A 57,136-nucleotide genomic window follows, 5' to 3' on the forward strand; every position below is an offset into this window, starting at 1 on the left:
ACATCTCGAAAAAATGGACGATGCCGATTCGAGATTGGAAAGCAGCTTTAAATCGTTTTGCCATTGAATTTGAAGGGAGGTTTCCGATGTGATATTCCTCTCTTGACACAAACTACTTTACAAACTCCGACCTAAGACACCCCAAAGTCCCTTGGCATTGCGTCGGAAACCTCCACTCTCCACTCTTCACTATCATCACCATTGCACAGGTCAGTTCATTTCCCTATTCATACCCATGAATGCAGTGGACTATTTAGATAGCTCCGCCTCCAGATACGCCTCTGGAGAGAAATAGGTTGATGACAGAGTTGCATTCATGCCCTTGTACCCTTCACCCTTCCACCGTAGCCTCTAGAATAGATAGAACATCCAACAAAAACATTGCAGAATCTTTAAATTATGTCAGTTTTGGCAGCGATCGCCGTCCTTGCAGTTCTGATTGTGGTTCACGAACTGGGGCACTTCATGGCAGCCCGACTCCAGGGCATTTATGCCAACCGCTTCTCGATTGGTTTTGGTCCCATCCTTTGGAAATACCAGGGAACGGAAACGGAATACGCCGTCCGGGCATTTCCCCTGGGTGGCTTCGTTGGTTTTCCCGATGATGATCCGCAGGAGAATGGTATTGACCCCAGGGATCCTAACCTGTTAAAAAACCGTCCAATCCTGGATCGGGCAATTGTGATCAGTGCTGGAGTCATTGCTAATTTGATCTTTGCCTATTTCCTGTTGGTGGTTCAGGTGGGCACGGTGGGTGTGCAGAATTTTAATCCGTTACCCGGTGTCGTTGTGCCGGAGGTCAAAACGGAGCTTAGTTCAGCCGCCGCAAAGGCAGGTATTAAAGCCGGTGATATCATCCTGGCAGTTGATGGCAAAGAACTGAATACCCCTCCGGAGTCTACAAAGACTTTGATGAATGCGATCCAATCCAAGCCAAATCAGCCCATCGAGTTGAAAATACAGCGGGATGGAAAGGAACTACCTCAACCACTCGTAGTCATCCCTGAAATTTCGGAAGATGGTCGTTCCAGAATTGGCGTTCAGCTTGCCCCAAATGGCACTATTGAGCGGCGGCGTGTCAGTAATCCTCTAGAAGTCTTAAGTTTGGCGGCTGAGGAATTTCAGCGAATTACAGTGTTGACTCTGCAAGGCTTTGGTCAACTAATCACGAATTTTGGACAGGTTGCTGACCAAATTTCGGGTCCCGTCAGGATTGTAGATGAGGGAGCAAAGCTTGCCCGCTCAGATGCCTCCAATCTGTTTACCTTTGGGGCACTGATCAGCATCAACCTGGCAATTATTAACATTTTGCCGCTGCCTGCCCTGGATGGTGGACATCTAGCATTCCTGTTGATTGAAGGGCTACGGGGTAAACCCCTGCCCTCTAAGGTTCAAGATGGCGTGATGCAGACTGGCTTAATGCTGCTCTTGGGGCTGGGGATTTTCCTGATTGTGCGTGACACCACTCAGCTTGAGTCGATTCAACGACTGTTTCGATAAAGCAAGTTAGTGTTCCGTCAGGAAAATTTTGATGGGTCACAGACCCTCAAAATTTAACCCTCATTAACTTTCTAGGAGTTCGCTAACCGTCAAATTAAATTTGACAGCGTACTAACGGAATGTACAACTAATTTGCCCTCATCCCCACCCTTTTCCCCAAGGAGAAGGGCTTTCATGGTTTTTTCCTGTCCCCGCTCCCATCGGGGGAGGGCTAGGGAGAGGGCAGTTCTCACAGGCATTTCAGCAAAGTTGTCCATCGCGTTGGTAGTAGTTACTGCTCCCTAGTAACTCATTCACCCATCTACTCATCACCTCTCCCTCTGCTCCCCCTTTTCCCTGTCTTCCTGCTTCCCCAATGAGTGTGACTCGAAAAATTTCAGCGAAAAAGCAGCGGACGATCGAGATCCTGTTTCGGCTTAAACAGCTTTATCCCGATGCCACTTGTTCGCTCAACTATGAAACTCCGGTTCAATTGCTGGTAGCCACCATTCTTTCTGCCCAGTGTACGGATGAGCGGGTGAATATGGTGACACCGGAACTGTTTCGCCGGTTTCCAGATGCAGCCGCGATCGCAGCGGCGGATCCGCAAGAAATTCAATCATTGGTCAGGTCCACGGGGTTCTACCGCAATAAGGCAAAAAATATTCAGGCTGCCTGCCGCATGATTACGACTGAGTTTAGTGGTGAGGTGCCCCGGCTAATGGAAGACCTGTTGCGATTGCCAGGGGTGGCTCGCAAGACGGCGAATGTGGTGCTGGCAAACGCCTTTGGGATCAATATGGGGGTGACGGTTGATACCCATGTCAAACGCTTGAGCTATCGCCTGGGATTGACTGAGCATACGGACCCCATCCGGGTTGAGCGGGATCTCATGAAGCTGCTACCCCAGCCGGATTGGGAAAACTGGTCAATTCGGTTGATCTACCACGGTCGGGCAGTCTGTAACGCCCGGAAGCCGATGTGCGATCGCTGTGCCCTTGCCGACCTCTGCCCCTCTGCCGGATTGGCTCAAAAACCACTTTCCAGTCAACCAGAAGTGTTAGCCAATGCAGTAGAGGAAGCCATCAGCTAATTCGCCCTTGGTTGAGGGACAGAATCAAAAATGGGTTGGCAACTCTCCTCTAAATTTGCTAACATACTAAATTGTGTCTTCAGTGAGCAATGGGACGATAAATGGCTAAGAAAAGCATGGTTGAGCGGGAGAAAAAGCGTGCAAAGCTGGTGGAGAAATATGCCAGCAAGCGCGAAGAACTGATGGAACAGTTCACCAGTGCCACCTCTCAACAGGAAAAACTGACAATCCATCGCCAAATTCAACAGCTTCCCCGTAATAGTGCCCCCAGCCGGAAGCGTAATCGCTGCTGGGCGACGGGTCGCCCCAGGGGTGTTTACCGTGACTTTGGGTTATCTCGGAATACTCTGCGGGAAATGGCTCACCAGGGCTTGTTGCCCGGAGTGGTCAAGTCTAGCTGGTAGGGGATAAAGTTGTTAGTTTTTGGTTGTTAGTTGTTAGTCCGTTGTTTAATTCTTGCCTAACAACTAATTACTAAAAACGAATAGCCTCATCACTGTCCACAGCAGCGGTCAATTCCCAGGCTGTCTAACAAAAGATCGCTGACAGCATTAGCGACTGCAAATTCGCTAAAGAAGCTTTCAGAGAAATCAAAACTTTCCATCTCGGTTACGATCGCAATTACCAGCGATCCGAGATCATTTTCGCCCTCCATGCGCTGCCGGACAAAGATCTGGGCGGCGCGTTCTGCTATCTGGCGGTTGACTTGTTCTGGGATAAATTCCTGATTCAACCAGTTCAGTAAAGCACTGTGTAACCATCGCCCTTCCTGCTCAGGATTACGGGCTGGGGGTAAGGTGATGGGTGGAATGGGATCAGCCATCGGTTTAAGGGAGGCAGATGTCAGGTACCGGGGGGGAAGTAAATAGATAATAATGCGATGTGCGACTTTGCTGAAATGCCTGCAAGAACTGCCCTCACCCTAGCCCTAGCCCTTCGGGAGAGGGAACCAGAAATGTCCGAAAGCCTTTCTCCTTGGGGAGAAGGGTGGGGATGAGGGCAAATTAGTTGCACATCCCGTTAATAGTTAACAACTAGTAGAGCAGCACTTCTTTTTATTTTTGAATTTTAAGCTTTTCTTGACCAACAGAAGAATGGGCATCTTGATTAATCCAATTTTCCCATATTCGCAAAGGGTCTAAAAGATGGTTAAATTCCCTAACAGAAGCGTTAGTTAGGTGAGTAAGGGACCGCAGCCATTGAACGACATCAGGTTTGATATTGCAGCCATTGTCCAGGGATATGCTCAGGGCTACTTTTTGATGGCAGAAGAGGCAGAAGGTAGTCTGGGTTGGTATTCTAGCCGTCAACGGACCCTGATTCCGCTGGATCGACGGTTTCATTATCCGCGATCGCTCCGGCGTGTCCTTAACCAAGATCGCTTCACAGTTGCGGTTAACCAGGATTTTGCTGCCGTTGTCGAAGGTTGTGCCAACCGGGAAGTAACCTGGATTTCCAACGAACTCAAAGAAATTTACTTTGCCCTGCATCAAACCGGATGGGCACACAGTTTTGAAACCTGGCAGGGCGATCGCCTGGCGGGGGGAATTCTGGGTATTGTAATTGGGGGCGCTTTTATTGGGGAGTCGATGTTCTTTAGGATTCCTGAGGGATCTAAAGTGGCGTTAGTGAAACTGGTCGAGCGATTACAGGAGCGGCGATTTGTCCTGTTTGATGCTCAAATGATGAATCCTCACCTGGAGCGATTTGGTGCTTACATCATTGATAGTAAACAGTACAAAGACCTGCTCAGACAGGCACTAGAGCGCCAATGTAGCCTAGAGTAAGCCAGGATAACAAACCGCGCAACATACAACTCAGTAGCTAAAAACCCCGATGTCTTGGGAGAATTATTTAGTTGACTCAATTAAGCTCAAGCAGCCAACGGGGATCTGGAGATTGTCGCACAGGGCAGAATTAAAAAGGATGGTAAACGCGAACCAGCATGGTGAACACATTCAGCAAAATTCAGACAGCAATTCAATACAAAAACTCTGGAAATCTGGGTGATTTTGCCATTCTCAAAGCGGATGCTTTGGGGGCAAAAGTTGATCCAATGGTGGAGTCAAAATTGCAATCAGTCATTGGTTATCATCCTCCGATTGACCTGCACCAGTTAAGCCATTATCCAGAAGGTTCATTTGGACGGGGCTATGCCGATCACATGCGAACCAATCAGTTAGCCCCTTTCAACATCAGTCCTGAACTGGAAGAGGTGGCTCAACGAAATGTATTTGCGTTGCGATACGTGGTCACTCACGATATGTTTCACGTTTTGCTTGGATTTGATACCAGCTATGCGGGGGAAATGGGTGTGCTGGCATTTGCGGCTGCACAGGGCTATAGCAAAGCACTGAAGCTAAGTCTGGGGTTTGCACGGTTACTGTATCCCATGCTTGCACCCCAGCAATTGAAGGCTATTTTCACCAATTTGCATCAAGGGCAAGTGCTAGGTCAACAAGCAGAATTTCTGCTGGGTTATCGCTTTGAAGACCATTGGGAGGAACCCATCAATCGGGTGAGAGCGCAATTGAAATTACCTGAACTTTGCCCCACTCAAACTTCTGGAGGTAACCGATGACAGAACAATCTGGACCGGATCCCAACCGCCCCTATCCGATGGCGGATCATCGCCGCGTTTGTTTTATTAAAAGTTTCATCCGATCGCCCAACATTATCGTTGGGGACTACTCCTATTACGACGATCCGGTTGACCCAGAAGGGTTTGAACGCAATGTGCTTTACAATTACGGCGGCGATTGCCTGATCATTGGCAAATTTTGCGCGATCGCCACCCAGGTCAAGTTCATCATGAATGGGGCTAATCATAAGCTGGATGGCATCTCTACCTATCCATTTCCCATTTTTGGGCAGGGTTGGGAAACCGAAATCGATCAGGTGATGAATCTACCCAGTCGGGGAGACACTATTGTTGGCAATGACGTATGGATTGGCTACGAGTCCCTGATTATGCCCGGAGTCAAGATTGGTGACGGTGCTGTGATTGCCGCCCGCTCAGTTGTGGTAAAGGATATTCCTCCCTACACCATTGCTGGGGGAAATCCTGCCCATCCCATTAAGCAACGATTTAGCGATGCTGAAGTTGCCAAACTTCTAGAAATCCAATGGTGGGATTGGGATATTGCCAAAGTCAGCCGCAATCTTCATCTAATTATGGGCAGCAATATCCAGGCACTTTATGACGCAAAGTAGGAGACCTTTTTACAGCGGTTTTCAGCCAAGTGCCCCACAGGTGATGCCTTTAAATGAATGCGAAGCAATGAATCAGTGTGGCATACACAAATGTAAATGGTGGTAGGTGAATCTCTGCCTGAGGCACGATTTGAACCTGGTTTCAAATGCAGTAAAAATAGAATACGAAATTGACGGAGATTGTATTCTATGAAACTAAATTATTTTGTGAAAGGGGTTTCAACGGTAGGGCGTTGGGTTGCTACCGCTTTATTTTGTGTATCCGCGATCGCCTTTGTCTGGCAGGGTGCCTTTGTTGCCAATACCGCAGCAATGGCGGCTCCCCCATCTAACCTGATTGCCGCCGCCGATATGGGCAGTCGAGCACAGGGCAAAGCCAGTGAAGATGCGGGACGCACCAAGGGTTTCGTCCGTGATGCGGCTGATCAGGTCAAGAAAACTGCAAATAAAAATGCCGATCGGGTTGAACGGGCAACCGACGACAATGGCAGTTTCATTGAGCGCAAAGCGCAACGAGACACCGCTCGAATTGAGAAAAGAGCCAATGAAGATGCCGCTCGGACTCAAGAAGCGATCGACAACACAAAAAATGTTTTTGAACGTGCTGTCGATAACGTCAAGGATGCCTTTAATTAAACAGGCTTCAAATTACCACCTTTCAACTGCTAATGGAATCGTGGATTTAATAATTTCGCAAAGTGTGCAGACGGCTTTAACGGTAAGTCATCTACTGGATCACTTGATCGTAAACCCAATCCTATAGCAATTCTCAAACAATTGAAGTACACCCTATGCTTTGTCACAAGGGTCTTAACCCTTGCCTGTACTTCATTAGAAGCAGAAACGCTATATCAACCTGCAAACTTATTAAAATCCCATTCCAAAGTACGCCATTCCAAAGTGCGTGAGTAAAGCTCCCCGAATTCTCGATAAATTCGGGGAGCTTGGGAATGGAAAGGACACTCAGAAGTCCTGGCTTCCGTTCACAAAACAAGGATGGTACTCTTAGCTTCAGTCCAAAACTTGGCGTGGCCAATTTTGGGTATGAATTGAGAGTTGCATGAATTGAAGACTTTCAATTTATACGGCTATTCAGCATCACCGGGCACTGCAATCACTACACGACCGATTTTGCTTTGAGTGTCTGAGGACTGGCTTGGGTGACTTCCCGATCGCCTGCGATCGCCCGATGTACAACCGTTCCATCGGTAACATGCGCTTTGGGGAAAGGGCGATCGAGGGAATGGTTTTTTGAATACACCAATAGTCCGTTGTAGAAATTTGTGAACTGGGCAAACACAGTCTCAACCAGTTCAAAGGCTTTTGCTCTCTGCTCTTCAGTTAGCTGAATGCTGTCAAAAAATTGTTCCGTGTCTCCATGCTCCAGTCCAGCTTGAATGTGCCCGGTTTCGACCTGCAAATGATGATCACTAAAGTAGTAAGACCGCTTTTGTGTCAATTCTTGCAGTTCCTGGCTCAGTTGCACCAGTCCTTCTGCCAGGGCAGTGGTGCCCGTTGCTTCAATCGCCTCAATAATCGCCAACTTCAGAACTGGTTCCGTTTGGGCAGCGCATAGTCGTAGCAAATCGTAGGACAACTGACGGGCTTTTTGAGTTTCCTCGCTCCACAGAAACCGGAGCGCATCCGTAAACCGCAGGGACTGATCAATTCCTAGAATATCCAGATCTTTGACATACCAGACCCAATGACTGGCATCCTCATAGGTGTGCTGGTTAATCATGGTCTGAATTGGATCGTCGGTTGGTTCCTGACGCAGGACGTAAACGTTGAGATCCTTAAAACTCATGACAAAATGTGCCCAAAAAGGAATTCCGGATGCTCGCTGTTTCAGGTCAATGCTGCGGTCTTTGAGAAATTCAAAAAAAGGTAGACGCATAAACGCTTGCCTTCTTGTTTCAATCAGTTCCAGAACTTCCTTCATGTTGATACCTCTTACACGTTCACGATCTAGTAGATGGTTGTTGGAATCAGGTTGGACATTCAAATTGCCCAGGTCTCTCGGCTGCGCAGCCACGCCCTACACCATGCAGGTTGAAATCCTGATGGTGTTTTAGAAAAAATCTGTTCTTTATGCACAAACGCCTTCAATTACACTGACTGGAGAAGCCGTTGGCACAATGCGGGTTAAACGAAACCCGGAAGCCTCAAATAGTTGGTAATATTCCGCTTCGGTGCGTTCCCGTCCACCGGAAAAGATTGCCATCATTTCAACATCCAGTAATTTGCCAAAATGAGGGGCATCCCCCGCTGGAATCACCATTTCAACGATGAGTAGTTTACCGTTGGGGGCGATCGCCTGCCGAATGTTACTCAGAAATTTGATGCAGTCCTCATCACCCCAATCGTGAACAATGTGCGACAGGATATAGGCATCACCCCCGACCGGAATTTGTCCAAAGAAGCTACCCCCCACTACCTGGCAACGGTCTGCAACTCCCCGACTTTCCAGCAATGCTCCAGCACCCGCAACCACCTGAGGCAAATCAAACAACACCCCTTGCAAATGGGGATATTTTTGCAGAATGGAAGCCAGTAAAGTGCCATGACCACCCGCCACATCGACTAACTGATGAATGCCAGAAAAATCATAGGTGTTCAATACTGCCAGGTGGATAGCAGAACACCAACCAATCATCGCTTTATCGAACAGTGCCCCTGCCTGAGGATTCTTCTGGGTCAGATATTCAAAGGTGTCATCGACCTGGTAAAGCTTTTGCATCGCAGGTTGACCCGTTTTGACAATATTCAACAAATCACCCCAGCAATTCCATTGCCACTCGTCACTCATCGTCATGGATAACGGTCGTAATGAACCGGGAATATCACTCCGCAAATACTCTGCCGTTTCAGTCAGGGCAAAGTGGCGCGGTGTTACCTCGGTAAAAATGCCAAAACTTGCCAGAGCACGCAACACCCGGTAAAGGTGAGACGTTTGGGCACCCACGGTCTGGGCAAGTTCATCAACCGATCGGGTACCTTCTGTGAGCAAATCAGCAATGCCCAGGGAAGCTGCCACATGAATGGATTGGGTGAGCCAAACCCCCGTCATCATTTGCATCAAGGCAACAGCAGGAGGTGCTTCAGATGGCTGAATTGAGTTCTGGGGTTGCTGCCCAAAATTGTTGCTTGTCTCTAACTGCTCGCCATCCAATAATGTGGAAATTTTGGTGTTTTCAATATGGCTGATTGGCATGACCTGAGTCCTCCTGGATTTGCTAAATAACTGCACAGGATGTCTTTGCTTTCTGCATCACAATCTGTCCATAACGGCTAAAACAAGGAGGCTTCCCGGTTCAGACGCTATAGAAAACTGAGTTAGCCAATGCAAAACTTTGATGGAGATAGGGAAGGGCAACTAAAACCGCAGTCAGTCAAGCACATCCTGGTATCCACTGAAGTGGACTGAATCTGAATGACTGTAAATTCGATTAGCTGCGGGCGTTTCCTTTAATCTTCAGACTTCTTTCCAAGCCATCACTTGATAAGGGCGATCGCATCTAAAGTGTGCTTTGAAAACACAGATGCTCACACTTACAAAAAGATGCACTTGTGAAAAGTGTTGATGATCAAAAGGGATGCAAAAACCACCTTCCCAATTGGAAGAAATAGTTGATTGCGTCATCTTCAAATAGAGTGGATGCATTTCTGAGAGCGGAGTCTCTAGAAGCAACACACAGACTAATCTTCAGGGGCAACAAGTTTGATTTTCAGATTTCTCCGTAAATCACGAACGCTCAAGTTGGAGTTGACCGTATTTTTGAGGAGGCGGTTTGCCTCTGAATGCATGAAAGAAGTTCTAACTTTAAAGTTTCACCAAGCAAATCGGTGTAAACACTTGTTTAGCAATGTATGAATTGGTTAAGCTTTATAAGTGTTTATAACAGTACTTTCAGTGAAAGTACTGTTACCAGAAAGTATTAATTAAAAAACTTTACTAGCTAAAAAATAAATATCTCAATTTCTATATGTGCGGCTTTACTGTGGAAAAACAAAGCATAGCAAGCCTTTTAACCCAATGCAGGTTAATGAGTCAGTAACATTACGCAAAGCCTATAATTGTCTACCCAAAATGGGTGAGACTATCAAACCAGAGGAGTTAGAAAAAGCGGTGATTCTGATGAACAACAGACCTCGAAAATCGCTTGATTACAAAACGCCTTTCGAGGTATTCTGTGCTGATAAATCAGATGCTGATGCAGTTCAGATTTGAGTCGGTGCTTTAATAATCTCTCACCATCCCCACCAGGACTCCCTGAATTTGCACCCGTGCCGCATCGTCCACTTCAATCGGGCGATAATTCGGGTTTGCAGGCATCAAGGTAATGTGGTTGCCCTTTTGATAGAAATGCTTCAGCGTGACCCCTTCACCCTCGACCCTGGCAGCCACAATACTCCCTGGCTTAAGCTGTTGAGGATCGGTTTCGGGGCGGAGAATCACAATGTCATTGGGGCAAATATGGGCATCGATCATACTGTCGCCAATGACACGTAAGGCGTAGTTGTCTGAATGCCTCAATTTCTCTGGGACATCCAAAAGCTCTGGCTCATGGTCAGTGAAGGACTCAACGACTCCCCCAGCCGCGATCGTACCGAGCAGGTAAACGCCCTTATATTGATCGGGATCATGGAGAATCTGCACCGTCCGCATTCTGCCCTTTTCCCAGGCAATATAGCCTTTATCCTTCAGGCGTTGCAGGCGATTTTGAATGGGAGAATTGGACTTCAGCCCCATCGCCTCAACCATTTGCCGGATGGTCGGCGAATGTCCATGTTCTCGATTAAATTCAACAAGCCAGTTGAACAATTGTTGCTCAAGACGAGTTAGGGGTGGCATGTTCTACAATCTAGATAGTTTGCTTGTATTATAGTTCACCTGTATTAATTGAACCATCTTTTTTGAAAATTTGAAAAGTTTTGTCCAGCCGATCTAATGCCAGAGATATAAAAATGCCACAGACATAAGAAGTGGTCAGAAGGGTTATAAACTCATCCATATTGAGAGCCGTCGTTTTGCGCTTACCCTTTTCTTCTATGCCGAAGGTTTAAGCCCTCACCCATCTTGTCCGAGGGACTTTGAAATTTTCGACTCCCCTTCTCCCAAATTTGGGTTAGGGGTTGGGGGATGAACTCCTAATCTCTGACCCAAAACTATAAATCTACCTATCATCCCCTTGCCGAAATTTTCAGCCTCGTCATAATGGTGTCTTGTTTAGCGTTGCTGATGCTGTGAGGAGAATGAGAGTTGCTTTTTCAACCCTGGTGAGAAATCAAGCTGTAAGACGACAGCTTTTCGGGCTTGGTTTAGCCGTTTTGTGTGTGGGGACTGTACTCTGGATGACGCTGCTCTGGACAGGGCACACCTATCCTGCTGCTGCACAGGTTCCTTTGCGCTCAGAGCAGGTGGCTCAGGCTCAGTCAGTGGAGGAATTGCAACGCCACCAGCAACGACTTGAACAACAGCGATCGCAAATTCTAAAAGAGCGCGATCGGGTAAAGAATTTGCAAAAGTCTGCTGAAGGGGATCTTCAAGGACTACAGAAAACGATTAAAGCCACTGCCAATCAGATCAAAAACAGCGAAACTCAGCTTCAGAAAGCAACCCAACGCTTGAGAGCCTTGGAAGTCACCCTGGTCAAAGCAGAGCAGGCGTACCAGCAAAAACAGTTTGCGACCGTTGCCCGCTTACGGTTTCTCCAGCGGCAGCAGATGGAGCGTGGTTGGGCAGTGTTGCTGCAAAGCCAAAACCTGAATGAGTTTTTGGATCGCCGCCGTCAACTGAGGCTGATCTATGCAACCGACCGGGAAATGTTGGCGGGTTTGAAACAGGAAACCGATCGGATTGACCAACAGCGCCACCAGGTTGAGCAGAAAAAAAATGAAATTGCCCTTTTGACCCAACAACTGTTGGCTCAAAAGTCAGATATTGAAGCGGAAGCAGAATCTCAAAAAGGGTTAGTTGCCCGATTGAATACCGACAATAAAGCTCTGGAAGCGGCTGAAGCTCAACTGGCTAAAGATTCTCAATCGGTGACTCGGTTAATTCGGCAGCGAATTCCTGGAGGCATTGCCTATCGCGGCACAGGACAGATGCTCTTCCCCAGCCTGGGCGAAATTACCAGCGTCTTTGGTTGGCGAACTCACCCCATTTTGGGCTATCAGCGGTTCCATGCCGGTCTTGATATTGGAGCCGACCATGGCACCTTGATCCATGCCTCAGACGGTGGCACCGTGATCCTGGCAGGCTGGTACGGCGGTTATGGAAACACGGTCATTATTGATCATGGGGGCGGTATCACCAGTTTGTATGCCCATGCCAGTGAGCTTTATGTTTACGAAGGACAAACCCTGCAACGGGGGCAGGCGATCGCGGCGGTTGGCTCTACTGGACTTTCCACAGGTCCCCACCTGCACTTTGAAGTCCGCGAAAATGGGGAGCCAATTGATCCAATGGTGTATTTATAAGAAGCTGTAGGACATGGCTAATTTTGCCAATAAAAAAACGAGATGAATTTGAAACGATGCTTCAACTCATCTCGCTTTTGACCAATGCCTCCTACCCTTACTTTTTCAATGCCCGCCGCCGGCTGGCGGCTAAAAATCCACTGGCAGCTAAAATACCCATCATCGTTGCCGGTTCAGGAACAGCGGCTCCATTGACGCTGGCGGCTCCAATGGTTGCGCCTGAAAGACCTTCATTTCCTAGCACTCCGGCAAGCTCCGGTGAAACCAGCAAACTTCCCTGAACTGCCAGATTGTCATCTGCAAAGCTGAGACTACTGGGGGTTGCCAGATCAAACAAAATTGCGCCTGTTGTAATCGTGTCTTGAACAAAGAAGCCGCTCACATCTCCAATTGCACGAACCGGATCAAAGCCAATCGAGAAATTACCCAGGGTCAGGTTGTCATTGAAGGTGACAGAGCCAGTATGCTCAATCGTGCCACCCACCGGAGCAAAGCCACTCACATTGTCAAAGCTAAAGGTGAAAGTCGTTGCGGGAGTAATTGGAAAGCCGACCAGAAACTCACTGGAGACAGGCGGCACCGTATCACTTGCCCCTGTCAGAGACAGCCCCACACTTTCCAGGGTTGGCAAATCGAGAAAAACGCTCGTTACTCCAGAAATAAGCCGGAAATTAGCCGCATCTGCTGGCATAGGAGCTATGACAACGGCAGCTAACGTGGCGGTCGCCAATCCAAGCACAGATGGAACCTGATTAAATCTCATCGAAAAAACTCCAATTTACTGATTAGGGGGACTCTAAACAGACCTGAGCAAAACATGAAGTTATATTGCCAAGTATAGAGGAATTTATTAAGAAAAATAAAGATCGCAAACAGAAAAACTAATCTTTTGAAGATTCCACCCCTGGATGCAGGTTGGCGGATGAGTACACTCCTGCCTCTCCAGAAGGTCACTGGTTTGTCAACTTTGTATTTGTGAGTCTGGGATAGGAGAGAGGTTATTATTTTGGGGTTTTCAACCCACAAAATAATTCTTGCCACAAAATAATTCTTGACAGACTACTACGCTAGTGCAAAGAGATTTGGGTGAAGGACGATCGCCCTGCCAAGATGAGGCTGACACCAATCCAGGAGTGGCATTTCATAGGGTGTAAAAGAACTCATGGCTGAAAGAATTTTGAGCCGTTTGAGCAAAGCAATGCGCACAATCCCTGGTCAAAAGGATTGGTTGTGGGCGATCGCGCTTTTGCTGATGTATGGGCTGGTTTACTTACCGATTGGGTTTATCACAGGGTTTCTTTCCTGGCACCCCGAGTCATCTTTCTGGACAGTGCTGGGTGTGATGATAAGGGCATTTCTGATGCCAGGGCTAAATGAAGAACTGATGTTTCGGGTTTTGCCCATTCCCCATCCCACAGAATCGGTGCAGCCTGCGACCCGCTGGTTTTGGAGTTGTGCTAGCTGGCTGACATTCCTGCTCTATCATCCGTTCAATATTATTTTTGGCGCTCCAGCATTCTTCAGTAGCTCGGTGTTTCTTTTAGGAGCTGGACTATTGGGGGTCATCTGCACCCTTGCCTATCTCCGTAGTGGCTCTCTCTGGATTGCCGTCTTCATGCACTGGCTCATTGTCGTCATCTGGCTGTTGCTGCTGGGCGGATTGGAACGGTTTCAGACAAAATTGCCTTGATAGATACGAATTAGTGATTACAAAATGCCCATAATGTAACAGGCAAAGGAAGGATGAAGTTCTCACTCCCTCACCCTTTCCCTTACTCTCTCTCAACGGTGCCTGTTTCAAGGAATGGCTGAATGAAGGTTGAACTCGAAAATATCTCGAAGCGATTTGGGGCAGTGCAGGCGAATGACAACGTCTCCTTGCTGCTGGAAGCAGGCAGCATTCATGGATTGTTAGGGGAGAATGGAGCGGGCAAAAGTACCCTGGTTAAAGTTTTGAGTGGCTTTATTAGCCGTGATTCCGGCAGGATTTTGCTGGACGGGAAAGCGGTTGAAATTTGTACTCCAGCGGATGCGATCGCCGTTGGTATTGGCATGTTGCATCAGGACCCGTTGGACTTTCCCCCGCTCTCGGTTCTGGATAACTTCATGGTGGGTAGACTGGGACACCTGTTTATTAATCGGCATCAAGCTGTGAAGGAGTTTCAACGACTGGCGAGTGAGTTTAATTTCAAATTGGATGTGCATGAAAAGGTGGGAAACCTGACCGTCGGTGAACGGCAGCAGTTAGAAATTCTACGGCTGTTGTCCCTGGGAGTCAGCACCCTGATTCTGGATGAACCGACCACCGGAATTTCGGCTGCTCAAAAAAACGCATTGTTTGCAGCCGCAAACCAACTGGCAACCCAGGGTAAATCAATTATTTTCGTATCCCACAAATTGGAAGATGTGAACGAATTATGCGATCGCGTCACCGTTCTGCGTCAAGGAACGGTCGTGGGTGATCTGGAAATTCCCTGCCCCGACGAAACACTGGTTGACCTGATGTTTGGTCGGGATCTGGCACCACCGATTAAACCCAACACCTGTCAGGATGAACTGGCGCTCAGGCTGGAAAACATTACCCTGACCACCGATCGCCTTACGGTCAAAATTGGCAATCTCAACGTTTATCAGGGAGAAGTCATTGGTTTAGCTGGATTGGAAGGCAGCGGGCAACAATTAATGTTGCTATTCTGTGCCGGACTGTTGAAAGCCAGCAGTGGCAGCATTTACATTCACGATACAGAGATGACCAACAGCCCTTACCCCCATTACTTATGTGCAGGAGTCGGCTATTCTCCTGCCGATCGCCTGCGCGAAGGCTTGATTCAAGGGCTGACCATTCACGAGCATGTCTCTCTCAGAACCCCATCTAAAAGCTGGTTTGTGGATTGGAAAGAGACCCTGCAAAAGACGCTCTATGCGATCGACCTGTTCAAAATTCGCGGCAAACCTCACACTAAAGTTGAGCGCCTTTCCGGTGGCAACCAGCAACGCACCCAACTGGCATTGCTTCCCACACCCCTCAATTTACTGCTGATGGAACATCCAACCCGTGGATTGGATATTGAATCTGTTTTGTGGGTCTGGCAGCAGTTAATTGCCCGCTGTGAAGGGGGAACCGCCATTTTATTCACCTCCTCTGATGTGGATGAAATTATCCAGTACAGCGATCGCGTCATTGTATTTAGCGGAGGTGAGGTTTCTGAACCCATTGATGCCAAAGAACTGACCATTGATCGTTTGGGTCAAATGATTGGCGGCAAGCTAAGCGATCGCTACCAACGATTACCAGTGAGTAGCTAAAGGCTGCAATTACGATTCGGACAGGGAGCTAGAGCGACCGAATGTCAAAAACCATCTACTACCAGGCGGCTTCTCTTTTAATCGCCCTGTTCATCATTACCGTCATTATTTTGCTGATGGGTGCTTCTCCTGGGGAAGTCGTCAGCAAAATGGCGTTGGGTGCATTTGGCTCCCCCAATCAGGTTGCCCGTGTGATTGCCACCTTAGCCCCCTTGCTGTTGTGTACCAGTGGGCTGATGTTCACATTTACCGCCGGGTTATACAACCTGGGGATTGAAGGACAGATCATGGCAGGGGCGATCGCGGCAATGGTTCCCATTCGTTTATTTCAAGATATGCTGCCTGCTCCTCTGGTAATCCTGCTGGCAATCGTGGCAGGTGGGTTGGGCGGAGGACTCTGGGGTTTGTTGGCTGGACTTCTGAATGTTTACGGTCGTATCAATGAAATCTTTGCCGGGTTGGGGTTGAACTTTGTCGTAGATGGTCTGGCACTCTACCTGATTTTTGGACCCTGGCAGAAAGAAGGGGTTGCCTCCATGAGCGGCACCGAGCAGTTCAAAGCGTCCATCTGGCTACCGACGTTTGGCAACACCGAGGCAAGTCCCATTGCCCTCGGACTGGGATTGGTTGCCCTGATTCTGACCATCGTTGTCATGCGGGGTACCTACTTTGGCTTGCAGCTACGGGCAGTGGGGCAAAATCTACGAGCATCCTACGTTCTGGGCATTCCCTCCGTGCGCCAGTTGATGAGTGCGTTTGTGATTTGTGGGGCGTTTGCCGGAATTGCTGGTTCCCTACAAGTTCTAGCAATCTTCCACCGGCTCATTCCCAGTATTTCCAGCAACCTGGGTTTTCTAGCACTACTGATAGCGATGCTGGTCGGCTTAAATGCCTGGATGATTCTGCCCGTTGCCCTTTTCTTCAGCGCTCTTAATATTGGCAGCCTGCAACTTCCCCTTAACCTCAGCCTGGAATCATCCCTGGCAGGTGTGATTCAAGGAATGCTGGTACTCGCTGTCCTGTTAGGACGGGGTCTAGCGAGGTGAGGGGTGGTTAGGTGTTAGGTGTTAGGTGATTCTGATTCCTGCTTATCTCCGCTGTTCTTCTTAAATTCTCAATTCTCAATTCTCAATTCTCAACTCTTAACTTTTAACTTCTATGGATCCTGCCCAAATCATCGCCATTCTCTCGGTTGCGATCGCCACTTCCACGCCGCTGGTTTTTGCCTGTATTGGCGAAACGATTGCCGAGCGGGCGGGGGTGATTAACCTGTCTGCGGAAGGCACGATTATGCTTTCGGCTATGACGGGTTTTGCGGTTGCTAAGACGACCGAAGGGCTGGGCACTACTCCCAGTCTGCTGCTTGGGTTTGCCAGTGCAGCGCTGGTGGGAGCTTTGATTGCATTGGTGGTTGCGTTTGGGGCATTAACGCTGCGGCAGTCCCAGGTGGCGATCGGGTTTGTGCTGGCACTTTTGTGTGCCGATTTGTCCTCTTTTCTGGGCAATGATTTTGTTCGGATTCCGGGACCTACGGTACCCAGTTTTAAATTGCCCGTTCTACAAGACATCCCTGTGATTGGCAGACTGCTATTCCAGAATGATTGGCTCGTCTATGCCAGTTTTGCGTTAATTGCGCTGTCCTGGATCTATTTCTACCGCACCCGCGCCGGATTGATGCTGCGGGCGATCGGGGAACAACCCGCGGCGGCTTTTGCCAGGGGAACCAATGTCATCTGGATGCGCTACCTTTATACGCTGGTGGGTGGAGCGCTGATGGGAATTGCGGGAGCGGCGTTTTCCCTCGACTTTAAGGCGGGGTGGAGTCATCGTCACACAGCAGGTTACGGCTGGATTGCTTTAGCGATCGTCATTTTTGGAGGTTGGAATCCGCTGCGGGTTGCCCTCAGTTGTTATTTATTTGGCATTCTGCAATCTTTGGCGAGTCAGGCACAGAATCAACTTCCCGTGCCGACTCAGGTGATTACGGTGGCACCCTTCGCCTTGATGATTCTGTTTCTCGTCCTCACGTCCAGCGAATGGCTAGAGCGATTGCTCAAGCGGCTACCCCCCAGTCTTAGCCGGGTGGCGGCTCAAACCATCCACAGCACTCCCCCAGCGGCTTTGGGGAAAGCGTTTGAGCAAGACTAATGGAAAAAAAGAAGAAAGCCACAAATTGTAGGGTGGGCATCGCCCACAAAGCCCCGTAGTCAGAGCTTTTGGAAAATGTGGGCAGTGCCCACCTACCGAGAATTGCTGTAATGACTTTGGGGAAAGCGTTTGAGCAAGACTAAGGGGAAAAAAGAAGAAAGAAGCGAAAAGGCTTTGTTGCTTTGCAACAGATGAAAAAAACCGACAAACTCTCCGCACCTATCCTCCTTTGATGCCAAAGCATTGGACGGCTTTGTCCCTCTCTCTTCACGCGCTTTTTGTCCCGCTTTAGCTCCTACCCCCGTTGGTAAGTAGCTAGGTGTAATTAAATTAAAGATAGTTAGTTTTGGGGGTGGAGGGGGTGGAACCCCCTGCCTGGGGGCGCAGCCCCCACTCCCCCTTTTTACAATTAATTTGAACCACCTACTTATGACAGATCGGACTACTTCTGTTTTGCCTGTAATACCTGGGTAGCAGTCAAGTGCAGATCAGGAAATAGAGTTGAAACCAGAGGTTGATCGCCCTTAAAAATCGCTTCCTCATACAGCCCTTCCACCCACGTTAATACCACCACCTGTTGTGTAACCGGATCAACGATCCAATACTCACGAATGCCCCGTGCGGCATATTCCGATCGCTTGTAGCGATAGTCTCGCCGCTCATTCTCTGTTCCGGGTGATACCACTTCCACCACCAATGCAGGCGGCGGCATCTCCGGCATCAAGATACTGCGACTGCTTCCTCCCAGTGCAACGGCAGACTCTTCCGTTAACACCATTAAATCCGGCACCCGTGCCGTTGCCCGATATCCGGTCACAGCAATTTCTGTGCCCCGACGTAAGCGAGAAAAAGGAACGGATTGGAGAAATTGGGCGATCAGGAACATCACAATTAAATTGTTCAGATCGCTTTCTGTTGGCGTTACATGCAACTCTCCATTCTCCAACTCATACCGGATATCGGTGCCATCGTCGTAGTCCAGATACTCCGCCAGAGTCAGAAATGGTTGGGTAGGATGGGGAGCCGCAGCCTGGGTCATGGAAGAACCTCGATCACCAATCTATGCCTATTGTAATTCTGCTCCCTGTTATCGTTACGGTTACTGCTCGCTCGCCACCACTGCTGCTAATCGCGATCGCTGCTTTGGAGATTTTGAAGAGACCAAAAAATTTCCCTTTCCGCTTGACTTTCAAGACAATCGCTATAACCATCAGTCATTGTCCTAACCCTGATGGCGGCAGCTAGGTCACCTGCGTGACTGCAAAAGCTGACTCAGGACGTAGGGCAAAATGCCGTCATGCAGGAAATAATCGACTTCAGTGGTGGTGTCGATACGTAGGATGAGTGGAACGGTCTGGCTCTCCCCGTTGGGACGGTGAATCACCAGGGATATCACCTGGAGGGGGGTAATTTCCTGCTCTAAACCAACCAGGTCAAATTGCTCGCTGCCGTCGATCGCCAGGGACTGCCAGGATGTACCGGGCTGAAACTGGCAGGGGAGGACTCCCATACCAACCAGATTAGACCTGTGAATCCGCTCAAAGCTTTGGGCAATGACCGCCCGAATACCCAATAGCTTGGTCCCTTTGGCTGCCCAGTCGCGGCTGCTGCCAGTCCCGTATTCCTGCCCTGCAAAGATCAGGAGGGGGGTGCCCTCTGACTGATAGCGGAGGGCTGCATCGTAGAGAGACATCTGCTCACCACTGGGTTGATGCAGGGTGACACCACCTTCAACGCCAGACACCATCAAATTTTTAATCCGCACGTTGGCAAAGGTGCCCCGCACCATGACCTGATGGTTTCCTCGCCGGGAGCCATAGGAGTTGAAGTCATCGGGGGCAACACCTTCGGCTTGCAGGTAAAGTCCAGCCGGTGAGGTGGGTTTTATCGCGCCCGCCGGACTGATGTGATCAGTGGTAACGGAGTCTCCAAACAGGGCGATCGCCCTCCCCCCCCGAATATCCGCCACTGGCTCCAGTTCCGTCGAAAACCCTTCAAAGTAGGGTGGTTCCTGGATATAGGTGGAACTGGCATCCCACTCGTACAAATTCCCAGTGCTGCTAGGAATCTCTGCCCAGAGGGGATTTTGCTCTGCAAAGTTGGCATATAGCCGCTGAAAAGTGTCGGGATCCATCGCCGCAGACAGCAGGTTGTTAATCTCCTCTGGGGTCGCCCACAGATCCCGCAGGTATACTTCATTGCCCTGACTATCCATACCCAGCGATTCCTGGGTCAGGTCAATATCGACCCGTCCTGCCAGAGCAAAGGCAATCACCAGCGGCGGACTCATCAAGAAGTTAGCCTTGACGCTTTGATGCACCCTTGCCTCAAAATTACGGTTGCCACTCAAGACGCTGGCAACCACTAAATCATGGTCTGTGATCGCCGCTTCCAGGTGCGGTTCCAGGGGTCCACTGTTGCCAATGCAGGTGGTGCAGCCATAGCCCACCGTTTGAAACCCCAACTGATCTAAATAAGATTGCAACCCGGTACGAGTCAGATAGTCAGTCACAACGCGAGAACCAGGGGCGAGGGAGGTTTTGACGTAGGCAGGAATGGTCATACCCCGCTCCACCGCTTTCTTTGCCAGCAACCCTGCTGCCAGCATCACTGTCGGGTTGGAAGTGTTTGTGCAGGAGGTGATGGCAGCAATCACGACCTTTCCATGCCCCAAAGTCACCTGGGCTGGGGGAAATTCTCCAACCGGCACATCCGTTACTGCATCTGGAGTCGGGCGGTTTTGCATCATTTCAACTTCCGTCAGGATAGAAGTATCGCGATCGCTGCTCAGAGCGTCCCCCGTCGGTACGCGATCGGAGTTCTGCGCTCCCCCCCCTTTCAGAGGCTTAAAGGAATTTCCCATCCTGACTGACACGGTTTGCTGTTGCTCGGCTGGTGTTTTTTGGTAGCCATTCTCCTGCACGGACTTTTGCAGCAAATCCTGGAAGGTCAGCTTGAGTTGGGTCAGGGTAATTCGATCCTGGGGACGTTTGGGACCCGCGACGCTGGGAGCCACAGTCGCCAGATCCAGTTCCAGACTTTGGGAATACTGAATGTCGCCCGGTTGGGGCATCCCAAATAGCCCCTGTGCCTGAAAGTATGCCCGCAAGGTATCCACCTGGGTTTGGCTGCGCCCCGTTGCCAGCAGGTAGCGGCACGATTCCTCATCCACCGGAAAAAAGCCCATGGTTGCCCCATACTCCGGAGACATATTGCTAATCGTGGCGCGATCGGGAACCGAAAGACTGGCGGCTCCCTCCCCATAAAACTCGACAAACTTGCCCACGACTTTGGCTTGGCGCAAAAGCTCCGTCAATCGCAACACCAGATCGGTTGCCGTTACCCCCGGTTCCAGTGCCCCTGACAAATGCACCCCCACCACATCTGGAGTCAGAAAATAGACGGGTTGCCCCAGCATTCCGGCTTCGGCTTCAATGCCACCCACACCCCAGCCTACAATCCCCAAGCCATTGATCATGGTGGTGTGAGAATCCGTCCCCACCAGCGAATCGGGGTAGTAAATTCCATTTGCCTCCAGCACACCCCGTGCCAGGTATTCCAGATTCACCTGATGCACAATTCCAATCCCAGGGGGAACGATCGCAAATCCATTAAACGCCTGCATCCCCCACTTCAAAAAACGATAGCGAGCTTCATTCCGGTGAAACTCCATTTCCATATTCAGTTGCAGGGCATTACTGATGGCGCTGAAGTCTACCTGTACGGAGTGGTCTACAACCAGATCAACGGGCACCAGGGGTTCGACAATAGCCGGGTCATGCCCCATCCGTGCTGCTGCCGATCGCATCGCTGCCAGATCCACCAGCACGGGCACCCCGGTAAAGTCTTGCAGCAGAATCCGGGCGACGACAAAGGGAATTTCTGCCGTTCGTTCTGCCTGGGGTTGCCAGTTGGCAAGGGTATGAATATCCGCTTCCGTAATCCGCTTGCCGTCATAGTGGCGCAACACCGACTCCAGCACAATTCGCAAACTCACCGGCAGTTGAGAAACTGTGCCTACGCCTGCCCGTTCAAGTTGCGGCAGGGAGTAGAAGCGGGCAGTTTGTCCTGTACTTGTTGTGAATTCCTGAAGTGTATCAAATAGGGAATGGGGAGACGTTGACATGGTTGGGGTTCCTCTGGAATTTGCAGCCTCAGCTTGCGTTTCTAGTTCGCCAAAATTCAAGGTTTTGTAACCATAGGTGGGTTTAGCGATCGCACTCACCCAACAGTCCAAAAACCTCGATGTTGCGTAATTGTGTACTTTGCAAACTAGAAGCCATTTGTCTACAGATTTGTAGCAACCGGATTACGGTATTAATTACGGTATTAACATAGAGCCGTAGCTAGTTGGAATTAGCCTATAGCGTTTCCTTTCTGGGTGAGGTATATCTCATCTGTTTGACTCAAGGATTCTACAGCTATCCATGTACCTCACTGGATTCAAAAAAGCTATATGAACATTCGATCGCTTTTCCAGGCTAATAAGGTTCAAACGGCTTCTGCTCCCTACGACACTATTCACCTCAAAGTTTTCTACCCCGCCCAGATGTCGGGTAGTGAGCAGGAGCAGACCATAGGGATTGTGCCAGCAGACCCGCAACACTCGCCTTTTCCAGTGGTCATTTTTTTCAATGGGGTGAACTGTGGACCGGAGGTTTACCAGTGGTTAGCAGTGAAACTGGCAGCACGGGGGTTGGTTGTCGTCACTTTCTCCTGGGTTGCCGAAAATCTTCCAGGCATGATCGCCCTTACTCCGGGAGTCGATATAACCCGGCTGACTCCCAGTACCTATGGCACAGGTCCTACGGCTTCTGCCTTACCATCCCTGCTCCAGGTTTTAGAGAAGCTCCAGAACCAAGGAGTATTAGCCGGATTGCTTGATCTACAGCGGGTTATCTTAGGTGGGCACTCGGCGGGAGGTCGAGTTGCGATTGAAAGTGCCGATCCCAACTTTTTTCCCCATCTGGTGGCGGCATTTGCCTATGGTGCCCATTCTGCCGGTGTGATGCAATTAGGGTATGAACCCGGTACAATCCTGCCCCTGCCCGATTCCCTACCGATGCTGTTGCTGGGAGGTACCTGTGACGGAGTGATTGCCAACAGCAGCGATCGCTACGGCGTTATCTGGGAGAAAGCCACCACTCCCGTAGAGCGCACCTTCCATGAAGCGATCGCCGGGGGGAGAAACGACAGCTACCTGATCCTGTTAGAGGGAGCCAACCATTTCTGCCTCACCCATCCTTTTGATGACACCACTGGTAGACCATTCCTGGACTACCCCGCCACTCAACCCCCAGAAAAAGTTCGAGATTTCGTGGCAGAGATTATTGGGTTATTTATTGATGCCCATGTGCGCCAGCAGCCAACTGCCCACCAAGCACTTGACCAGCTTATAAGATGTGACAATCCCTTAATTGCATCTTTTGAGCAAAAGTAGAGCAGTATTCTGCTCTACCAACCATTTCAGGTCCCCGGAGTCTTCAAGATTCCAGGGGGCTTGAAAAAAGGTTGCCACCCTCAGAACTGTTTAGCGGAAGTTAACGATCCGGGCAAAGCTATCCGGTTGCAAACTGGCTCCACCCACCAGGGCACCATCAATTTCTGGTTGCGCCATAATCTCATCGATATTGTCAGGCTTGACTGAACCACCATACTGAATCGGCACGTCAGGATTGTTCAACTGCTTACGAATCAGCCCAATCACCCGATTTGCCTCGACCGATTCGCAAGTGTCGCCCGTTCCGATCGCCCAAATGGGTTCATAGGCAATCACCAGATTGGATTGGTCAATGCCAACCAGCCCTTTGTCAATTTGATTGAAGATGACGGATTCCGTTTCATTAGCATCCCGTTGTTGTTTGGTTTCACCCACACAAAGGATGGGACTCAACCCGTTAGCCTGAGCCGCTTTCAGGCGGAGATTGACGGTTTCATCTGTTTCACCAAAGTACTGCCGCCGTTCACTGTGTCCAATAATGACGTACAGAACACCAATTTCTGTCAGCATTGGAGCCGCAATCTCTCCCGTGTAAGCTCCCGCTTTTTCCCAGTGAACGTTTTGGGCACCGAGGCGAATGCGGCTACCGTGCAGACTTTGGGAAAGACTGCCCAACGTAGTAAACGGAACGCATAGAACAATTTCGCGATCGTCCGGTGTCTCATCCAGGTGAGGGACAAACCCTTGCAGAAACTCCATTGCCTCTGCCTGAGTTTTGTACATTTTCCAGTTGCCAGCAATAACAATTCTTCGCACGAGTCGCTCAGTCGTTAAGGATAGGTGAAAAAGACCATCCTCCAGTCTACGGCTTCAGGGGGACATTTAGGTGAAGAGATTTAAATCCCTGACTTCTTGGTCAGGCTGAATTCAGGACTATAGCGTTTTTGAATCCAGTGAGGTACATGGATAGCCGTAGAATCCTTGAGTCAAACAGACGAGATGTACCTCACTCAGACAGGAAACGCTATATACGATTCAGCAAACTCGACGCTGTATGGCTCAGACCTCCGAGGTTTTTGGAAACCTCGGAGGTCTTGTGTGGTTTGTGGGCTAGTTGGAAGTTTGGTAGTTCACTTCGGTAAAGGATAAAGAAAAAGCAAGACTCGTCAACCTGCGATCGCCTTCGTCATTGCCTGTTATGTCTGCAAAGTCTTCCCCCGTACCTTGATCTGGTTGGAATTGCAAATTGTGTTGACAATAGATCCATCAACTTCTGCTCTCCTTCGTGTTCCTCAGTTAGAAGTGTTCCATGTTTGCTGTGATGGATTCTGGTAGTTGATCTAACTTCTTGATCGAGACATTTTGGGGTTGAATTAGCAGCATGATTCCCACTGACCAGGCGATCGCCAGCATCCATCCCGCCAGAATATCGCTAGGATAATGCACCCCCAAATAAAGCCGTGTCCAGCCAATCGTTAACACAAACAGGCTACAGCCAATCACCGCAAACCAGCGCCAGCGGGTATTCCAAGCTAGCACAATTAACACAACCGCAAACGAGGCACTGGACATCGCGTGTCCACTCGGAAAGGCATAGGTCAAATTGGGCGGCAACACTTCCCACACATGGGGACGTTCCCGGTGAAAAAACAGCTTGACAGAGTGGTTAAGCAAGGCGCTGCCGATGGGAGTAAGCACCAGGTAAAGGAGCGATCGCCAGTTGCGCCGGTAAATCAGCACCCCACCAAGGACGGTCAACACAGGCACCACTCCCCAGGACACCCCCAGGGGAGTCAACGTATGGGCAAGCGAATCTAGAATGGGTCGGGCAGTTGTATGAACCCATTGCAGGAATGGAATATCCCAGATAAACCCCTTACCCTGCTGCCAGACATGGCTTGCGAGGACTAGAAAGACCAGCAATGGCAAGAAAACTCCCAGCAAAAACCCGCTCACTAGGCGGGAGGCAAAAAATTGATTTTTAGACGATTCCATAGGGGTAATGGTTGACTTGTTCTCAACTGAGTTCTCTTCTCTACCCTATTAAAGTGGGGGATTGCATACCCTCTACATCTACCTATGGAAGCATACTAATTATCCCAGACTCACAAACACAAGGCTGACAAACCAGTAGTCAATTAATTGTGTTATGCCTTTTCGCCGATCGCACGTTCGTTAGCATTTTCCCTATTCCATCCAGCAATTTGGATGGCTACAAATTGGGTTGAATAGGTTTCTGAATGGTTTGTTTGACTTCAACTTGTTCTGCAACTTGGTGCCTCTGGAACCAGAAGATTGCTATCAGGATGCTCAAAACCATTGGAATTCCAGCAAGGTTGACGGCTTGCCAGCCCAGATTTTGAAACAGACTACCGGAAAGTATGGTTGCAAAGGCAACAAACCCGAACATGAGAAAGTCATGAACTGCCTGGGTTTTTGCTTTTTCAGCAGGCGTGTAGGTTTCGGTCAACAACGTGGTTGAACCGATGAAGAGAAAATTCCAGCCAATTCCTAGCAGCATTAATGCAACTGAGAAGCTGATTAGCCCGGTACTCCCCAGGTTGATTAATATACAAAGGAGACTGATGATTCCTCCCAAACCGAGGATGGTCAACACCCCAAATCGGGCAATTAAAAACCCGGTGGCAAACGATGGCGCAAACATCCCCAGAACATGCCACTGGATCACGGTTGCTGCTTCATGGAAGGGATGAGCATTGGCGACCATTGCTAACGGAGTTGCCGTCATCACCATGACCATCACCCCATAACCCAACATACTACCCAATACCGCCACGATAAATAGCGGTTGTCGCATAATCACAGGTAGCGATCGCCCCTTTCCCTCAAGTTCAACATTGGTAGGACGGGGTAATTTCAGCAGCAATAGAATTCCCAAAGACAGAATTTGCAATAGAGCAATCATTGCCAGCGACCCAGCAAAGGTTGCAGGTTGTAGCCAATCCTTAGACCAGGTAGCCAACTGGGGACCTGCCAGGGCTGCCAGCACACCACCTGCCATGACCAGAGCGATCGCCTGCGATCGAAAGGCATCCGTTGAGACTTCAACAGCCGTAAAGCGATAGAACCCAACAAAACTGTTAAAGCTACCAAACATAATGGCAGACAGACAAAACAGAGCAAAATTATGGACAAAAACGGCGTAAATTCCCAGCCCTGCCCCTGCTAAACCAATCAGAATGCCGATGATAAATCCAAACTGTCGCCCTCCCCAACGCATCAGCAGAGAGGCAGGAATAATAACGCCCATTGTGGCAAGCTGAAGCAATGCCAATGGCAGGGTTGACAGAGACTTATCCGTTGCCAGGGTTTGACCAATGAGCGCTGCTACTGTGAATAGAATGATATTCCCGGTCATTGCCAGAGCTTGACAGAGGGCTAATAGTACAACTTTCTTTTGCATCAGGTGTCAGGTGTTAGGTGTCAAGCACGGTAGCTAGATTGATGTCGATTTCTGCTAGTCAAGACCGTAATACTGATCCAGCCAGATCATTACTTCATCTTCTGAACTCATGTAAAACATATGAGCTGTTAGTGGGTCATAGACATTCCACCAAAGGTTGCCTCCATCATCAATGGTTTTCCAGATCTTAGGTTCACCACTTGGAGCCATCGTATTGATTAGCATTTGCCAGATTCTAGTAAACCAGGACAGGGCGGGCTTTGGATAGGTCAGTTTCGGTTCGGGTACCCAATCGGGAATCAGTTCCAGTTCTTTGTAAATCATCCACTTGGTTTTGGTATTAGTGTGCATAGGTTTGGGGAGAGGAGTGAGGAGAGTGGTTAGCTAGAAGCGAGAGGCAACGATTTTCACGTCAGAGTATTTCCAGGCTTCTTTGAAACGTTTTTTCACTGCCTGGGCTTCTTTGGTTTTGTTTTGAGCTTGCAGACTTTGCGCCAATCCATAAAGGGACCAGCCATTGTCCGGGTAGATCTTCAGGTCTGCCCGGTAGACCTGCTCGGCTTCTGGAGCACGATTGGCTTTTAGCAGCACAGCCCCCAGAGATTGACGGGCAGGTTGATACCAGTCCGCCGGTTCGGTATAGACCAGGGCATCTTCTCGCTTGATTGCTGTTTGCAGGTGGGAAATTGCTTCTTCGTAATTGCCCTGGATTGCTGCCAGTTCGCCAGAAAGCACTTCCGAAGCGATGGTGAGAATATCCGCCGTGGAGTTAAATCCCCAGATTTTGATGTCTTTTAATGATGGATCAGCCGCGATCGCTTGCAACTGCTTCAATTCCTGGGCTGCCTGTTGCGGCTGTTTCTTTGCTAGAAATGCTCTGCCCCGGATGTAGTGATACACCCCATTGGGGTATTTGAGATCCGAATCGGGTGCAGCCAGCGCCAGGATTTCATCCCACTGACCAAAGCGGGTACGGGTAAACATAGGAATCGTGTAGTAGTGCTGCAACGACCCCGCCATCTCAGGCTGACGCATGGTTTGAGGATTCACCTTTGCCGTTTGAATCGCGGCATTCATCGCGACGTCTCTCTGTCCGGTCATTAAGGCGGCAAACCAGAGAAAGTGGTGATTGTGGGGCATATAGGCATCGGCATACATACCCTGGGCATGGCAGATGGCGGCATACTGATCATCCGCCTTAATCCCCAGTTGATTCGAGAGAACCGCATCATGGTAACGACCGGTGCGGATATAAATATGAGATGCCATGTGAACCAGGTGCCCAGAACCAGGAACCAGTTTCATCAGGCGATCGGCTGAGGGTAAACCCAATTCGGGCCGTTCTTTTTCCACGGCATGAATATAGAGGTGGTTGGCACCGGCATGGTTCGGGTTACGCTGCAAAATTCCTTCCAGCGTTGTCATGATTTCAACCCCTTCCGGTTTTGGTGTCCCATCCTCTTCCCAGTAGTCCCAGGGAGTGGTATCCATGAGTGCTTCTGCAAATAAAGTGGCAGCATCTAAATCGTCAGGATAACGTCTGGCAACTTCCCGCATAGCATTGGCATAGGCAATGTCGTAGGATTTGCGGTCTTCAATGTGCTGCTGGGGATAGCGGGTGGCTAATGCCTGGATATATGCCTGCTCCTTGGCACTGGCGTTTTTGCTCAACCGGATGGCTGTCTGAAGCGCTTCCCAAGCTTCCGGAACGGCATCCTTCTCCATCGGAGCATTGATATTGGGACCCAGGACATAGGCAATGCCCCAGTAGCAGATGGCACAGTCGGGGTCGAGTTTGGCTGCTTCTTTAAAGGAACGGGCAGCGGCATCATGGTTGAACCCGTAGGCAAGCGTCATGCCCTGATCAAAATAGCGCTGAGCAAGTTTATTTTTAGTGGAAATGGGATGGTGCAGGTTGCCCAGATTCTCATAAAGTGGGGCGTAGGGTTTAGATACTTTGGGGTTGGTATGTTCGCCTGATTTTGTCTGACTACTTTCAGGCAGGTGAGCGATCGCGTGTTTTGTAGATATCACAGACCCTACAACCAGCCCAACCGCAACTATCAGGCTTAGAAGGAATGAAGTTGTTTTTTTCATGGGAATGAACTCCTTGGTGGATTGGGAAATGGGAGGTAGGGTGTGTGTGGAGGAAGTAGTTGTTAGTTGTTAGTTGTTAGTTGTTGGTGAGGTATGGAGTGGAGGGCTGGGTAGTATGGCGAAGCCGAGCTAATCAAAGGAGCGACTATAGTGATGCTCCAGCCAAATCCGGACTTCCATTTCGGATGCTAATCGGGCAGAGTAACCTGTAGTTGGGTCGTACACATACCACCAGGTATTGCCTGCGCGATCGCAAATTTCCCGAATTTGGAGTTCAGGCTTTTGTGTCAAGGTGTCTACTACAAAATTCCAAACTTTGCCTAACCAGGATCTAATCTGACGGTGAGTTAGCCGCTTCTCAGTTACCGAGTCAGGAGCGAGTTCCACTTCAAGATCGCTGACATACTTTGCTTTCATCAAAAATTCTCCTCGCATTTCGGGAACTACCTGTAAAGGTAAAAAGAAATCGAGAAGAACAAGAGAAGATAAAGCAACGGAGCGATTTGACTGACAAATCTTCTTACTCCTCTGGTTGTCAATGTGCAGTGGCTTCTCTGGGAATAACCCCGGCTAAAGTATTGTTCATTAATAAAACCTGCTATGTACAGGCAAAGTCTACCTACAGCTTGTGGCACGGCGGGTCAACGCAATGCTTTTGAGCCTGCACAGGTTGAGTTGGCTGAACTGGACGGGGATTCCGACCGCCAACCCAGGATTGTTTGGCTAACTTTCTAGCCCTTTTCTGTAAACGTTTTGTAAAAAAAGTAACATTTCATCCAGGCTGTGCAACATTAAGAATAAATTAACTATACCTCCAGAGCCAGTCCTGTTTACAGCGGTTTTCAGGCGAGTGTCACACAGCGAATGCCTGTGTAATTGATGCTATTTATCTCACTACTCAGAGAATTCGTTTGATTGGCTCATCTTAGTTGCCTGGTGTTATTACTGAATACTTTTAGTCCTTTATACAGCTATGAATGAACCAGATGGTTAGTGCTTCTCTTCTGAAGCTCCTTTGGTTAATCCAACTGATTTGTTTTACTCTGTTCAAGAGTTTGACTCATGACATTCACCCATCACAACTTCCATTTAAAACGAGTTTCAAATTCATCTAAATCGACACTAGACGTACCCGTTGCCGAGTCCGTCATTGAACGTCGAGGCATTCAACCAGAACCACAAGAGGTAGCGCCCCGCAAGAATGTTGCAGCAGAACTGAGAACATTAATAGGTTCTTTTTTAGAAATTAATCCATTGCCAACTGCGCTGATCTGCTTGGAGAGCGATCGCGTCCTATTGCAAAATAACCTGATCGCCAGTTTCTTCGGTATTTTGAGGGATGGGGCTAGTCTTGATTACCTAAGTCTTGCTTTTTATGCTAATTCAACTGATCACGTTCAAATTATTACTCAGTTAAAAAATAGCCAACCATTAATTAACTATCCATTAAAGCTAAGACGCATCAACGGAGAAATATTTGATGCACTAGTCTCAGCCAAAGTTATCAATTATGAAGGGACTCAAGCGGCATTAATGGTGTGGATGGATATTACCAGGCAACAGCCAGTTCAGCCCAATCGCCCTTTACCAGATCTCTCTATTTGCCAGGAAATTATTCACCGTCAGCAGTTAGAGGCAGATTGGCAAAAATTTGTGGCATTGGTTGAAAATAGCAATGACTTTATTGCCATGTCATCCCTGGCAGGTGAGGTCCTTTATGTCAATCAGGCGGGACGCCAGTTGGTTGGCTTAGACAGCCTGGACGAAGCGAAAAGCAAACGGATCTCCGATTATCTACCAGACGAAGATTTGGGGCAGTTCTGTGAAATCACTCTGCCTACGATCCAGAGTACAGGGCGGCATGAAGGCGAGGGAAGGCTGCGCCACTTTGCCACAGGTGAATGCTTTGACATGTACCGGAGTTGTTTTGTGGTCAGGCATCCGGAGACGAGGGAGGTCCTGTGTCTGGCAACTATTCAGCGCAACATTACGGCTCAAAAACGGGCAGAGCAGGCACTCCGAGCCAGTGAAGAACGGTTTGAAACTCGTGCCCGTCAGCAAGCAGCTGTAGCAGAATTGGGGCAACGAGCGCTGGCAAGAACGGATCTTTCTACCCTGTTGCACGAAGCTGTGAGACTGGTGGCTCAAGTTCTTGATATCAAACTTTGTGGGATTCTGGAACTGCTGCCAGGAGGCAATGCTTTGCAACTACAGGCGGGGGTAGGCTGGCGGCGGGGGTTGGTAGGAGTCGCACGGATTGGGACGCAGCCAAATTCTCTGATGGGGTATACCCTTCTAGCTCAAGCTCCTGTGATTGTAGAAGACTTTCGGGTGGATACCCGGTTTGGGGGTTCTCCCCTGTTGCATAATCACCATGTAATTAGTGGCATTAGTATCCTAATTCCAGGGCAGGGACAACCGTTTGGCATTCTGGGTGGGTATTCAAACCAGCCCCAAATATTTACCCAGGATGATGTTCATTTTCTTCGGGCGATCGCGAATGTGCTGGCAACCGCCATAGAACAGAAGCAGGTAGAAGACCGTCTAAGACTGATGGAACGGGCGATCGCGGCAAGCAGTAATGGTATTGTGCTGACCGATGCTAATCAACCCGATAATCCCATCATTTATGTCAACCCAGCATTTGCAGCGATGACGGGCTACACCCCTGATGAAGTGCTGGGTAGCAACTGCCGCTTCTTGCAAGGAACAGATATCAATCAGCCTGCACTTGATCAGCTACGTTCTGCTCTCCAGGAACATCGGGAATGTCATGTCACTTTACGCAATTACCGTAAAGATGGCACCTTATTCTGGAATGAACTCTATGTCGCACCAGTATTTGACGCTGAGGGATGTGTGACTCACTTTGTTGGAATTCAAACCGACATCACCCATCGCAAGCAGGCAGAAGAGGCGTTACGGGAACAGGAAGAAAAGTATCGCCAAATTGTGGAGATTGCGACTGAGGGTATCTGGGTACTGAACCGGGATAACCAGACCAGCTTTGTGAATCAACAAATGGCAACGATGCTGGGCTACTCAATTGACGAGATGCTGGGTGAAACCCTTTTTTCCTTCATGGATGAGGAAGGAATTGCGATCGCCTATGGTTATTTGGAACGCCGCCGCCAAGGCATTAGCGAGGCGCACGATTTCAAATTCCGTCGCAAGGATGGCTCTGACCTGTGGGCAATCCTATCCACCGCGCCCTTTCTGGATCAGCAAGGAAATTATGCCGGTGCCCTTGGGATGATTACTGACATCACCGAACGCAAGCGCATGGAGAATGAACGCGAACGGGCAGAAATCGCTTTACGTGAAAGTGAGCAGCGGCTTAATAGCATCCTTCATTCCCTGGAAGATGTGGTTTGGTCTGCTTCGGCAACGGGGACGGAGTTTTTCTATCTCAATCCTGCGGCAGAGAAAGTTTATGGTCGCGCAGTAGTAGAGTTTTTCAGGAACTCTAATCTCTGGCTAGAGATGGTTCACCCAGAGGATCAAGCCTATGTCTGGGCAGAATCTCAAGCAATGCTGGAAACGGGCAGCAAAGATAGCGAGTACCGGATTATTCGACCCGATGGTGAAGTCCGCTGGTTGAGAGAACGCTGCCACGTCATTTGCGATATTGAGAGTAAAACGACGCGACTGGATGGGATTGCGACCGATATCACCACGCGCAAGCAGGCAGAAGAGGCATTGCAGAAAAGCGAAGAGCAGTTCCGTCTAATTTTTGAACTGGCTCCGATTGGGATTGCGTTGAATACTCTGGAAGGGGGTTTTCTCAGGGTTAATCAAGCATTTTGTGAGGTCATGGGCTATACCGCTGAAGAACTGGCTGACCGCTCCTTTGCCGACATTACCCACACGGATGACCTACATGTGGATCTGGCGCTGACCAAAAAGCTGATTCAAGGAGAGGTTTCCCATTTTCAAATTGAAAAGCGGTACATTGCCAAAAATGGTAGGGTCGTCAATGCACTCCTGCAAGCAACCCTGATCCGGGATGAAAATGGAATCCCCTTGCAAACCATTGGTCAAATTGTCGATATCACGGACCGTAAACGGGTAGAGGAACAGTTAGCCCATGATGCTTTTCATGATGCCCTAACTGGACTTCCCAATCGGCTGCTGTTTATTGATCGCCTTAAGCAGGCGATCGCCCGCACCGAGCGTTATCCCACCGAGCAGTTTGCGGTCCTATTTCTCGATCTCGATCGCTTCAAAGTCGTTAACGACAGTCTGGGACATGTGGTGGGTGATCAGCTATTAGTCGAAATTGCCGGTCGCTTACAGTCCTGTCTGCGACCGGGGGATACCGTTGCCCGGTTAGGTGGAGATGAATTTACCATTTTGCTCGACTCAATTAAAAGTGCAGATGATGCGATCAGCATTGCTGAACGCATCCAACAGGCACTTCGGGCACCCCTACGCTTAAACAACCATGAGATCTTTACCACTGCCAGTATGGGCATTGTCATGCATGGAGCCAGCGCTGCTCAACCCGAGGATTTACTGCGAGATGCCGATACCGCCCTGTACCAGGCAAAGGAACAGGGCAAAGATCGTTATGCGGTCTTCAATGCCGACATGTACAGTCGGGCAGTCGCCCTATTGCAGCTAGAAACCGACCTCCGCAGGGCAATAGATCGCCAGGAGTTGCGGGTCTTTTACCAACCGATTGTGGCGTTAAAAACGGGCAAGATCAGTGGATTTGAAGCACTGGTTCGCTGGCAACATCCAGAACGCGGATTGATTTCTCCCGCTGAGTTTATTCCAGTTGCAGAGGAAACTGGGTTGATTGTACCAATTGGGCAATGGGTGTTATGGGAATCTTGCCGTCAGCTACGCCAATGGCAAGTGCAATTTCCTGCTTACAATTCCCTCAGTATTAATGTCAATCTTTCTAGTAAACAACTTTCGCAACCCAATCTGGTTCAAGATATTGCTCAAGTTCTGCAACAAACTGGGTTAGCACCCGACAAGTTGAAACTGGAAATTACTGAAAGTGGAATTATGGAAAATTCCAGTTCTGCTGCCAGGTTACTTCAGCAATTAAAGGCACTGGGTGTGCAGTTATGTATTGATGATTTTGGGACTGGATATTCCTCCCTCAGCCGCCTACACCAATTTCCGATTCACACCCTAAAAATCGATCGCTCCTTTATTCGTACTATGGGGCAGGAGGGAGAGAATGCCGAAATTGTCCGGGCAATTCTAACCCTATCCCATAGTTTAGGCATGGATGTGGTTGCAGAAGGGATTGAAACAGCAGACCAGTTAGCCCAATTGAAGCAATTAGATTGCGAATATGGACAGGGCTACTTGTTCGCTAAACCGTTAAATCACAAAGCCGCAGAAGCTTTGATTGCAACGGCATGAATCTAAAAACTTGTTCGTTGTAGAATCGACAGCACTGCTCACCAATAGACTGACATCAAGCCAATCTCTACCAAAATCCCTGACTTCTTTGGAGAAGGCAGAGATCTCGTGCAGTCAATTGACCCGATAACTGATTGGCAGCGATTTTCGAATGGGTAAACGATTGCTTTGATTGTGGGTTATGGGTTAAAGGGTATAGAAACGCAGGAGTGTAGTTAAGTGCAATGGAAATGGCTGCTAGGTGCAACGGATACGCCTGATCGTGTAGCCCACTGGCTGTTACAGAAACTGTAACCAGACAGGGTTTCAGGAACTTTAGACTCGGTACTCAACGTCAGCGAAACTATCACTTGACGGATTGCTTTCCAGTTGTGATGAACCCTGTTGATGACGGAGATTCACCGATGAAAACTATGAACCATTTATCTACTATTGCAAACCGCGATCGCGCCTCTCAAAAACTTGCGCTGACTTTTGCGTTGGCAAGCCTTCTTGCCAGTGGATTGGAACTGATGAAACCTAATCTGGCAAATGCCAATAGCCTGAATTCTGCTGGAACCACGGTTAGCCAGCTTTTTCCCAATCAAAACCTTTGGGGTAATAATTTACCAAACCGGGTAGAACGGGCAGTTCTTCAGGATGCATCCCGGCGATCGGGGGTTCCAGTTGGCAGGCTCCGAATTGCTCAGGTAACGCCCAGAACCTTTGGTAATCCCTGCGAGTTCAACTTTGGCGAAGTTTGCACCCGCGAGTATCGTCCAATTCAAGGCTGGGAAGTGGTGGTGCAGGCAGACCGGCAACGCTGGACCTATCATGTCGATCGCACTGGCTCCCAAATTGTTGCAGACCCAGGTCGATCTAACTCTACAGCCAACCTCCCCGGACCCGCTCGTAACGCTGTTCTACGAGATGCCTCCCAACAATCAGGTCTACCGATCAATGCCTTGCAAATCACCCGTGTCAACTCCAGAACCTTTAGTAACCCCTGCGAGTTCAACTTTGGCGAAGTTTGCACCCGCGAGTATCGCCCCGTAGAAGGGTGGGAAGTGACTGTACAGGCACGGGGACGATCCTGGAACTATCACGTCAGTCGTTCTGGGTACCAGGTAGTCCTTGACCCCAGGACAGGTGGAACCAGTGCCAATGTGCCTGCGGCAGTGCAGCAAGCAGTCTTGCGCGATGCTGCCCGTCGTTCAGGGCAACCGCTCCCCTCACTGCGAATTACCGAGGCAACCCCCCAAACCTTTGGCAATCCGTGTCTGTTTAATTTTGGTGAACGGTGCACCCGCGAGTACCGCCCCATAGAAGGGTATAGAGTGGTGGTGCAGGTGCGTCAACGAGCCTGGACTTATCACGTCGATCGCACCGGCTCTCGAATTGCCCTCGACCCCAGACTGGGAATTCGCAATACTGGCATCCGGTTTTTCCGATAACATTCAGCGGTCTGCGGTACATGGGTTCACCAACCGTAGGAAAGGCGGGTTCTAAATGTAGTTCTGCACCGATATTTGGAGTGCAGAACTGCATCAGTCGGTGGGTGAAATACTACTCATACTTTGACTTGAACAGAATCGCCCTCAATTCTGACCGGGTAGGTCTTTAGTGCCGTTCCTGCCGGACCTTTCGCAACCGCACCGTCGGCATTGAAACGTGCTCCATGACAGGGGCAAACGAACGCTTTTTGGTCACCCTGCCACTGAAGGTCACAACCTTGGTGAGTACACTTTGGGTTTACAGCAAAAAGATTACCTGATTGGTTTGGGTCACGCACAATTACAACACTTTCTGCCCCAAATCTTTGATAGGTAAGCTGACCAGTTTTGTCGAGATCCGCAGCCGATCCAATGATGCTGAACCCATCCTCTGTCGATTGGGAACAGGCGGCAAGTGCCACAGGTAAGCAACTGGAAAGCCATCCTAGCCCAACCCATGTCACAAAAGTGCGGCGGTCCATCAAATTGAGTCCTTTTCCTGAAAGCTTGGTGCATCTTAACAAAGAATTTTAACGATTGGCTACAACGGTTTTCACTGAGAGAAATGAACCTTCCACCCACTGCAATACGAGGATCCGTAATGAGCTAGGTTCTTGTGGCGATGGCTGAATATTGCCTCTGGAGATTCAAATGAATGTGGGGGTTAAACCTCACCAAAGACTAGATGGATATGCTATCTTGAACAAGTGTTGGTTGAAATTAAACCAACTTTAACCCTTTGAAATTAAGACCGTTCAGGCAACAAGGAGGTGATGCCCATGCAAGATAGTAGTAAACGCTTGGGTCATCAAACTGAAGTTAGCCGGCTGTGTGCCGGGGCTGTTCTCTAAACAGTCAGCCGTAGTTCACCTGAGCTATTACAACCAAGAGTTGGGCTGATTCGGAGTTCCTTCCGGCAGTCTGGTTTCAGTTTGAAGACCCCCTAGACCGCTCCTATTTGAACTATCCTGGTTTTCGCAGGTGTTCAGATAGGAGCGGATAGTTTTTGGGGATATTTTTAATGCTCTCTTATGACCCTCGAAGAGAAACTCGGCTACTTCTTTTTTGACAAACGGCTGCTGAAACGGGCATTAACAACCCAAGCCTATGCTTTGGAAGCCTATCAGAAAGGGCAACCTTGTGAAGATCAGCAGGTGTTTTGTGTGCTGGGAGGGGAGGTACTTAAGACAGTCTTAACTGAACTCTTGATTAGGGCAGGTTATCAGACCAGGGGCGATATTGTCGAAAAGAAGAAAGAACTGGAGTCTGAAGCAAACCTGGCAAGGATTAGTGAAGAAATTGGGGTGAGTTTTGTTATCAAGCTGGGGGAAGGGGAGAAAAAGCAGAGAGCTTACGAACACCCCCAGGTGCTAGCAGAAACCTTTGAGGCAGTGATTGGCGGAGTCTACTTAGATGGTGGATATCGTGCAGCCAGAGAAACCATTCTGCGACTGTTTAAGGAATTTTTTCCGGAAACTTAGCTCTGAATCACTTTGCTGTTGCCCTCAACCGGATACCAGACTACGGCTTCCATAAAGAAATAATCTAGTCTCAGTTTATCGAAACAGAGCGATCGCTCGCCTATCAACTTCTGGCGTTACTGATTCCAGAGATGAATTAAACTGAGATGAACTTAGAACGAAGTTTCAGTGCATCCTGCTTTTCAGCAGCACACAAGGGGTCTACTCGTACAAATGTTTCAGTTTCACCGTCCTTGCGTATCCTTGTATGGAGCCTTGATATGCAATCAGGAGAATTTGCTGTGCGTTTGGGCAAAGTCGTTAAATCCAATTCTCACTGTGACTACATCGTAGAACTGGATGATGGAAAGAGCTATGACAATGCGCCTGAACCCGATGACTATGGATTTGGTTCCTTCGTCAAGTTAGAGAGTGAAGGTCGGCATTGGGCAGTAGGGCTAATTTACAACTCCCAACTATTCAATCCCATGTTTCTCAATATGGGACCGCGCCTGACCAGCGATCCCGATCCCGTATTTTCCCCAGACCTGATCGATGAAACCCGTACCCTTTTAGGTACCGTCCTAATTGGTACTTTAGTGCAGAAAAATGGCGAGTCTTATGGCATCCACGGTATTCCTAAAATAGTCGTTCCGATTAATGCTGTGGTCTATAAAATGGCTCAGGACGAAATCTATCGTTTTCACCTGAACCAGGAACTGCGTCCCCAATTTTGTTACTACAGTCATCTACTGAAATGTGGTGGAGCATTTGCTGCCCAACTGACTCAGCAAGTCCTAACCGAGTTGATTGATACCAATCTCTTTACAGGCGCAGATCAGCGGGCACTAAACATTTTGTGTAAAGAACTGTCCTGGAAAACTACGATGGGAGCGATGCGATGAAGGGGAGGAATCGGGAAATGGGGAATAGGATATTCACAAACAAAAAACCGACAGCTTCTAGAAGAAACCTGCCGGCAGTCGTGTGTTCCCTGTTGATGACTCGGCTAAAGTTGAGTCTCCTTTAGTATGTTCCTTAGACATTGGGATAGGAGCGATATCAATCAGCATTTCGAGTGATCTTTGTCACAGCCAACATGCACATCCATCCCCCCATTCATGCACACGTAGTTGTACTTTACTCATCTAAAAATCGCGGTAAGTCCGTTTCCCTGGCAACTACCGTATTGTTCAGATAACCAATCCCCTCAATTTCCACCCGGATGCGATCGCCCACCTGCATGGGTCCAACTCCTTCTGGTGTTCCAGTTAACACTACATCTCCGGGCATCAGGGTCATCACCTGACTAATATAGGACACCAGATAATCGGGTGAAAACACCATCTGGTTGATCAGGGCAGACTGAGCTGGTTTGGTTTCATCGTTCAAAAATGTTTGGATTTGGGCTGCCGGACCAACCTCTCGCACCACCCAGGGACCCAAGGGACAGAAGGTATCAAACCCTTTTGCCCGTGACCACTGCCCATCCTTTCTTTGCAAATCACGGGCAGTCACATCATTCGCAATCGTATAGCCCCAAATTTTCGTCTGAGCCTCTTCTGGAGTGCAGTCCACACAGCGATCGCCAATTACCAGCGCCAATTCTCCTTCATAGTCCACCCGTTGCGACTGGGGAGGGTAGTAAATTTCTGTTTCGGCAGCAATCACCGCCGAAGGTGGCTTCAAGAATAAAAGAGGTTCCTCTGGCACCGGGGTTCCCATTTCAGCCGCATGGTCAGCGTAGTTTTTCCCAACTGCCACAATTTTAGACGGGGCACAGGGCGCTAAAATCCGATAACTATCCGGTGCCAACTCCAGATCAGTCGGTTGCCCCTTGAGCCAGGGCGGCGCATCCAACGCCTGCACCTCTCGACCAAGCTGAAGGAGTCCATAGTAAATTTGTCCATCTGCTGCCTGAACGCGGACATAGCGCTGTGCCATAGGGTTACGAATACGTCTGATGAGCTACTGATGATTATCGATGCAGAGTGACCTGATTAGAGTCGCACCTACAGAAGTTTTCAGCAATTTCCATTGATCCAAAAATTAGGCTAGAATAATAAGTCCTTGCTTTTCAGGCAACCGATGATGGGCAGTGGAGCAATTTCTCAGCCTAAGCCCTGATTCTAAATTTTTGCCTGACAAGCCATCTGCCCACAAGGAGACCGCATTAAACATGATGAACCGTTACGAAACGATGTATATTCTTCGCCCCGATATCAGCGAAGAAGATGTAGACAACGCTATCGAAAAATACCAGACGATTTTGCGTGATAACGGAGCGCAGATTACTGAAACCCTGCACCGTAACAAGCGCCGGTTGGCTTATGAGATTCAGAAGTACCGGGAAGGCATCTATATTCAGATGAACTATGAGGCAGATGGTTCTCAGATTGCGATGATGGAGCGGGCAATGCGCTTGAGCGATGAAGTGATTCGTTACCTCACGGTTCGGCAGGAAGCTCCAAAAGCTGTTAAGGAAGAGGCAGCAGTACAGGCTTAACAGGCTCGATACCATATCCACCGAGATCCCCCGAAGCAGACAATGAAGCTCTCCAAGAAGAACCTGGAACAGCGTATAGATCAAATCTACGATGTCATTGTTGTAGGAGGAGGCGCGGGAGGTCTTTCGGCAGGGATTTATTTGCAACGTTACCGCCTTTCTTCCCTGGTCATTGAAAAGGGACGGGGGCGGTCTTTTTGGATGCAGGATTTACGGAATTATTTGGGGCTTCCTCCGGATACTCCCGGACGCAGCATGCTGCAACAGGGTCAGCAGCACTACCTCTCCCTCAACGGCGACTATCTCATGGGCTTTGTTGAAGAGGTACGCGATGAGGGGGACACCTTTGCTGTCAAGGTGAAGGTCGGCAAACAAGAAAGTGCTTACCCCATCTTTCACTGCCGTTATTTGATTGCCGCCAGCGGCATCATTGACCATCTGCCTCAGCTAGGAGATATGCAGAATGTGTATGACTACGCGGGATACAATCTGCATGTTTGTATGATTTGTGACGGTTATGAGATGGCAGATAAGAAGTGTGGACTATTTGTACATACAGAATCTGCCATCAATACGGCTTTTGTGCTCAACTGGTTTACTCCTTACATCACGGTTTTTACCCAAGGTCTCTGTGAAGTGGGATCCGAAATGCGCCAGAAGTTGAGCGAACACGGCTATCCTCTAGTTGAAATGCCGATTCAAAAATTTTTAGGTCACGATCATGAGATGACTGGGGTAGAATTAACCGACGGTTCTACCGTAGAGCTAGAAACGGGTCTGGTGGCAATGGGTTCCCACTACTTTAGCGAGTATCTTAAAGCGCTCGATTTGCAATGGAAGGGAAATAATTTAAGCACCGACTCCATGTGTCGCACCTCCCATCCTCGCATCTTTGCCCTGGGTGATCTTAAAGAAGGAATTAACCAGGTGTCAATTGCGGTTGCAGATGGTACATTAGCGGCTACTGCAATTTGGAGGGAGATCCGTCGTTCTTCCCCTCCCCGTCGCTGGGAAGAGCATCTAACCAGTCTGAAATTCATAACAACGGAGTGACAAAGACGTGACCTATTCTGTGAGTCAAAACCCGACCGAACTGCAAGCTGAGGTTGCCCGTCTGAGTGAAGAGCTGCAAATGCGCGATAGCCTGGTACAGCAGTTGTCCCAGGAGCTTTTTCGTCTAGTCAAGGGCAACACTGGCTTTATGCCGAACCCAGAGGTTTCTGAGCGGCATATGACTGAAATGCGTGCTCTGCGAGAACAACTACAAGGAGTAGAGCAGCAAGTTACCTTTTATCAAGAGCAGATTAGCGATCGCGATAGCGAAATTTATCAGCTCAAGCAAACGGTTCAGGAGTTAACCGATCGCTCCCGGATGCTGGAGCAGGTCGTTCAGGAACTGCCCAAAATCTATCGCCAGAAATTTGCTGAACGCATGGTTCCCATTCGGGAGAAGGTTACCCAGATTCAGCGGGAAAATCGCCAACTCCATGCCGAACTGCAAAGCGTCAGCTATCGGTTAGCCGTGAGAACTCGCCGTCAAACCCACCTCGATCTACCCAGCTTTGGTCGGTTTACTGGAGCGACCCTACCAAGTTTTGGGAATGCTTAATCGGCTCAAATGGGAAACGTCCTCATTGTTATAGAGACTGTTGAGGCACCCCTTCAGCTTAATCACGTCTGCACGAGTCAAGTTGAACTGGTGGCGGCGTTAAAGCGGGCAATTTTGGCTCAGTCGCAGTCGTCCCCAATTGGCAGTTTGGAGCGGCAGGAACAGACCGTGCTTCCAGAGGAGCAGGTGGTTTCTGCCTCTAAATTTTGTATTTCTGAAAGTGAAATTCAGGTCATTTCATCCGGCGATTTGGCTGAAGGATGGGGAGCGGATAATCCAGGCTTAGCAGGCGGTTTGATCTGTCCTTTAACCTTGGAAGTGCCTGAGTGGCTAACGTTTCCGGGACAGGCTATCTACCAGTCCTGTCGGGATCTGATCAGCCTGCGGAGACACGTAAAAGCCTGGGGGTATGAGTCTGGGATCGGAGATTTGTGGTTACCGATCGCCCTGACCGCTAAAGGACCCCTTTATGGAGAAGTGATTGGATTAAGGGGGGATAGCCTCACTCAGCCAGCGAACGCATCCTCCCGTTACACTCAGCCTATTCATCTCCCTGATCGCTGGAGGCAACCTCTTTACGAGTTAGGGTTTCGGTTGATCCGTTCGCTCAAAGCACCCCCAGCAGTCTACCTGGTGCAGGTTGGAATTCAGACAGGGAAGGTCTACTTTGATCGACTGATCCCGTTTCCAGCAGAACCTGCGATCGCCAGCCTGAACAGACAAATCCCCGATCTGTTTGTCTGTCACTGGTGCTGCCTGACAGGGAAGCCAATCTATGACCTCAAAATCAGGTTGATGCTCTAGCAAACCATAATCTGAGGGGTGCTTAATTTTGTAAGAAAAAAATTGACAGCGTTGAATGTCGCTGTCGCTGTAGATGCCCTACGTTGCTATAGCAAACCCTGCCTACGCGGCGATAGGTTGAGACCCCATCTGGGTTAGTGGCTCCGTTTGATTGGAAACGCTGGCTGCTTCTGAGTAGGTATTAAACAGTTCAAATACAGAGTCCAACTGGGTGATCTCAAAGATTAACCTGACCGAAGGGCGAGGATTACAAATCACTAATCGACACTTTCTCCGCTTTGCCGCATTTAAGCCTGTGGCTAAAGCCAGAAGACCTGCACTATCAATGAAATCGACCCCAGCCAGATCCACAATGCATAGGTCAAATTGGTCGGGTTCAATATCCAATATTTGCTGCTTTAAGCGCATTCCAGCATGGGAATCCAGACTCCCTTGAGGCTGTAGCAGTACAAACCGATCCTCATGTACGAGTTTCATATCCATATAATCCAGCAGATAGAGTTATCAACTAGTCACTTGCGGAACCTAAAATCTCAGACATCCTGCGGATAACAAGCCCTTGCACTCATTTATCTGTATCTGAGAACACTGAAACTCACAGGGAACAAATCTTGGAAGCGATCGAAGCGTTCAGTATCTAAGTAGAACTACGGTAATCTCAATAACATACTAAGGATTACATCGCTGAGAGTATGATCCATTTCGGTAACTTCACGCAATCTTCAACCTCCAATTGAATTCGACTGTAATTTATCTGTTTTTAATAAACTTCTTACTTTTGGAAGAAAACCGTATTCTTGAACACTTATTTCACAAACAGAGGATAATTGCCAGGAATTCTAGATATTTGGTTCGATTGACAGAATTTGTAGAAACACGCCAATATCTGAGATATGAAGATGACGTTTTGTAAAAGACTGCCCGCATGTCAGATTTAATTTCGATAGAGAGAATTGAGGAGATTGCCCAGCATTACGGATACTGGGCAGTCTTTTTGGGAATATTGCTAGAAAATATTGGGCTTCCTATTCCCGGTGAAACGGTCACGCTGGCAGGTGGTTTCCTTGCTGGAAGTGATCAGTTGAACTATTGGATTGTGCTGGCTGATGCGGTGCTGGGTGCTACGTTGGGTGGAACGATTGGTTACTGGGTAGGAAGATACGGGGGTTGGCCTTTGCTGGTGGCGATCGGTCGATTGTTCCGAGTGCAGGAAGATCGCTTAGTCTCCCTCAAGAATCAGTTCAGTGAGAATGCAGCAAAAGCAGTTTTTTTAGGTCGTTTTATTGCCCTATTGCGAGTTTTTGCCAGTCCCTTGGCGGGGATCGCTCAAATGCCTTACCCCAGATTTATGCTCTACAACACCCTAGGAGCCGTTGCCTGGGCGTCGGTCATGGTCACCCTTGCCTTCTTTGCTGGGCAAGTCGTCCCTCTGGAAAAGCTAGTTGAATGGGCAAGTCGGTTTGCCCTCTTAACCTTGCTGATTGTCGTTGCCTGGATTGTGATCCCCTTCTGGCTAGAGTCCCGTAAGGCGAAGGAAGTGGTGGTTGACAGTTCATCTGCTGGGGAACAGTTGGGCGAGTGAGGGAAAGAGGTGTCAGGTTGTCAGGTGTCAGGTGTTTCGTGGTCAGTCGTGGGGGGTAAGTAGTATGTCTTTTTCTGCAACCCTGGCTCAACTGACTGCAATTCTGAATGCAACGCCGGTTGGGGTTTCGAGTCAGGTTTTAGCCACTCAAGCAGTAGGTATTACAACAGATACGCGCAAGATTAGCCCTGGTGAGGTTTTTCTGGCGCTCAAGGGCGAAAATTTTGACGGGCATGAGTTTGTTAATGGGGCAGCCAGTCAGGGGGCGATCGCTGCGATTGTGAGCGTCGATTCCGCCTTTAGCAGGTTGAGATCCAAAACGGTGTCTCCAATTCCCCTGTTGACGGTGGTGGATACCTTAGTGGCATATCAGGCGATCGCCCGCTGGTGGCGAGAACAGTTCACCATTCCGGTGATTGCCGTGACTGGATCGGTTGGCAAAACAACCACCAAAGAACTGATTGCCGCTGTTTTATCCCACCCGACCCCCGACCACACACACCCGACCCCCCACGTTCTTAAAAGTCAGGCAAACTACAACAATGAAATTGGTGTTCCCAGAACTCTGCTAGAACTAGAGCCAGCGCACGATTATGCGGTGATTGAAATGGGAATGCGGGGGCGGGGAGAAATTGCCCTTTTGACCCAGATTGCCTATCCCGATATTGCGGTCATTACCAACGTCGGAACTGCTCATATTGGACGGTTGGGATCAGAGGAGGCGATCGCCCAGGCAAAGTGTGAACTTCTGGCGGAATTGAACCCAACGGGAATCGCGATTCTGAACCACGACAATCCGCTTTTGCTCAAAACGGCGGCAACGGTCTGGCACGGGGAAACGATAACCTACGGGTTAGATGGGGGAGACATTCATGGAGAACTAATCAGCCCAGAGACCTTGCGAGTTGATGGGCTGGATTTACCCCTGCCCTTGCCAGGTCGTCATAACGCCTTAAATTATTTGGCGGCTCTGGCTGTTGCCAGGACAGTTGGGATTGATTGGTCACCACTGGCAACGGGATTGACGGTTGACCTACCAGCAGGACGGGCAAAACGGCATGAGTTACCGCAAGACATTGTGATTCTTGATGAAACCTACAATGCCGGATTAGAGTCCATGCTGGCATCACTGGAAATGCTGGCACAAACTCCGGGCAAGCGGCGGATTGCTGTCTTGGGAACCATGAAGGAACTGGGTCAGCGATCGCCCGAATTTCACCAGCAAGTAGGGGCTGCGGTGAAGCGGCTTCAGCTTGACCATCTGTTGATCCTGGCAGATGAAGCCGAGGCAGACGCAATGGCATTGGGCGCATCGCCGCTACCCTCTGAGCAGTTTAGTTGCCATGAGGAAGTGGTTGCGAGATTGAAGGAATTGGTGCAACCGGGCGATCGCCTTCTGTTCAAAGCATCCCGCGCGGTTGGGTTAGACCGTGTTGTGGATCAATTTCGGGCTGCTGATTGACCACTAATAATTTGTCCTAGCTCTGAGGGCTGCCGCTGTATTCGGTCAGGGCTTTTGCTACCTGAGCACAAACTGGTGCCCAATCATGCAGACGGGATTGACGGAATAGTCGGGCAGTCGGGTACCAGGGGCTATCCTGCCGATGTTTTAGCCAGCGCCAGTCAGAGGCAACCGACAGCAAAATCCAGACGGGTTTCCCCATAGCTCCTGCCAGGTGGGCAACGGAAGTATCGACTGAGATCACCAGATCTAGTTGGGCGATCGCGGCGGCTGTATCAGCAAAGTCATGCAGGCGATCGCTCATATCTTGAATGGGCAGAGCATCGATTGCGGCTAGTTCCGTCTGATGGGACCCTTTCTGCAAACTGAAAAATTCAACTTCTGGGATCTGGAGGATGGGTTTGAAGTGTTGGATCGGGCAAGAGCGTTCGCGATCGTGGAGATGGTTGGGATCACCGCCCCAAACGAACCCGATTTTGACGGGGGGAGAGGGGGAGGAGGGAAGAGGGGAAGGGGCGGTTAGATAGGGAATGTTAGTCGGAATGGTTTCCAGGCAGGTGTTGAAAAGGTGGGGGAGGCTCAGGATGGATGCCTGCACATCATAGGCGGGGAGGGGATCTCCGGTTGCGACCACAGTTTCAACCCCGATCAGTTGCTGAAACAACCGGATCAACGCAGGGGGACATTCTACCAGCACCCGTCCACCCCGTTCGGCTACAAGGGGCGCATAGCGAATGAACTGCATCAGATCGCCCATCCCGGCTCCGGCTTCGGTGTACAGCAAAATCACTTTTTGATCCAGGTTAGAGCCATCCCATCCAGGTTGGGTAAAGGGTCTGGGTGTACCGGCTACATTCAAGCGCCAGGGGTCATATTCGGCAAAACCTTGCCTCAGGTTACCGGAGACTAGCTTTGCCCGAATCCGGCTGCCTTGCAGCTTAACATGGTTCGGAAATCGAGCAATTGCCTGGTCGAACAGGGCGATCGCCTCCGCTATCTTGCCTTGCTCTACCAGCGCATCTCCCCAGTCTCGGTAAGCGTCTGGATGATGGGGGGTCAGTTGCAGCACCGTTTGATAATGGGAAATTGCCTGCTCCAGATCTCCCTGCTCTTTGAGTGCGTGTGCCAGGTTGCTGTGTGCTTCTGGCAGGTTGGGATTGAAGCGAAGCGCTTTCTGGTAGCGGGCGATCGCAGCGGCTAACTTTCCCTGCTGCTGTAACGTCACGCCAAGGTTGACATTTGCACTGGGGTTGTCGGGTTTAATCCGCAGGGCGGATTGGTAGTGGGCGATCGCAGCGGCTAAATTTCCCTGTTGCTGAAACGCTGCCCCCAGGTTGTTGTGTACATCCGCAAAATTGGGTTGGGCGGCTAGCGCTTGTTGATAAAGCGCGATCGCGCCTTCCAGGTTCCCCCCCTGGTGAGAAAGCAATCCCAGCAAATAGAGGGCATTTGGTTGAGTGGGTTGCTGCTGCAACACCTCTCGATACAGCCGCTCGGCTTCTGCCAGTATCCCCGCCCGGTGGTATTGCATTGCAGCCGCCAGAAGATCCGCAACCATGGCATCCCCATCTCAAACTCTATTGGTAGGTTAACTTACGTTTGTCCATGCTCAGGCGGCAATTAGTCAGGCAAATGGGCAGGTACAGGTTATCCGCCTGCTTCAGGGGTTGCTCACAAAAAGCCCCGCAAGATGATTTCTCAGGAAAACAATCAGCGTCTCAGGTCATGGTTTGCGATTGTGTGCGATCGTGTCTGCAAGAACGGGGCATTGACCCCAATGCGGCATAATTTGAAGTGTTCAGGGAGCCAGCAGATCGCTGTTTGGAATCCACAAATCATGGTATGGAAATCTATTGATAACAGAGGAGTGGATAGAACGATTGTGAATGGTCTAAGTGAACAATCTGCCCTTGATGATAGCGACTTCTACTGGAGACTATGGACGATCTTGCCTATCTATCCATTTGGCAAGCGACGAACGATTCGACGAGAAGTCGTCAAGAACACGATCTGGACCTTTGACCAGGTGCAGGGAATTTTTTATGTCGTGGTTCCCATCCGGATGACGGTGGTTAAACTGCAAGCGGGGGGATTGCTGGTCTACTCGCCGATCGCCCCGACTCCAGAGTGCATTCGACTGGTGAAAGAATTGGTGGCAGAGCATGGCGATGTGAAGTACATCATTCTGACCACCATTTCTGGGTTAGAACACAAGGTCTTTGTGGGTCCCTTTGCCCGTCAATTTCCCCAGGCGCAGGTCTTTGTGGCTCCCAACCAGTGGAGTTTTCCGCTCAACCTGCCCCTGAGTTGGTTAGGGTTTCCCCTAGGTCGAACTCAAATTCTACCGGAGGACAGCAACCAAACTCCGTTTGCCGATGAGTTTGATTACGCCATGTTGGGTCCCATTCCCCTGGGTCCGGGGACGTTTGAAGAGGTTGCCTTTTTCCATCGGCGATCGCGCACCTTACTGGTGACGGATTCGGTCGTTTCTATCCCAGAGGAACCCCCCGAAATCGTTCAGCTTGACCCCTATCCGCTGCTGTTCCATGCCAGGGATGAAGTATTTGATCCAGTAGAAGACAATCCCGCAAATCGCCGCAAAGGATGGCAGCGGATCTCGCTATTTGCTTTTTATTTCCGTCCCAGTGCCGTTGAGACGATTCCCCTGGGGCAGGCTGCCCATGCTGCCCGTCAGGCTCCAGACCGTTCCAGAAAAGCTTACTTTGGTTTATATCCTTTCCAATGGAAGCCGGACTGGGAGAGATCATTTGAGGCACTTCGGGGCGGAGGACGGTTGTTTGTTGCGCCGATTCTGCAAACCTTAATTCTGAATCGGGCACCCCAGGAGACGCTGGATTGGGCTTACCACGTAGCAACCTGGAATTTTCAGCGGATTATTCCCTGCCATTTTGAGGCACTGATTGAAACAACGCCCCAACAATTCCGACAGGCATTTGCCTTCCTGGAAAAAACACCTGCTCTGCCTGAAGCCGCTTCAGGTAGTTTTTTCCTGCCTGAAGCGGACTTTACCCTGTTAAAGGAGATTGATGAGCACCTTTGTAAACGGGGGATTGTGCCGCCTCCCAAGGAAAAGGTGTAGGGATCTGGTCAGATCCCAGACCTCGGAGGTTTTGGAAAACCTCCGAGGTCTATTGGGCGCTACCGTCCTACTTTGCCGCTGCCAACATCGCCTTTGTCTCAGACTCGCCTGCTTTTTGCAGTTGACGGGTGAGATGGGCAGTTAATACACCAAAGAGACCCAGGTGTGCCAGGAAGCTAAAGAAAACTTCCATAGCGGTAGCGTAGGCCAGGGCTGGGAAAGCGACGATTGAGAAAAGCCAGAGGATTGGCATTTGTGTCGGATGCAAAGAGAATACAGCCAGAAGCATGATAGGAGCAAAGAGGAAGACTGAAATGCTTCCAACTGCCCAGACAGCAGGCTTCTGCGTTTTCATAAACAGGGCGAGTTGGGCGATCGCCGCACAGATCAGAACCACCATTCCCCCCAGCAGCAGGGACACAAATGCTTGAAGTTTCTGCCCAGAGGTTTCCCAGGTCATAATCCAGGGGGTAAACAGGGTAAAGGCTACCAGCAAATTGAGAGCGACTGCCAGCAGTAAGGGGCTTTTTTCACCCCAGACTAAATCCTGCATGACTGAACGGTTCCAGAACTGCTTGCGGCTACTCACCCGCTGCCGCCGATACCGTGCCCAGTCCAGCAGCATCTGGCGCTGGGGAGTCAACGCCGCGATGAGCAGGATAAACCAGAACAGATTGAAAAAGGCAACGCTCGCCAGGTCATGGATAAGCAGTTCATCATAGGAGCGATCGCGAATCACAAACCCCAGCAGCCAGAACTCAAAACAAGCTGTCATTAAATAACTTTGCTGCTTGCTCAGAAGGGTGAGATTGGGGTTGCGGAAACGCCGGTTGGCAGCCTGCCAGAGCCAGAAGGTTGCGACTCCAAAGGTAACCAGCCAGAACGCCAGGGACAGAGCCAGATGGTTGCCAATAGAAATCCCTAGAAATTGATCCGGTATGGAGTAGAAGGCATCCTTATATTCCATACTGCGAATGAACTGGAACAGGAGCATGAAGCTGAACCAGACAGAGATCGCGCCAATCCATCCCTGGAACGCACCCAGAAAGGCAAACAATAAAAACCCAGTAAAATAGAACCCTGCTGCTGCAATGGTCAGCAGATAAATACTCAACACTGTCAGGAAAGAAACCCCTCCTGCCACGGCAGATAGCAAATGCAGAGGGATTGCCAGGACGACTGCAAGTAGTGGCACAATCGGCACACCCAGCATTTTACCCAGCAATATGCTCTGGCTGGTCTGGGGACTGAGGCGAATAAAGTTGAGCGTCCCCCGTCGTTCTTCCTTACCCAGGTCGCTGATCAACAGGTAGACCCCTGAAATCAACAGAATGAAAGGGAGTGCCCAGCTAAAGACCTGGAAAATGTTGAGCCACCATAACTGCCAGTTAATTAGGATGTTGTCGGCGGCATCACGCACACAGTCGGGGTATAGACAGTAGACATTAAATTTAAAGTTTTTTCCAGGCAGTGCCACCCAGAAAAATAGCATCACCAATGCTTGCCCTAACAGAGATGCTACGGCAGTCATGGTCAGGTTACGCGGTTTGAGACGACCTTTGACTTCTCGAAAGAATTGCGGATTCCAGTTGGCAAGTGGGTAGAACCAGTCAAGTAGCATAGCAGTCTCCGGAGAGTGGAAAGTTGAAAGTTGAGAGTTGAAAGTTGGGAGTGCTTAGACCTCCGAGGTTTTGAAAACCTCGGAGGTCTGGGAGGTTTTGGGAATTGTTTCCAGGTTGTATCTTTTACGGCAATGGGACAAGAAACTTACTGATTCGGTGAATGGCGGAAACGATAAAGGCTACCCCGCCAAAAAGAGATAGCCCCAAAAATGAAAACGAGAAAGATGAACCAGACCCATCCAGGAAGAGTCATGTCAATCGCAGCAGAGCGGATTATTATCTGTCGATAGTCGTTTCCCCAGGAATTCCAGATTGTAGATAAAAAGATACTGAGTCCGCCTGCCAGGAAGACGATTAACCAGACTTGAGTTTTGGCTCTCCAGACCAGGCTGAAGCAAAGGGTTGCAGTGAAACCGAAGGCACAGGCAATTCCTGCCAGGAAATAAATGATTCCTATAGTTAGAACGGATAAACCCGCATGAAATGCTGCCCAGAGATGTAAAGGTAGGGTGAGGGCGATCGCTGTGTACAACAAAATCGGCAACCCCAATAGCTTGCCCAGCAGAATACTTGTGCCAGATTGGGGACTGAGGCGAATAAAGGTCAGGGTGCCTCGTCGTGACTCACCGGCAATATCTTCTGCCATGAGATAGCACCCAATGGTCAGCAACAACAACAACCCATAGCGTGTGAGCAATTGAAACACATCAAACCACTGAATTTGCAAATAAAGTGCAGCAAGATCTCCCGCCTGCTGCTGCCCAATTCGGTATTTAGTAAGCTCCAGGTTTCTGGCTACGTAAAGAAAGATAACAATTTGCCCTAACGCCGACAGAACGAGCGTTGTTAGCAAATTGCGGAACCTGAACCGTCCTTTAATCTCTCGCAGAAGCTGAGGATTCCAATCGCCTAGTTGGGTCAGCCAGGATGAAAGCATAGAAGTGAGGGGGGAGGAGAGTTGTTAGTTGTTAGTTGTTAGTTGTTGGTTGTTAGGGGTCATTGGTCATTGGTCATTAGTTAGTGGTGTTTACAAAGGACGAAGGACAAAGGACAAAGGACAAAGGACTCCATCCTTCATCCTTCCGTATCACGAAGTCTGCTGGTGTCCTAACTTCAGGAAGATGGTTTCCAGGTTTTCCTGGGTGCGGTGGAATTCAGTCAGGGGGATGCCCGCTTCGATCAGCGATCGCAGCAATTGGGCGCTGTCCTCCGTACTGCCAGAAAAATGCACATGCATGGTCTGATTTTCCCCAGGCAGGATTTCCATTCCTTCTACAAGGGGACAGTTTCTTAACTCAGACTTGAGTGCATCCGGGCTACCCAGGGTAGACAGCACAATTTGTTGGCGGCTGAGGCGGTTATAGAGCGCTTTAAGCGAGGCACTTTCGACTAAAAAGCCGAGTTCCATAATTCCAACTGAGGTACACAGTTCTTCCAGATCACTCAGCACATGGGAGGAGATCAGAACTGTCATTCCAGCTTCTCGCAGGACTTTGATAATGTCACGGAACTGAACACGGGCGATCGGGTCCAGTCCCGAAACGGGTTCATCCAGCAATAGCACCACTGGTTCATGGATAATCGTGCGGGCAAGGCTGAGGCGTTGTTTCATGCCCCGTGAGAGACTGGCGATCGGGTCTTTGCGTTTGTGTTCCAGTTGCACCAGTTCCAGTACTTCTTTCATCCGCTGCCCCCGCCGGGGTTGTTTCAGGTGGTACAGGCGGGCAAAGTAGTCCAGATAGTCCCACACCGTCAGGTCATCGTAGAGGGGAAAGTCATCCGGCAGGTAGCCAAGCTGGCGCTTCAGGTTGGGATTGTCCTGATCCCGCCGCAGGCGTTCCCCATTAATATAAATCTCGCCTACGGTGGGTTCCTCTGCTGTCGCCAGCATCCGAATCAACGTCGTCTTTCCGGCTCCGTTGGGACCAATTAGCCCATAGACTTCTCCAGCTTCAACCTGGAGGTCTACATCATTCACGGCAACCTGGCGATCGAATTGTTTGGTCAGTCCACGGGTGAGGATGGCGGGTTGTGGCATAGATCACCTCTCTTCTTCCTCGCCAGCCTAGCCTCTCCCTATAGCGTTTGGCACCCCTATTGCGGAAATTGAAACCGCGGTTCACGAAATTTTTGGCGTTGCAGATTGTTATAAAGCTTAACTCTCAACTCCACTCACCTCCCCCTGTGCCTGTACCTGCAAATTAAGGCAGGGAATAGTATCTGACAGGATGGCGCTGGCGATCGCGTTGGAATGGATCTCTAAATGTGCATCTATTGGTGCTTCAAATAAAAGGCGCTGACCCGGAAACACAACCCGTTCAAAATACCAGTTTGGAACATCCGTAATGCGGGCAATCTGAATCCGGGGAGAATTATTCACGTAACAACAAAGACTTGTACGGGAATAGTCGGATGGGAGAGAATCCAGCGTTTGAGTCATAGTTAAAAAGCTCTTTTTATTCACAAACAGCCCGCTCCGTAGTCTAACGGGCAGGCTTTGGGGCACGCATTTAGAAATGTTTCAATTGACTATTACAAGTTGCTTAACATTTCGTTTTCATTTTACGTTAAGTATTTTTACCTGGTCAATACCCGTTAAGTATTTTTGCTTAATTTTCTAAAGGCTCGAATTTGTAGGATAAACAGTTCTTTAAAGCCTGAAAGCCTTGCTAAGCAGATTTTATAAGCATTGACTTATGGGAAAAACGACCAAGACTAATTTTTATTGTGGTGGCTAAAAAAGTAAGGCTTGAGAAACTGTCCAGAAGGAATTTAAGGGGGTTTTGACCTTCAATTCACTGATTCTGAGAAAATGTTGCAGAGATTTACATAAAACGTTACATTCTATATGTCCTGTTCTAAGACTCCTGATGGAACTGACACTGCTAGCTAAACTGTTTCAATTTCTGCAAGAAGAGATTGGTATTCCTGCTGCTGAGATTTTGACAGCCCAGAAGCTTTTGAGGCGGCATAGTCAGCAGCAACCAGAGCAGTCATTGAACCTGTTGCCCATTGTTCTCTGGCAGTATGGGCTGGTTACCTTAGAGCAGTTGAATCGAGTATTCGACTGGCTCGATGCAGCATAGAGAGTCTCTTATTCATTCCCATTGCCTGTAATGCCAGCAAAGCCGTGCCATAAGCCGCTTCGGTATGAGCAGAGCGAGTCACTGGCACCCCTAGTTGGCGAGAACGGATGGCTGTCCAGGCGGCATTGTTGGCTCCACCACCAGCGGTGTAAACGTGGTTCATTGGGGAGGCACCCAAATCCTGAAGTAGACGATATCCGGTTGCCTCAATCCGCGCAATGCTCTCCAGCAATCCGTGAAGAAACTGAACTGGATCGTCAGGACGGGGTTCTAATCTAGGTGGCAATTGCGCGTCATTGACTGGAAAGCGCTCACCAGGTTGGGGCAGTGGGTAGTAGTCCAATGGGCTTTCTTGCTCTACGGGTATTTGGGCACTTAAGGATTCCAGTTCTGCGGTTGTGAAAAATTGTTGAAGCACCGCTCCGCCTGTGTTGGAAGCACCCCCCACCAGCCAGAGATTTCCCAATCGATGGCTGTAAATCCCGTACTGACGATTTTCAACGGGCGTTTTGCTCAAAAACTTGAGTACTAGCGTAGACCCCAGGGAGGTGACTGCTTTCCCAGGGGAACTGGCTCCACTTGCCAGAAAAGCAGCGATGCTGTCAGTCGTCCCTGCACAGACCTGGCAGGTTTGGGGCAACCCGAACTGGAGAGCGATCGAGGGCTTTAAAGGGGCAATCACCCTCCCTGGCTCCCCTACCCTGGGTAGCAAGGGCAAAATACCCAATGGTTCCATCCAGTCTGGGTAGCACAGCCGTTTCACGTCGTAGCCCAGTTTCAAACTATTGTGATAGTCACTGACACCCAACTGACCGTGGAGCAGAAATCCCAGCCAGTCTGCTTGGTGCAACAAATAGGTTGCTTGGGAGAAGAACGATTGTCGTTTCCACCAGAGCAACTTGACCAGGCTGGAGGTGGCACTTAGTACGGTGTCTTGGCAAGGGGCAGTGGTATAGGCTTCCTGGGCAAAAAACTGGTGCAGTGTCTCTAGTTCGGATGCAGCAGCGGTATCGTTATAAAGCAAAGGAGGCGCGATCGGGTTTCCTGTTGCATCACACAGAAGCACTGTTGATGAAGTGCCATTGATGGCGATCGCCCCCACCTGTCGTCGCAACGCTGCTGGAACATTAGCCATGAGCGCAAACAAACCCTCTCGCCAGATTGATACCCAATCGATTGTTTTGCCGATGGGCATTTTGCCAAAAGGATATTTAGCCTCAGCCAGCAGGTGGGTGTCTGCATCAATAACCGCGATACGTGCCCCAGAAGTGCCAAAGTCAATTCCAATAAAAAAGCTCATTTTTAGCAGTCACTCCATCAAACTGCTTAACAGTTTTTTGCGAAGCCGAGCAATTTTCCAACTAATTCAATAAAATTCAATATTCAAAACTATCAATAGAAGCGAGTTTGGAGATTTCGCATGGCATATACATTTGAGATTTTGGGTGTGTCGCCAGTGCTACAGTTCTTCAATTATCAACAGGAAATTCTGCCACAAAAGCCGCAAACTGGCGTGGCATACCTGGGTTCTTACCAATGTACTTTAGATGCCTTGCTTGAAAACGTCGAAACAGTGGCCCCTGGGAAGGGATGGGAACTGGATCAGGTTTTGGAGACAGTTGTCCGCTTCTGGATGAACAACATTGATAGTATCTGCCACTGGAAGCAGCGGCTAGCAGATGCTGGCGACCAAAATCTTTTAGTTTCGCGGATGGCAGATTTACCCTCCCTTCAATCGGAGTTTGAGTGGTTGCTTAAGCAGTCGTTGTAGGAGAGCTTTACTCTAAAATTTCACCATTGCACTGTTGCACAATCTGCTTGGCTTGGGTCAACTCATGGGGTTGAAAATCTTTAGCAAACAGAACAAAATTTGGTATCAGCCCAGTTACTTCAGAGCCTTCTTTTCCCCTACGGACATTAACACCCGTCATTGCAGCGATTAAACCCATGCTGGCTGCCCCAATCAAACTGCCAGCAAGACACAATCCCACCAGATTGATCATAGGGTTTACTGCCGGAATTCCACCAGCCATAGTGGTTTTAAATAGGCTTAAGATTAAACCAGCAATTGCGCCGGTTAAAGCACCTGCGATCGCGCCCATTGCGCCACTTTTTCTTGCCTCTGTTGCTGGGACAGGGGGCGTTTTAGTCAGAAGTGCAATTCGCTCCGGTGAAAAGCCTGCTGCCTGAAGTGCTTTAAGAGCTTCTTCTGCCGCTTGCTGATCAGGAAACTCACCAATATACTTCTGGTTTGGTTCAATCGTCTGCGTCATAGAAATTACTTTATTAGTCATACTTACTTATCATTACTTGACTGTAAAGCTTCATCCTCCTTCATCGGGAGTAAATGTTAAGCGAATAAACGATAGCGCTTCTATCTGGCTGGGGTTCAAGAAAAAATTTTCCACAGTCGTATTTCTTAAAGCCTCTCGCTCTCACAACTGCTTCAGAGCCGTATTTAGCGTTTCCTTTCTGGGTGAGGTACATCTCATCTGTTTGACTCAAGGGTTCTATGACTATCCATGTACCTCACTGGATTCAAAAACGCTATATAGCGATTCTCAGACGAGTACGGTACAAACCAATGCCAAAAGCCTTACTGAATCAGCAATTTAACCGTATACACAAATGGGATCTGACATACAAAATTTACCTGGTAAAAATTGTAAAAGTTTCTTATGTAGCGGTGATTACCAAGGTTAATTGAAGCATCTATAACTCAAGAAAGATGCCTTGAGAAATATAAAAATATCACCATAGCTGCATTAGAGAGAAAAGCCTTTATGAAAAGGCTCAGATATTTCATAAGTAATGAAATCCTGCTCCCCAACGAAGCATAGATTTAACTTGGATTAACCCATCGTTTGAGCGTTACTTTAATCTGTTTCACTCTGACCTTAGCTAGATGATTAGTTCTTCACGGATGACTAATCTATGTATGAGCCTGTAAACATTTCAGGTTTAATTAGCTTTGAGCTTAAGCTAAGAAGTACGCACACAATGGAGAACTATTATGAACAATTTGGTTTTCAGCGCGATCGCTGGCATTACATCTTTTGTTAAATCGCTTCGATTTAAACAAGCAATCATTACAGTCCTGGCAGGTGTTTTTCTATTAACAAGTACGGCTTGTGGTGGTCCCTCCAATGCTACCAGCGCACGTTCCAACGACTACAATGCTGCTCCCAGTACAAATGGTGTCAACGAGGGGACCGCTAAAACTTCCAGCCCCTATGGCAAAGCCTCTGGAACGCAACGGGAGCTTTACAAACCCACCCAAAGCCCGAAAGGTGGAATGAATAACTACAATGATGATCCAGCCTACAATGGCAACAACGATGTCAACGCAAAAGCGCAAAGGCTGATTAATAAAGCTGAAAACCGTCTGCAAAACAGAGCTGAGAGTCCCCAAGAAGCTCTTGAAAATGCACGGGAAAGTAATCCCTTTGGTCAAGGGGCAAAGGATGTTTCACGTCGGCTTGAAAATTCAGCCGAGCAAGCCAGGGAAAATCTGACTGAAGGGACTCAGCAAGGTTTTCGTAACCTGAAGAGTAATGTCGATAAGGCTCGTCAGGAAACCCCCAATGTCGTTGAAAGAGCCAAACAAAATGCTCTGGAAGCAACTGAAGGTGTGCGCGAAGGCGCAGAAGACGTTTCTGAAAGCGCTCAAAGAGCCGTCGGACGTGCTGCCAATGAAGCTCAATACGGGACGCAAGATGCGGCACGTACAATTCGCGATCGCGGTTAATGATTTCTAGATCATTTAAAGACTTAACTTGCCGTTGAGTTTCGTAAATGAGTAGATAGGTACGTGAGTCGCTCATCTGCTCATTCATCATTGATTCTAGTTTCCGTAATTTCTTGGGAGCGAGTGTATCTTAAAATGCACTCGCTTTCACTGTTTACGGAATCCAGAGAGGCAGCTATGAACTACTTTTCAACGGTGATCTTTCTGCTGCGCGATCGCAAAGAGTTTCTAGAAGAGATCCATAACCGTGTGGGACTCAGAAGCAAAATCATTTCACTCCTGATCTCCAGTTGTTGCTTTTTTGCTTTCTATGGGGCGATCATTGGGGCGTTCCATAGTCCCATGCAGGTGGCAGCTTCAGCCATAAAGCTGCCTGCCCTTTACCTGATTACATTACTAATTTGTTTGCCTGCTCTTTACATCTTCAACGTCCTGTTTGGCTCAAAACAAACCCTGGGACAGCACTTTACCTATTTGCTGGCAACCGTTTCAGTGATTTCGATTTTGCTTTGTGGTCTTGCTCCGGTCACCCTGTTCTTCCTGATTACCGTAAATGACTACAACTTTTTCCTATTATTGAATGTCTTCATCTTCGGATTAACCGGAGTGCTAGGTGTGTC

General features: G+C 49.2%; 52 protein-coding genes and 1 pseudogene (1 of these 53 cut by a window edge). 30 read left to right on the plus strand and 23 right to left on the minus strand.

The annotated features are described in order from the left end of the window. The first annotated feature begins 399 nt into the window (after positions 1 to 399). The 3 genes from rseP (at position 400) to rpsN (ending at position 2,976) form a co-directional block, all read left to right on the plus strand. Positions 400 to 1,500, plus strand: coding sequence for an RIP metalloprotease RseP (gene rseP, locus AC1S52_RS32465; RefSeq protein WP_482033190.1), 1,101 nt, complete (start codon positions 400 to 402; stop codon positions 1,498 to 1,500). A gap of 355 nt (positions 1,501 to 1,855) precedes the next feature. Continuing rightward, complete coding sequence (gene nth, locus AC1S52_RS32470) at positions 1,856 to 2,572, plus strand: endonuclease III (protein ID WP_482033191.1); 717 nt, start codon at positions 1,856 to 1,858, stop codon at positions 2,570 to 2,572. A 101-nt stretch (positions 2,573 to 2,673) separates the two neighbouring features. Beyond that, the gene (gene rpsN / locus AC1S52_RS32475) at positions 2,674 to 2,976 is read left to right on the plus strand and encodes a 30S ribosomal protein S14 (RefSeq protein ID WP_482033192.1); all 303 of its coding nucleotides are present in this window, start codon (positions 2,674 to 2,676) and stop codon (positions 2,974 to 2,976) included. A gap of 89 nt (positions 2,977 to 3,065) precedes the next feature. Here rpsN and AC1S52_RS32480 read toward each other — a convergent pair whose 3' ends face one another. Continuing rightward, positions 3,066 to 3,395, minus strand: a complete 330-nt coding sequence (locus tag AC1S52_RS32480) for a hypothetical protein (protein WP_482033193.1) — start codon at positions 3,393 to 3,395, stop codon at positions 3,066 to 3,068. Positions 3,396 to 3,750: 355 nt separating this feature from the next. Here AC1S52_RS32480 and aat point away from each other — a divergent pair, with 355 nt between their 5' ends. The 4 genes from aat to AC1S52_RS32500 all read left to right on the plus strand — a co-directional run bounded on the left by aat (position 3,751) and on the right by AC1S52_RS32500 (position 6,421). After that, entirely contained in the window at positions 3,751 to 4,359 is a 609-nt protein-coding gene (gene aat, locus AC1S52_RS32485) for a leucyl/phenylalanyl-tRNA--protein transferase (protein ID WP_482033194.1), read from the plus strand. A 158-nt stretch (positions 4,360 to 4,517) separates the two neighbouring features. Next, the gene (locus AC1S52_RS32490; protein WP_482033195.1) at positions 4,518 to 5,153 is read left to right on the plus strand and encodes a Coq4 family protein; all 636 of its coding nucleotides are present in this window, start codon (positions 4,518 to 4,520) and stop codon (positions 5,151 to 5,153) included. Continuing rightward, complete coding sequence (locus AC1S52_RS32495) at positions 5,150 to 5,785, plus strand: CatB-related O-acetyltransferase (protein ID WP_482033196.1); 636 nt, start codon at positions 5,150 to 5,152, stop codon at positions 5,783 to 5,785. Before AC1S52_RS32490 ends, AC1S52_RS32495 begins: the two co-directional genes overlap by 4 nt. 189 nt (positions 5,786 to 5,974) lie before the next feature. Beyond that, positions 5,975 to 6,421: a hypothetical protein gene (locus AC1S52_RS32500; RefSeq protein WP_482033197.1), complete on the plus strand. Its 447-nt coding sequence runs from the start codon at positions 5,975 to 5,977 to the stop codon at positions 6,419 to 6,421. 481 nt (positions 6,422 to 6,902) lie between these two features. Here AC1S52_RS32500 and AC1S52_RS32505 read toward each other — a convergent pair whose 3' ends face one another. Both AC1S52_RS32505 and AC1S52_RS32510 read right to left on the minus strand, forming a co-directional pair. Then, positions 6,903 to 7,727, minus strand: a complete 825-nt coding sequence (locus tag AC1S52_RS32505) for a hypothetical protein (protein WP_482033198.1) — start codon at positions 7,725 to 7,727, stop codon at positions 6,903 to 6,905. A gap of 147 nt (positions 7,728 to 7,874) precedes the next feature. Next, positions 7,875 to 8,999, minus strand: a complete 1,125-nt coding sequence (locus AC1S52_RS32510; RefSeq protein WP_482033199.1) for a methyltransferase — start codon at positions 8,997 to 8,999, stop codon at positions 7,875 to 7,877. Positions 9,000 to 9,887: 888 nt separating this feature from the next. Between AC1S52_RS32510 and AC1S52_RS32515 the strand changes: the two are divergent. Then, positions 9,888 to 10,016 (plus strand): annotated as a pseudogene (locus AC1S52_RS32515) (IS30 family transposase); the annotation flags it as partial. 9 nt (positions 10,017 to 10,025) lie between these two features. Here the strand turns inward: AC1S52_RS32515 and lexA are convergent. Next, a complete protein-coding gene (gene lexA, locus AC1S52_RS32520) occupies positions 10,026 to 10,640 on the minus strand; it encodes a transcriptional repressor LexA (RefSeq protein ID WP_482033200.1) in 615 nt (204 codons plus the stop codon). 401 nt (positions 10,641 to 11,041) lie between these two features. Here lexA and AC1S52_RS32525 point away from each other — a divergent pair, with 401 nt between their 5' ends. Further along, entirely contained in the window at positions 11,042 to 12,268 is a 1,227-nt protein-coding gene (locus tag AC1S52_RS32525; RefSeq protein ID WP_482033201.1) for a murein hydrolase activator EnvC family protein, read from the plus strand. Between the two features lie 97 nt (positions 12,269 to 12,365). On the opposite strand, the gene AC1S52_RS32530 is transcribed toward AC1S52_RS32525, so the two are convergent. Next, a complete protein-coding gene (locus AC1S52_RS32530) occupies positions 12,366 to 13,031 on the minus strand; it encodes a PEP-CTERM sorting domain-containing protein (RefSeq protein WP_482033202.1) in 666 nt (221 codons plus the stop codon). A 399-nt stretch (positions 13,032 to 13,430) separates the two neighbouring features. On the opposite strand from AC1S52_RS32530, the gene AC1S52_RS32535 reads away from it, so the two are divergent. From AC1S52_RS32535 to AC1S52_RS32550, 4 genes are all read left to right on the plus strand, one after another. Then, positions 13,431 to 13,958, plus strand: a complete 528-nt coding sequence (locus AC1S52_RS32535) for a CPBP family glutamic-type intramembrane protease (protein WP_482033203.1) — start codon at positions 13,431 to 13,433, stop codon at positions 13,956 to 13,958. Positions 13,959 to 14,080: 122 nt separating this feature from the next. Next, on the plus strand, positions 14,081 to 15,574 hold the full coding sequence (locus AC1S52_RS32540; protein ID WP_482033204.1) for an ABC transporter ATP-binding protein: 1,494 nt from the start codon (positions 14,081 to 14,083) through the stop codon (positions 15,572 to 15,574). A gap of 41 nt (positions 15,575 to 15,615) precedes the next feature. Next, positions 15,616 to 16,620: an ABC transporter permease gene (locus tag AC1S52_RS32545; RefSeq protein ID WP_482033205.1), complete on the plus strand. Its 1,005-nt coding sequence runs from the start codon at positions 15,616 to 15,618 to the stop codon at positions 16,618 to 16,620. A gap of 112 nt (positions 16,621 to 16,732) precedes the next feature. Further along, positions 16,733 to 17,722, plus strand: a complete 990-nt coding sequence (locus AC1S52_RS32550; protein ID WP_482033206.1) for an ABC transporter permease — start codon at positions 16,733 to 16,735, stop codon at positions 17,720 to 17,722. A gap of 442 nt (positions 17,723 to 18,164) precedes the next feature. Here AC1S52_RS32550 and AC1S52_RS32555 read toward each other — a convergent pair whose 3' ends face one another. Beyond that, positions 18,165 to 18,761, minus strand: a complete 597-nt coding sequence (locus AC1S52_RS32555) for a Uma2 family endonuclease (protein WP_482033207.1) — start codon at positions 18,759 to 18,761, stop codon at positions 18,165 to 18,167. Between AC1S52_RS32555 and AC1S52_RS32560 the strand changes: the two genes are divergently transcribed. Beyond that, a complete protein-coding gene (locus AC1S52_RS32560) occupies positions 18,760 to 18,948 on the plus strand; it encodes a hypothetical protein (RefSeq protein ID WP_482033208.1) in 189 nt (62 codons plus the stop codon). The two genes, AC1S52_RS32555 and AC1S52_RS32560, sit on opposite strands and share 2 nt — an antisense overlap. A 20-nt stretch (positions 18,949 to 18,968) precedes the next feature. Here the strand turns inward: AC1S52_RS32560 and acnA are convergent, their stop codons facing one another. Next, positions 18,969 to 21,848, minus strand: a complete 2,880-nt coding sequence (gene acnA, locus AC1S52_RS32565) for an aconitate hydratase AcnA (protein ID WP_482033209.1) — start codon at positions 21,846 to 21,848, stop codon at positions 18,969 to 18,971. A 330-nt stretch (positions 21,849 to 22,178) separates the two neighbouring features. Between acnA and AC1S52_RS32570 the strand changes: the two genes are divergently transcribed. Then, entirely contained in the window at positions 22,179 to 23,162 is a 984-nt protein-coding gene (locus AC1S52_RS32570) for an alpha/beta hydrolase family protein (RefSeq protein ID WP_482033210.1), read from the plus strand. A gap of 90 nt (positions 23,163 to 23,252) precedes the next feature. Here AC1S52_RS32570 and tpiA read toward each other — a convergent pair whose 3' ends face one another. The 6 genes from tpiA to AC1S52_RS32600 form a co-directional block, all read right to left on the minus strand. Further along, a complete protein-coding gene (tpiA, locus tag AC1S52_RS32575; RefSeq protein ID WP_482033211.1) occupies positions 23,253 to 23,978 on the minus strand; it encodes a triose-phosphate isomerase in 726 nt (241 codons plus the stop codon). 480 nt (positions 23,979 to 24,458) lie between these two features. After that, the gene (locus tag AC1S52_RS32580) at positions 24,459 to 25,157 is read right to left on the minus strand and encodes a phosphatase PAP2 family protein (protein ID WP_482033212.1); all 699 of its coding nucleotides are present in this window, start codon (positions 25,155 to 25,157) and stop codon (positions 24,459 to 24,461) included. A 217-nt stretch (positions 25,158 to 25,374) separates the two neighbouring features. Then, complete coding sequence (locus AC1S52_RS32585; protein ID WP_482033213.1) at positions 25,375 to 26,586, minus strand: MFS transporter; 1,212 nt, start codon at positions 26,584 to 26,586, stop codon at positions 25,375 to 25,377. 54 nt (positions 26,587 to 26,640) lie between these two features. Next, complete coding sequence (locus tag AC1S52_RS32590; protein ID WP_482033214.1) at positions 26,641 to 26,937, minus strand: hypothetical protein; 297 nt, start codon at positions 26,935 to 26,937, stop codon at positions 26,641 to 26,643. A gap of 33 nt (positions 26,938 to 26,970) precedes the next feature. Next, the gene (locus AC1S52_RS32595; protein ID WP_482033215.1) at positions 26,971 to 28,683 is read right to left on the minus strand and encodes a tetratricopeptide repeat protein; all 1,713 of its coding nucleotides are present in this window, start codon (positions 28,681 to 28,683) and stop codon (positions 26,971 to 26,973) included. Between the two features lie 129 nt (positions 28,684 to 28,812). After that, positions 28,813 to 29,100, minus strand: a complete 288-nt coding sequence (locus AC1S52_RS32600) for a hypothetical protein (RefSeq protein WP_482033216.1) — start codon at positions 29,098 to 29,100, stop codon at positions 28,813 to 28,815. Between the two features lie 645 nt (positions 29,101 to 29,745). On the opposite strand from AC1S52_RS32600, the gene AC1S52_RS32605 reads away from it, so the two are divergent. Both AC1S52_RS32605 and AC1S52_RS32610 read left to right on the plus strand, forming a co-directional pair. Next, positions 29,746 to 34,065, plus strand: a complete 4,320-nt coding sequence (locus AC1S52_RS32605) for a PAS domain S-box protein (RefSeq protein ID WP_482033217.1) — start codon at positions 29,746 to 29,748, stop codon at positions 34,063 to 34,065. Between the two features lie 404 nt (positions 34,066 to 34,469). Beyond that, positions 34,470 to 35,498 (plus strand): hypothetical protein, encoded by a 1,029-nt coding sequence (locus AC1S52_RS32610; RefSeq protein WP_482033218.1) that lies wholly within the window; start codon positions 34,470 to 34,472, stop codon positions 35,496 to 35,498. A 116-nt stretch (positions 35,499 to 35,614) separates the two neighbouring features. Here AC1S52_RS32610 and AC1S52_RS32615 read toward each other — a convergent pair whose 3' ends face one another. Further along, the gene (locus AC1S52_RS32615) at positions 35,615 to 36,019 is read right to left on the minus strand and encodes a QcrA and Rieske domain-containing protein (protein WP_482033219.1); all 405 of its coding nucleotides are present in this window, start codon (positions 36,017 to 36,019) and stop codon (positions 35,615 to 35,617) included. A gap of 549 nt (positions 36,020 to 36,568) precedes the next feature. On the opposite strand from AC1S52_RS32615, the gene AC1S52_RS32620 reads away from it, so the two are divergent. Both AC1S52_RS32620 and AC1S52_RS32625 read left to right on the plus strand, forming a co-directional pair. Then, positions 36,569 to 37,018 carry a ribonuclease III domain-containing protein gene (locus tag AC1S52_RS32620; protein ID WP_482033220.1) on the plus strand — a complete coding sequence of 150 codons (450 nt, stop codon included), beginning with the start codon at positions 36,569 to 36,571 and terminating at the stop codon, positions 37,016 to 37,018. A 260-nt stretch (positions 37,019 to 37,278) separates the two neighbouring features. Then, positions 37,279 to 37,902 (plus strand): DUF8166 family protein, encoded by a 624-nt coding sequence (locus AC1S52_RS32625; RefSeq protein WP_482033221.1) that lies wholly within the window; start codon positions 37,279 to 37,281, stop codon positions 37,900 to 37,902. Positions 37,903 to 38,137: 235 nt separating this feature from the next. Here the strand turns inward: AC1S52_RS32625 and AC1S52_RS32630 are convergent, their stop codons facing one another. Beyond that, positions 38,138 to 38,941 (minus strand): fumarylacetoacetate hydrolase family protein, encoded by an 804-nt coding sequence (locus tag AC1S52_RS32630; protein WP_482033222.1) that lies wholly within the window; start codon positions 38,939 to 38,941, stop codon positions 38,138 to 38,140. 235 nt (positions 38,942 to 39,176) lie between these two features. Here AC1S52_RS32630 and rpsF point away from each other — a divergent pair, with 235 nt between their 5' ends. Genes rpsF through AC1S52_RS32650 form a run of 4 tightly spaced genes read left to right on the plus strand, consistent with a single transcriptional unit; the run spans position 39,177 to position 41,916 of the window. After that, positions 39,177 to 39,503 (plus strand): 30S ribosomal protein S6, encoded by a 327-nt coding sequence (rpsF, locus tag AC1S52_RS32635; RefSeq protein WP_482033223.1) that lies wholly within the window; start codon positions 39,177 to 39,179, stop codon positions 39,501 to 39,503. 42 nt (positions 39,504 to 39,545) lie between these two features. After that, positions 39,546 to 40,556: an NAD(P)/FAD-dependent oxidoreductase gene (locus AC1S52_RS32640; protein WP_482033224.1), complete on the plus strand. Its 1,011-nt coding sequence runs from the start codon at positions 39,546 to 39,548 to the stop codon at positions 40,554 to 40,556. 7 nt (positions 40,557 to 40,563) lie between these two features. After that, the gene (locus AC1S52_RS32645; RefSeq protein ID WP_482033225.1) at positions 40,564 to 41,112 is read left to right on the plus strand and encodes an Npun_F5560 family protein; all 549 of its coding nucleotides are present in this window, start codon (positions 40,564 to 40,566) and stop codon (positions 41,110 to 41,112) included. Positions 41,113 to 41,121: 9 nt separating this feature from the next. Further along, positions 41,122 to 41,916 (plus strand): hypothetical protein, encoded by a 795-nt coding sequence (locus AC1S52_RS32650; RefSeq protein WP_482033226.1) that lies wholly within the window; start codon positions 41,122 to 41,124, stop codon positions 41,914 to 41,916. 102 nt (positions 41,917 to 42,018) lie between these two features. Here AC1S52_RS32650 and AC1S52_RS32655 read toward each other — a convergent pair whose 3' ends face one another. Further along, entirely contained in the window at positions 42,019 to 42,393 is a 375-nt protein-coding gene (locus tag AC1S52_RS32655) for an STAS domain-containing protein (RefSeq protein ID WP_482033227.1), read from the minus strand. Between the two features lie 448 nt (positions 42,394 to 42,841). Here AC1S52_RS32655 and AC1S52_RS32660 point away from each other — a divergent pair, with 448 nt between their 5' ends. After that, positions 42,842 to 43,498, plus strand: coding sequence for a DedA family protein (locus AC1S52_RS32660; protein WP_482033228.1), 657 nt, complete (start codon positions 42,842 to 42,844; stop codon positions 43,496 to 43,498). 64 nt (positions 43,499 to 43,562) lie between these two features. Next, positions 43,563 to 44,960, plus strand: coding sequence for a UDP-N-acetylmuramoyl-tripeptide--D-alanyl-D-alanine ligase (locus AC1S52_RS32665; protein ID WP_482033229.1), 1,398 nt, complete (start codon positions 43,563 to 43,565; stop codon positions 44,958 to 44,960). 16 nt (positions 44,961 to 44,976) lie between these two features. Here the strand turns inward: AC1S52_RS32665 and AC1S52_RS32670 are convergent, their stop codons facing one another. Then, positions 44,977 to 46,518: a tetratricopeptide repeat protein gene (locus AC1S52_RS32670; protein WP_482033230.1), complete on the minus strand. Its 1,542-nt coding sequence runs from the start codon at positions 46,516 to 46,518 to the stop codon at positions 44,977 to 44,979. Between the two features lie 279 nt (positions 46,519 to 46,797). Here AC1S52_RS32670 and AC1S52_RS32675 point away from each other — a divergent pair, with 279 nt between their 5' ends. Continuing rightward, on the plus strand, positions 46,798 to 48,060 hold the full coding sequence (locus AC1S52_RS32675) for a DUF4336 domain-containing protein (protein WP_482033231.1): 1,263 nt from the start codon (positions 46,798 to 46,800) through the stop codon (positions 48,058 to 48,060). Between the two features lie 67 nt (positions 48,061 to 48,127). On the opposite strand, the gene AC1S52_RS32680 is transcribed toward AC1S52_RS32675, so the two are convergent. The 4 genes from AC1S52_RS32680 to AC1S52_RS32695 all read right to left on the minus strand — a co-directional run bounded on the left by AC1S52_RS32680 (position 48,128) and on the right by AC1S52_RS32695 (position 52,122). Then, positions 48,128 to 49,681, minus strand: coding sequence for a hypothetical protein (locus AC1S52_RS32680; protein ID WP_482033232.1), 1,554 nt, complete (start codon positions 49,679 to 49,681; stop codon positions 48,128 to 48,130). Between the two features lie 146 nt (positions 49,682 to 49,827). Continuing rightward, positions 49,828 to 50,619, minus strand: coding sequence for a hypothetical protein (locus AC1S52_RS32685; protein WP_482033233.1), 792 nt, complete (start codon positions 50,617 to 50,619; stop codon positions 49,828 to 49,830). Positions 50,620 to 50,769: 150 nt separating this feature from the next. Then, entirely contained in the window at positions 50,770 to 51,720 is a 951-nt protein-coding gene (locus tag AC1S52_RS32690) for an ABC transporter ATP-binding protein (protein ID WP_482033234.1), read from the minus strand. A gap of 117 nt (positions 51,721 to 51,837) precedes the next feature. Next, positions 51,838 to 52,122: a DUF1830 domain-containing protein gene (locus AC1S52_RS32695; protein WP_482033235.1), complete on the minus strand. Its 285-nt coding sequence runs from the start codon at positions 52,120 to 52,122 to the stop codon at positions 51,838 to 51,840. Between the two features lie 430 nt (positions 52,123 to 52,552). On the opposite strand from AC1S52_RS32695, the gene AC1S52_RS32700 reads away from it, so the two are divergent. Further along, positions 52,553 to 52,768, plus strand: coding sequence for a DUF2949 domain-containing protein (locus AC1S52_RS32700; RefSeq protein ID WP_482033236.1), 216 nt, complete (start codon positions 52,553 to 52,555; stop codon positions 52,766 to 52,768). On the opposite strand, the gene AC1S52_RS32705 is transcribed toward AC1S52_RS32700, so the two are convergent. Continuing rightward, a complete protein-coding gene (locus AC1S52_RS32705) occupies positions 52,719 to 54,068 on the minus strand; it encodes an FGGY-family carbohydrate kinase (protein WP_482033237.1) in 1,350 nt (449 codons plus the stop codon). The genes AC1S52_RS32700 and AC1S52_RS32705 overlap by 50 nt on opposite strands. 120 nt (positions 54,069 to 54,188) lie before the next feature. On the opposite strand from AC1S52_RS32705, the gene AC1S52_RS32710 reads away from it, so the two are divergent. After that, on the plus strand, positions 54,189 to 54,539 hold the full coding sequence (locus tag AC1S52_RS32710; protein ID WP_482033238.1) for a hypothetical protein: 351 nt from the start codon (positions 54,189 to 54,191) through the stop codon (positions 54,537 to 54,539). 7 nt (positions 54,540 to 54,546) lie between these two features. Here the strand turns inward: AC1S52_RS32710 and AC1S52_RS32715 are convergent, their stop codons facing one another. After that, on the minus strand, positions 54,547 to 55,041 hold the full coding sequence (locus AC1S52_RS32715) for a hypothetical protein (RefSeq protein WP_482033239.1): 495 nt from the start codon (positions 55,039 to 55,041) through the stop codon (positions 54,547 to 54,549). Between the two features lie 740 nt (positions 55,042 to 55,781). Between AC1S52_RS32715 and AC1S52_RS32720 the strand changes: the two genes are divergently transcribed. Together AC1S52_RS32720 and AC1S52_RS32725 are read left to right on the plus strand one after the other, a co-directional pair. Further along, positions 55,782 to 56,516, plus strand: a complete 735-nt coding sequence (locus tag AC1S52_RS32720) for a hypothetical protein (protein ID WP_482033240.1) — start codon at positions 55,782 to 55,784, stop codon at positions 56,514 to 56,516. A 177-nt stretch (positions 56,517 to 56,693) separates the two neighbouring features. Further along, positions 56,694 to 57,136, plus strand: partial view of a hypothetical protein gene (locus AC1S52_RS32725; RefSeq protein WP_482033241.1) — the 5' portion only. 232 nt of this gene lie beyond the right edge of the window; only the first 443 of its 675 coding nucleotides appear in the window; the start codon lies at positions 56,694 to 56,696; the stop codon falls past the right edge of the window.

The organism is Kovacikia sp. CALU 1929 (genome assembly GCF_056784235.1).

Bases quoted from the DNA above. Each gene is read 5' to 3' on its own strand.
- rseP (WP_482033190.1), top strand. From the start codon at position 400: ATGTCAGTTTTGGCAGCGATCGCCGTCCTTGCAGTTCTGATTGTGGTT.
- nth (WP_482033191.1), top strand. From the start codon at position 1,856: ATGAGTGTGACTCGAAAAATTTCAGCGAAAAAGCAGCGGACGATCGAG.
- rpsN (WP_482033192.1), top strand. From the start codon at position 2,674: ATGGCTAAGAAAAGCATGGTTGAGCGGGAGAAAAAGCGTGCAAAGCTG.
- AC1S52_RS32480 (WP_482033193.1), bottom strand. From the start codon at position 3,395: ATGGCTGATCCCATTCCACCCATCACCTTACCCCCAGCCCGTAATCCT.
- AC1S52_RS32490 (WP_482033195.1), top strand. From the start codon at position 4,518: ATGGTGAACACATTCAGCAAAATTCAGACAGCAATTCAATACAAAAAC.
- AC1S52_RS32495 (WP_482033196.1), top strand. From the start codon at position 5,150: ATGACAGAACAATCTGGACCGGATCCCAACCGCCCCTATCCGATGGCG.
- AC1S52_RS32500 (WP_482033197.1), top strand. From the start codon at position 5,975: ATGAAACTAAATTATTTTGTGAAAGGGGTTTCAACGGTAGGGCGTTGG.
- AC1S52_RS32505 (WP_482033198.1), bottom strand. From the start codon at position 7,727: ATGAAGGAAGTTCTGGAACTGATTGAAACAAGAAGGCAAGCGTTTATG.
- AC1S52_RS32510 (WP_482033199.1), bottom strand. From the start codon at position 8,999: ATGCCAATCAGCCATATTGAAAACACCAAAATTTCCACATTATTGGAT.
- lexA (WP_482033200.1), bottom strand. From the start codon at position 10,640: ATGCCACCCCTAACTCGTCTTGAGCAACAATTGTTCAACTGGCTTGTT.
- AC1S52_RS32525 (WP_482033201.1), top strand. From the start codon at position 11,042: ATGAGAGTTGCTTTTTCAACCCTGGTGAGAAATCAAGCTGTAAGACGA.
- AC1S52_RS32530 (WP_482033202.1), bottom strand. From the start codon at position 13,031: ATGAGATTTAATCAGGTTCCATCTGTGCTTGGATTGGCGACCGCCACG.
- AC1S52_RS32535 (WP_482033203.1), top strand. From the start codon at position 13,431: ATGGCTGAAAGAATTTTGAGCCGTTTGAGCAAAGCAATGCGCACAATC.
- AC1S52_RS32540 (WP_482033204.1), top strand. From the start codon at position 14,081: ATGAAGGTTGAACTCGAAAATATCTCGAAGCGATTTGGGGCAGTGCAG.
- AC1S52_RS32545 (WP_482033205.1), top strand. From the start codon at position 15,616: ATGTCAAAAACCATCTACTACCAGGCGGCTTCTCTTTTAATCGCCCTG.
- AC1S52_RS32550 (WP_482033206.1), top strand. From the start codon at position 16,733: ATGGATCCTGCCCAAATCATCGCCATTCTCTCGGTTGCGATCGCCACT.
- AC1S52_RS32560 (WP_482033208.1), top strand. From the start codon at position 18,760: ATGGAAGAACCTCGATCACCAATCTATGCCTATTGTAATTCTGCTCCC.
- AC1S52_RS32555 (WP_482033207.1), bottom strand. From the start codon at position 18,761: ATGACCCAGGCTGCGGCTCCCCATCCTACCCAACCATTTCTGACTCTG.
- acnA (WP_482033209.1), bottom strand. From the start codon at position 21,848: ATGTCAACGTCTCCCCATTCCCTATTTGATACACTTCAGGAATTCACA.
- AC1S52_RS32570 (WP_482033210.1), top strand. From the start codon at position 22,179: ATGAACATTCGATCGCTTTTCCAGGCTAATAAGGTTCAAACGGCTTCT.
- AC1S52_RS32580 (WP_482033212.1), bottom strand. From the start codon at position 25,157: ATGGAATCGTCTAAAAATCAATTTTTTGCCTCCCGCCTAGTGAGCGGG.
- AC1S52_RS32585 (WP_482033213.1), bottom strand. From the start codon at position 26,586: ATGCAAAAGAAAGTTGTACTATTAGCCCTCTGTCAAGCTCTGGCAATG.
- AC1S52_RS32590 (WP_482033214.1), bottom strand. From the start codon at position 26,937: ATGCACACTAATACCAAAACCAAGTGGATGATTTACAAAGAACTGGAA.
- AC1S52_RS32595 (WP_482033215.1), bottom strand. From the start codon at position 28,683: ATGAAAAAAACAACTTCATTCCTTCTAAGCCTGATAGTTGCGGTTGGG.
- AC1S52_RS32600 (WP_482033216.1), bottom strand. From the start codon at position 29,100: ATGAAAGCAAAGTATGTCAGCGATCTTGAAGTGGAACTCGCTCCTGAC.
- AC1S52_RS32605 (WP_482033217.1), top strand. From the start codon at position 29,746: ATGACATTCACCCATCACAACTTCCATTTAAAACGAGTTTCAAATTCA.
- AC1S52_RS32610 (WP_482033218.1), top strand. From the start codon at position 34,470: ATGAAAACTATGAACCATTTATCTACTATTGCAAACCGCGATCGCGCC.
- AC1S52_RS32615 (WP_482033219.1), bottom strand. From the start codon at position 36,019: ATGGACCGCCGCACTTTTGTGACATGGGTTGGGCTAGGATGGCTTTCC.
- AC1S52_RS32620 (WP_482033220.1), top strand. From the start codon at position 36,569: ATGACCCTCGAAGAGAAACTCGGCTACTTCTTTTTTGACAAACGGCTG.
- AC1S52_RS32625 (WP_482033221.1), top strand. From the start codon at position 37,279: ATGCAATCAGGAGAATTTGCTGTGCGTTTGGGCAAAGTCGTTAAATCC.
- AC1S52_RS32630 (WP_482033222.1), bottom strand. From the start codon at position 38,941: ATGGCACAGCGCTATGTCCGCGTTCAGGCAGCAGATGGACAAATTTAC.
- rpsF (WP_482033223.1), top strand. From the start codon at position 39,177: ATGATGAACCGTTACGAAACGATGTATATTCTTCGCCCCGATATCAGC.
- AC1S52_RS32640 (WP_482033224.1), top strand. From the start codon at position 39,546: ATGAAGCTCTCCAAGAAGAACCTGGAACAGCGTATAGATCAAATCTAC.
- AC1S52_RS32650 (WP_482033226.1), top strand. From the start codon at position 41,122: ATGGGAAACGTCCTCATTGTTATAGAGACTGTTGAGGCACCCCTTCAG.
- AC1S52_RS32655 (WP_482033227.1), bottom strand. From the start codon at position 42,393: ATGAAACTCGTACATGAGGATCGGTTTGTACTGCTACAGCCTCAAGGG.
- AC1S52_RS32660 (WP_482033228.1), top strand. From the start codon at position 42,842: ATGTCAGATTTAATTTCGATAGAGAGAATTGAGGAGATTGCCCAGCAT.
- AC1S52_RS32665 (WP_482033229.1), top strand. From the start codon at position 43,563: ATGTCTTTTTCTGCAACCCTGGCTCAACTGACTGCAATTCTGAATGCA.
- AC1S52_RS32670 (WP_482033230.1), bottom strand. From the start codon at position 46,518: ATGGTTGCGGATCTTCTGGCGGCTGCAATGCAATACCACCGGGCGGGG.
- AC1S52_RS32675 (WP_482033231.1), top strand. From the start codon at position 46,798: ATGGTATGGAAATCTATTGATAACAGAGGAGTGGATAGAACGATTGTG.
- AC1S52_RS32680 (WP_482033232.1), bottom strand. From the start codon at position 49,681: ATGCTACTTGACTGGTTCTACCCACTTGCCAACTGGAATCCGCAATTC.
- AC1S52_RS32685 (WP_482033233.1), bottom strand. From the start codon at position 50,619: ATGCTTTCATCCTGGCTGACCCAACTAGGCGATTGGAATCCTCAGCTT.
- AC1S52_RS32690 (WP_482033234.1), bottom strand. From the start codon at position 51,720: ATGCCACAACCCGCCATCCTCACCCGTGGACTGACCAAACAATTCGAT.
- AC1S52_RS32695 (WP_482033235.1), bottom strand. From the start codon at position 52,122: ATGACTCAAACGCTGGATTCTCTCCCATCCGACTATTCCCGTACAAGT.
- AC1S52_RS32700 (WP_482033236.1), top strand. From the start codon at position 52,553: ATGGAACTGACACTGCTAGCTAAACTGTTTCAATTTCTGCAAGAAGAG.
- AC1S52_RS32705 (WP_482033237.1), bottom strand. From the start codon at position 54,068: ATGAGCTTTTTTATTGGAATTGACTTTGGCACTTCTGGGGCACGTATC.
- AC1S52_RS32710 (WP_482033238.1), top strand. From the start codon at position 54,189: ATGGCATATACATTTGAGATTTTGGGTGTGTCGCCAGTGCTACAGTTC.
- AC1S52_RS32715 (WP_482033239.1), bottom strand. From the start codon at position 55,041: ATGACGCAGACGATTGAACCAAACCAGAAGTATATTGGTGAGTTTCCT.
- AC1S52_RS32720 (WP_482033240.1), top strand. From the start codon at position 55,782: ATGAACAATTTGGTTTTCAGCGCGATCGCTGGCATTACATCTTTTGTT.